Raw genomic sequence first — 57,671 nt, 5'->3', positions numbered from 1 at the left:
CCTCGGCCCCTCGGCTGCGGCAGGTATCGGAACTTTGCTGGGCCTGGGCACCGAGACGGTCTACCAGGCAATCGGCCAGGCGCTGCACCTCACGACGGCGACACGTCAGTCCCGCAAGGGCGAGATATCCAGTTGGAAGGCGTACGCGCCTGCGCTGGCAGGCAAGGTTGCCGTAGAGGCGGTCGACCGCGCGATGCGCGGTGAGGGCGCACCGTCACCGATCTGGGAAGGCGAAGACGGCGTCATCGCCTGGCTACTCGGTGGCCCGGACAAGGAGTACCACGTTCCGCTGCCCGGTTCGGGTGAGGCGAAGCGCGCCATCCTCGACTCGTACACCAAAGAACACTCCGCGGAGTACCAGAGCCAGGCGCCGATCGACCTCGCTCGCCGAATGCGTTCTCGTGTCGGTGATCTCGACCAGATCGCCTCGATCGTCCTGCATACCAGCCACCACACCCACGTCGTCATCGGCACCGGTTCCGGCGATCCGCAGAAGTTCGACCCGACCGCCTCGCGTGAAACCCTCGACCACTCGGTGATGTACATCTTTGCCGTTGCGCTACAGGACGGTACGTGGCACCACGAACATTCCTACGCGTCCGAGCGTGCACAGCGCGCGGACACGATCGAGCTGTGGAACAAGATCTCCACGCGCGAAGATCCCGAATGGACACGCCGTTACCACTCGACGGATCCGGACGAGAAGGCTTTCGGTGCTCGCGCCGAGATCACCTTGAAGAGCGGCGAAGTCATCGTCGACGAGCTTGCGGTGGCCGATGCGCACCCGCTCGGCGCACGTCCGTTCGCTCGCGATCAGTACGTCGCGAAATTCCGCACCCTCGCCGAGGGCGTCATCGAGCCGAGCGAACAGGACCGCTTCCTCGATGCGGCTCAGCGCACCGCCGAATTGAAGGCAGGCGAACTCGATCAGCTGACCTTCACCGTTTCCGAAGACGTTCTCGCTCGGGCTCCCAAGGTCGCCAAGGGACTTTTCTGATGTCGGGCCTCATCGCAGCAGCGACGTCTGCAGCCGACAAGCGGATTGCCTTCCGGGCGGGGCTGACGTCCGGAAAGATTCAACGACTCCCGGGTGCAATCAATCCGCTGACAGCCAGACTGATTCAGGAAATCGGGTTCGAGGGTGTCTACGTTTCAGGTGGTGCGTACTCCGCCGGATTGGCGCTTCCCGACATCGGACTGACCACCTTGACCGAGGTCGCCGGCCACAGCAAGCAGATCGCGCGCGTCACGGACCTCCCGACGCTCGTCGACGCCGACACCGGTTTCGGTGAACCTATGAGCGCGGCCCGCACGGTCACGATCTTCGAGGACGACGGAATAGCCGGTCTGCACCTCGAGGATCAGATCAACCCCAAACGCTGCGGGCACCTCGACGGCAAAGCAATTGTGCCCACCGAAGACATGGTTCGCCGTGTTCGTGCTGCAGTGTCGGCGCGTCGTGACCCGAACTTCGTCATCTGCGCGCGCACCGATGCTGCCGGAATCGACGGTATCGACGCGGCGATCGAGCGAGCAAAGGCCTATGTGGATGCCGGTGCCGATCTGATCTTCACCGAAGCTCTTGCCACCGAGGCCGACTTCGAGAAGTTCCGCGCAGCGGTCGACACTCCGCTCCTCGCCAACATGACCGAGTTCGGGAAGTCGAATCTCATTTCGGCGAAGACGTTGGAAGAGATCGGTTTCAACGCCGTCATCTACCCCGTGACCACCCTTCGGCTGGCGATGTTCGCTATCGAAAAGGGTCTGCGCGAGATTTTTGCGGAGGGCACGCAAGAAGGACTGCTCGGCGAAATGCAGCATCGCAGCAGGTTGTACGAGATTCTCGAGTACGAGCGCTACAACGAATTCGACAGTGGCATTTTCAATTTCAGCTTGGAGGGGAGTAGGACATGACCGAACAGATTCCGACGATCTACAAGGGCTTGGCCGGAGTTGTCGTCGATACGACGGCTATCTCCAAGGTAGTGCCCGAGACGAATTCGTTGACGTATCGCGGTTACGCAGTGCAGGACCTTGCCGCGAACTGCAGCTTCGAAGAAGTTGCGCACCTGCTCTGGTACGGCGAACTGCCGACTCCCGAGCAGCTCGAATTGCTCTGTCTGCGTGAGCGTGCGGCCCGTCGTGCCGACCGCTCACTGCTCTCGCTTCTGACCAAGATGCCGGACAACTGCCACCCCATGGATGTTGTCCGCACGGCGATCAGCTACCTCGGCGCCGAGGATCCGGCGGAGGACGACAACTCGGAGAAGGCCAATCTGGCCAAGGCGCTGCGGATGACGGCTGTGCTGCCGACCATCGTCGCAGCCGATTTCCGCCGCCGGCGCGGTCAGGATCCCATCGCGCCGCAGTCGGACCTGGGTTTCGCCGAAAACTTCTTGAACATGTGCTTCGGTGCTGTTCCGGAGCCGGCGATCGTGAAGGCCTTCGAGGTCTCGCTGATCCTGTACGCGGAGCACTCCTTCAACGCCTCGACGTTCGCCGCTCGTGTTGTGACGTCCACACTTTCGGACATCTACAGCGCAGTGACCGCTGCTATCGGCACGCTCAAGGGCCCGTTGCACGGCGGTGCAAACGAAGCTGTCATGCACGACATGCTCGAGATCGACGACCCCGACCGCGCCGAAGCCTGGATGTCGGAGAAGTTGGCTGCCAAGGAGAAGGTCATGGGCTTCGGTCACCGCGTCTACAAGAACGGTGATTCGCGTGTTCCGACCATGAAGCAGGCCCTCCTCGACGTCGCGGCAGCGACCGACGGCGAGAAGTGGGTGCAGATGTACGAGATCCTCGAGAAGACCATGGTCAGTGCCACCGGAATCAAGCCGAATCTCGATTTCCCCACGGGCCCTGCATATTTCCTCATGGGCTTCGACGTCGAGATGTTCACGCCGATCTTCGTGATGAGCCGCATCACCGGATGGACGGCGCACATCATCGAGCAGGGGCAGTCGAATGCACTGATCAGGCCGCTGAGCCAGTATTCGGGCGTGCCACAGCGCACAGTCGTGGCATGACACTTTTTGCTGTCGTGGCATGACACCCCTTTGATACTGCGTCGGCGAGGTTCGGTTCTGGCATCACCGTCTCCTGGCCTCGTCGACGCTTCTCCGTTCGCACTATCTGCAACTTTGCATCGAGAATTCGCAAAGATATTCAAGTGCAATGTGTTTCGACTTTTCTCTACCGGAAATAACGTGAGTGTCATGACTGAAACGCACGAAGAAATCTTGATCATCCGTCGTGGCGAGACCCTCGACGTCGTGTTCAACCGGCCGGAAAAGCGCAACGCATTGACCCCGCAGATGTACGACGCCATTGCCGGAGCCTGCCGGCGCGCCGACTCCGACCGCGAGATTCGGTTAGTCACTCTCCGAGGTGCTGGGGGAGAGGCGTTCTCGGCGGGCTCCGACATTGGCCACTTTCAAACCTTCTCGAGCTTTCACGACGGGCTCGACTACGAAAGCCGGTTCGTCGGCGTACTGACCGAACTCGAGAAAGTGAGGGTTCCCACCCTCGCGGTCATCGACGGTGTGTGCGCGGGAGCAGGGCTGTTGCTGTCGGCAGCGTGCGATGTGCGGATCGCGACGCAGGGGTCACGCTTCTGCCTACCGATCGCGCGCACACTCGGAAACTCGTTGTCGATCCATTCCGTGGCTTTGCTGGCGGACAGGATCGGCAGTTCGCGTCTGATGTCGTTGATCGCTCGGGCTGGGGTGATGGCGAGTGGCGAGGCTCTGCGGAGCGGCTTCCTCAGCGACTGTGCAACAGAGTCCGAGTTCGCGACCCTGACTGCCCAGGTATCTCGCGATCTACTTGCCGCCGCCCCGATGACCGTCTGGACTATTCGGGAGTCCCTGCGGCGCATCAGAACCCGAGTGATTGCCGACAACGATGATCTGATGAGCATGATCTACAGCAGTGACGACTTCAAAGCCGGCGTCGACGGTTTCCTTCGCGGAGAACGACCGCTCTGGGCCGGCGTGTAGTTCGGCGGTAGAACCACAGGCTTGCGTTGGAGCGCGCTCTAACCCCTAGCGTTGCCGACCATGACAACAAAGACCTGGATCATCACTGGAGTTTCTCAGGGTTTCGGCCGTGAACTCGCACTGTCTGCACTTCGATCGGGGGACGCGGTAGTCGCTGCAGTTCGTCGTCCCGAGTCCGTTGCAGATATTGCGTCGGCGAATCCGGATCGGTTCTCGGCGGTGACGTTCGACGTCAGAGACACCGCAGCGGCTCCGGGCGTCGTCGAATATGCGCTCGAGCGCTTCGGTCGCATCGACGTGCTGGTCAACAATGCCGGTCGTGGGATGGTCGGCGCGGCGGAGATGGTGGACGATTCGACCTTGCGGGATCTCATGGAACTGCACCTGATCGGACCCGCCGCGTTGGTGCGCGCCGTCCTCCCGTCGATGCGAGTGCAGGGCAGCGGGACGATCGTGCAGATGAGCAGTCAAGGCGGCCGTATGTCGTTTCCCGGTGTCGGGGCGTACTCGGCGTCGAAGTTCGCTCTCGAGGGTTGGTCGGAGGCTCTCGCCGGTGAGGTCGCGCAGTTCGGCGTTCGGGTGATGATCGTCGAGCCCAGCCGATTCCGTACAGCATTCAACACGCCTGGCGTTCTGAGCTTCGCCGAATCATCATCGGAATACCGTGATTTGCTGGATCCCGTTCTGCGGGACATGGCGGCCGCAGACGGTGTTCAGGAGGGTGATCCGGAGAAAGCAGCAGAGATCATCACCTCGCTTGTGCACAGCGAGAATGTGCCACTTCGTCTGCCACTCGGAAAGGAAGCCGTGGAGCGTGTCTCCGCGTCGTATCGGAAGAATCTCGCCGAGGTATGCGTCTGGGCCGACCTGGCTCGCAGTGCAGACTTCGCGGATGCTGCCGGCCCTGTCCGCCCGTTCTAGGCTGAGAGTCATGGCTACGGAAGACTTGATGCGTAAGGCACTCGAGGCACTTGGGGAAGTGGACGGGCCAATGTCGATCGAGGTGATTCACCGACTCGTCGATGCAGGGGACGTTCAGGAGCCGATGTCGATCGCCGAAGTCTCGGACCTGCTGGATGTCTCGGCACATACGCTGCGCTACTACGAGAAGATCGGTCTGGTCGAGGTCGATCGTGACTCGAGCGGACATCGTGTGTACGGTCCGGAATCTGTTCGCAGGCTGGTGTTTCTGACCCGCATGCGCATCTCGGGTATGGCGATTCGCGACCTGCAGCACTACGTCGAACTGGTCGACGCCGGTGAAGGGACAGTTCCGGAGAGGCTCGACATGCTGCTCGAACACCGGGACACCGTTCGTCGGCAGATCAAGGAGCTCACGTTGTCTTTGGCTGCGACGGAGTACAAGATTGCGACGTACGGCGGGCGGACCGGAGAGCAGGAGTAACCCCGATTACTTGCCCGGCATTCGATTCAGCCCACTTTCCATGGATACTGCCAGTCGCTCGAGTGCGGCAAGGACCTTCCCCCGGTCCCGGCCGAGTTGGGTGAACAATTCACCGTGAGCGGCGAGTTCGCGAGGAAAGACGTCGTCGACGACAGCGTTTCCCTGGACCGTCATCGTGATCAGTGCAGATCGCCTGTCTTCGGGATTGCTTGTGCGGGAGACGAGTCCTCGCTTCTCGAGTCGCGCGAGTGCCTTGCTGACCCCGGCCCGAGACATACCGAGGCGTTCGGCGAGACGAATCGCGGTGACCGGTTCCTCGGCGTATCGCAGTGGCACAAGCAGTTCCACTTCCGACACGGTGAGATCCGCGGTTTGGTATACCGGTTCGACTGCTAGTTCGAGAAGCGCCGTAATCCGTTTGAGTTGCGCGACTACTTCCATGGGCGAGGTGTCGAGGTCGGGATTGTTTACGGCCCAGAGGTTGCAGGTACGGGAGCGGAGTGTTGGTTCGTTCACGATTCCTCAACTTTGTTAACCGGTAAACAAATTTGCTAGATTGCCAGAATAGCCCACCGTCTCGGGTGGGACGATCTGCGGACTGGGGGAGCACATGAGGTTCGACGTGGTGATTGTCGGTGGCGGTGCGGCGGGGTTGAGTGCCGCGCTTGTTCTGGCTCGGGCTCGGCGGCGAGTGATGATCGTCGATGCAGGTAACCCGCGCAATGGTGTCTCCGAGCACCTGCACGGGTACCTGACGCGGGATGGTGAGAGTCCTACGCAATTACTTGCGGCCGGCCGCAAGGAGGTTCTCGAGTACGGCAGCGAAATGACGACTGGCACCGCAATCCGAATCGAGCGCACGGACGACGGTGGGTTTCTTGTGCAAACCGACGCGACTGCGTCGCTGGAGGCACGGACTGTTCTGGTTGCTACTGGGTTAAGTGACGAGCTGCCGAACATCGCTGGGCTGCAAGATCGCTGGGGCGTCGACGTTCTGCATTGTCCCTACTGTCGCGGGTACGAGGTTCGAGATTCCCCGATCGGTGTGCTCGGTGGTGGCAATAGGCCGTTCACCATTCATCAGGCGTCGTTGGTGCGTCAATGGTCGGAGGATGTCGTCTTCTTTCCCAACCGTATCGAGCTGACGGGAGCCGAACGGGAGCGGCTGATTGCCAGGGGGATTCGCATTGTCGAAGGCGATGTGGCTGGCGTGTCGGTTGGCGATGGTAGATTGGACGGCGTCGAACTGGCCTCCGGTCAGGTAATTCCGCGAAGCGTAGTGTTTGTCGGCCCACGGTTTGTTCCGCGAGGCGATCTGTTGACTGACCTGGGGTGTGAAGCCGACGAAAATGGTTGGGTGGTAACTGATCCTGCAGGCAGCACAAGTGTGCCTGGAGCCTGGGCCGCGGGGAATGTGTCGGATTCTCCGGCGCAGTTGATCACCGCCGCCGCTGCCGGATCAAAGGCTGCGATTGCACTGAATCACTATCTGCTCGAGCAGGATATCGTGCGAGCGGTTGCGATCGCAGCCGAACTTCAGCCGAGTGAAACCGGAAGCAACCCTCGCGGGGTCTCTTGAGCGATCTGGTTCAGCGCAGACTCCAACGTCGGAAATTGATACTGGAAGCCGCTGTCCGCGAGCACCCCTGGTGAAACCCAGCGACTCTTCGTTACCAGTTCAGCCTCGGTGCGGATGATTCGTGCGCCGAACTCGAGCATCCAGCCCGGCGTCGGAAACCCGTATTGTCGGCCAAGTTTCGCTCGTACCATCCGCATCATGTCGGTGTTGGTTACCGGATACGGGGATGCGATATTGACCGGGCCTGAGATCTCCGGATGCTCGTAGATGTGGATGACCGAGCGAACGACATCGGCGATATGTATCCAACTGAACATTTGTCGTCCGTCGCCCATTCTTCCGCCGAAACCGATTCGGGCCAGGTTCACGAAGGGGTTGATTGCTCCGCCGCCGGCTCCGAGAACGATCGACATTCGTAACGCCACTTTGCGAACGGGGGTTGGGGCTGAGAACAATTCGTGTTCCCACGCCCGCGCGACCGCGACGGAGAATCCCTTACCCAGCTCTCCGTTCTTCTCGTCCATCGGTCGATCTCGTGCGTCTCGGTAGATCGTGCCGGTACTGGCATTCGCCCAGAGTGAGGGTGGCTGCGGCGTGCGGGTCAGCGCACGACCCAACAGTGCAGTCGTTTCCACTCGGGAGGAGAAGATGTCGTCGGCATTGCGCTTGTTGTAGCGGCAGCTCACGGAGCGGCCGGCGAGGTTGACGAGCAGATCCGTGCCGCTGAGTACATCGGCGACGCCGTGCTCGTCGGACCACGTGGCATCGCTCGTTCCTCCCCGGCCGATCGTCCGAACGTCGACCCCGTTGGATTCGAGCGTTCGAAGAAGGTGTTGGCCTACGTAACCCGACGCACCACAGACAACAACGGTCTTCATGGTTTTGTGTTCCCCTCTGCAGAAACGACTTTTGTCATCAGGGCGGCGACATCGCCGACCAGACCTCGTGCCACTGGCAGCCGGGCGAGTGTGAGCGCTTTGGCGATGATCGGTACCAGGCCGTCGACCAGGGATCGGGTGCGCGTTTGCCCCGGAGACGAGTCGGTGACCCAGTGCAGCGTCACGCCCAGATAGCTGAGCCACAAGAGCGTGGGGAGCTGGGTCTCCAATGACGCCGGAGTCTTCTGCTTCGACGCCGCCAGTGCTTCACGCATCAGATCGACGGCCATCGATCTCGCATCGGTCGACTCGGCCGAGAACGGGCTGGACGGTGATGCGGTGGGCAGTGCGACGTGCAGAAACGCGCTACCGAAGCCGTGATAGGGCCCCATGACATCGAGTCCGGTGTGCAGAACAATCCTGAGATTTTCTGTCAGTGACCCACCTTCGCGAAGGAGTGGAAGCGCCAGAGCGCGGTGATCGCGTTGGATGACGAGATACAGCTCGTGAACCAGTTCGTCCTTACTGGCGAAGTAGTAGTAGGCGTTCCCGAGCGAGACCTCTGCCTCATTTGCGATCTTGCGCATGGTCGTCGCTGCGAAGCCCTCGTCGCGGAAGAGCCGCAATGCTGTTTCCACCAGCCTTTCCCTGGTCTCGATCCCGCGACTACTCATCGACACTCCTTCTTTGAACATGTTCAAGTGCAGCGTACGCCCTGGAGTTGAACACGTTCAAGAGTGGATCTGTTGCGTGAAATATAATAAGCGCGCATACTAAATGTATGAATGAATGTGCTTTCGGTTCGCCAGGGGGCCGGCGATGAATGCCTGGTTAGGGGTTGTCTCTGCCGAACATGTGCGTCGCGCAGTGGATCTCGGTATCGCACAGATCGGGCACGGAAAGAGAGCCGGATTGGCACGGATGAAAGCAGGTGACGTGCTGGTCTACTATTCGCCGGTCGAGTCCATTGGTGATCGAGATCCGTTGCGCGAGTTCACAGCTCTCGGTGTGATCGAAGAGGGTGAGATCTGGCAGGCGGACGAGGGGTGCTTCAAGCCGTTTCGGCGTCGAGTGCGATACGAGCAGTTCACGCCCGTTCCACTCGGCGATGTGCGGAGTCGATTGGCGCTGACCTCGGCACCGAATTGGGGGTATCAACTCCGGCGTGGCTTGATTCCGTTGGATGACAACGACGTCGAGGTTCTGCGTTCGACGACGAGCTGACACACTGGCGCTGTGGCGAAGAAACTGGAAACCGACTTCGAGGACGCGGACGAGAGTCCCGGTCTGATGTTGTGGCGTGTCACCAATGCTTGGCAAGCCTCGATTCGCGCGGCGCTGCGACCTTTCGACCTGACCCACGTGCAGTTCGTTCTGCTCGCAGCACTGACCTGGCTGGATGCAGAGACGCCGATAACTCAACGCGGTCTTGCCGAGTACGCGCGCACCGACGCGATGATGACGTCACAGGTGATTCGGACCCTCGAATCCAAGGGGTTTGTCGAACGACGTCCACATCCGACCGATGCTCGTGCTCGCTCGCTTGCCGTCACGCCGGTGGGTGCGGCCTTGGCCGGCAGGGCGAACCGCGCGGTGGAATCTTCGGACCGGGAATTCTTCGCCGCTCTGGGGGATCGTCAGGCGGCCTTCGTCGCGATGCTCGGCGCGCTTGATCGACGGTAACAACCCTCAGTTTCGAGGAGGTTGCTCTGTAGTTCTCTGCAGCAGTGCGTATTTGGCTTCCAGTCCGTCCAGTAGGGATTCCAGCGCGAGTTCGAAACTGGCACCGTCGATTTCCGCAGCACGCTCACGCAACAGATGTGCTCGCGTGAGGTGCGGGTAACGCTCGGCGTAGATCGCAGGATCGTCCACGAATCCGCCGGAGAACGTCGCCGTCGCAGCACCCATGACCACGTACTTGACGGAAGCGCCGATCAGTGTTGCCGTGCGCTGTGGCCATCCGGCGCGCACCAGTCCGCCATGGATGGCGTTCGCGCGATCGAGGGCGATGGGCCTGACGCTCGGACCGTAGGCCAAGTAGGGAACGATATTGGGATGCTTGCCCAGGGCGGCGTGGTAGGACCGCGCCCACGTGCGTAGCGCGCCGCGCCAATCGTCGGAGTCGAAGCCGCTCACGTCGACGGACTCCATGATGACGTTCGCGACGTCGTCGAGTAACTCGTCCTTGTTGGCGTAATGGCTGTACAGCGACGGTGCCTGTACGCCGAGAACAGTGGCGAGTTTGCGCATCGAGAAGTCGGTCAAACCGTGCTCGTCCACCAGTTTCAGGGCGGTGTCCCTGATGATCGGCTTACTCAGTAGTGGAACCCGCGGTCGCGCCATCGCCCAGAACCCTTTCGTCTGAAAGTACTGGACAACCTTACACTGTGAGTTTATTATCCAATTAACCTAACAGTGTTCGGGAACGTGGAGGATCAGATGACACGGGTGTTCGAGAACAAGTCCGATCTCCTGGGGGCGGTCGGTGAAACGCTGGGCTCGAGCGAGTGGGTCGAGGTCACCCGCGAGATGGTCCATCAATTTGCCGACGCGACCGGTGACCATCAGTGGATTCACGTCGACGACGAAAGGGCAAAGCGTGAATCACCTTTCGGTGGACCAATTGCGCACGGGTATCTGACTCTCTCGCTCCTGCCGCTTCTGTCGAAGTCCGTGTATCGCATCGACGGCGCGGAAATGGTCGTCAACTACGGGTCCGACAAGGTTCGATTCCCGAGTCCGGTGCCAGTCGGGGCCAAGGTTCGAAATACCGCAGTGCTCTCCGCAATCGAAGAATTGCCGAACGGTTCACTACAGAGTCAGATCACCAACACCGTCGAGATCGAAGGCGTGGGCAAACCTGCCATCGTTGCGCAGACCGTCGCGCGAATCTTGTTCTGAAACCCTGCCAGAAGAAAGCAGACTCCACATGAATCTCGAACTGACCACTGAGGAAGTTGCGTTCCGCGAGGAGATGCGAAAGTTCTTCACCACCGAATTCTCGCCCGAACTTCGAGCACGTGCAGCCGGATTCGGAAAGCTGACTCGTGAGGACATCGTTGCGGGTCAACAGATTCTGAACGCACACGGGTTGGCGGTTCCACACTGGCCGGTCGAATGGGGTGGCAAGGACTGGACTCCGGTTCAGCGCCACATCTATTCCGAGGAAATGCAGTTGGCGTCGGTACCCAACCCGTTGCCGTTCAACGTGAGCATGGTTGGGCCCGTTATCGCTGCCTTCGGTTCGCAGGAGCAGAAGGAGAAATTTCTCCCCGCTACGGCCAACGCCGATATCTGGTGGTGCCAGGGTTTTTCGGAACCAGAAGCCGGTTCGGATCTCGCTTCACTCAAGACGGCCGCTGTCCGTGACGGCGCGGATTACATCGTCAATGGTCAGAAGACGTGGACTACTCTCGCGCAGCACGCCGAGTGGATCTTCTGTCTGGTTCGTACAGATGCCAGTGCTCAGAAGCGGCAGGCCGGAATTTCGTTCTTGCTCATCGATCTGGCAACTCCCGGCATCACGGTTCGCCCCATCAAACTGATCGACGGCAGCGTCGAGGTCAACGAGGTGTTCTTCGACAACGTCCGCGTCCCTGCGGAGAATCTTGTCGGCGAAGAGAACAAAGGCTGGGACTACGCCAAGTTCCTGCTCGGCAACGAACGCACGGGCGTCACGCGGGTCGGGTTCTCCAAAACTCTTGTCGCCACGGCAAAAGAGAAGGCGCGGGAAGTTCGCGTTGGAACCGGCACCCTCCTCGATGATCCGTTGTTCGCGGCTCGGTTGGCTGAGCTGGAAAACGAACTGCTTGCACTGGATCTGACTCAACTGCGAGTTGTGGCGAGTTCGGCAGACGGCAAGCCGAACCCGGCGTCCTCGCTGCTCAAGCTCCGCGGCTCCGAATTGCAGCAGGCAGCAACGGAATTGCTGATGGATGTTGCGGGTCCGGACTCGTTGCCGGTGAATACGGTCGAGATCGACTCGCCGGAGTGGGCGCAGCAAGCGGCGCCGCGCTACCTGAACTACCGGAAGGTTTCCATCTACAGCGGATCAAGTGAGGTGCAGCGCTCCATCATTGCCTCCTCGATTCTCGGATTGTGAGCATCTGACATGAATTTCGAACTCGACGACGAGCAGACGATGCTTCGCGACACGACGCGTGAATTGCTCAACCGCAGCTACGACGCGGAGAAGCGTAACGCCACCTCGGCCACTGACGAGGGATGGAATGCCTCGGTGTGGAAGCAGTTCGCCGAGCTCGGGCTGCTCGGCCTGCCATTCGCGGAGGCCGACGGCGGGATGGGCGCTGGGCCGGTCGAGACCATGGTCGTGATGACCGAACTGGGCCGCGCGCTTGCACCCGAGCCGTATCTGGGTGGTGTTCTGATCCCCGGCGGTTTGATCGCGGCTGTTGGTTCGGCAGATCAGCGGGCGCGGCTCCTGCCGGCGCTCAGCGACGGGACCACTCTGTCGGCCTTCGCGCATACGGAACCCGGCACGCGCTGGCCGGTCGCCACTGTCACGACCAATGCATCGCAGGAGGGATCGGGGTGGACGATCACCGGCGTCAAGAACCCAGTTCTGCAGGGCGACAGCGCGCACGTCGTGATCGTCAGCGCCACACTTCCAGGCGGCGGCCCCGGGCTCTTCCTGGTGGATGCGGAGGGCCCAGGTGTCACACGGAGCACGTACGCCACCCACGACGGCCGTCGCGGTGCGCAGTTCACGTTCACCGATGCCGCGGCCGAACCACTTGGTGAGGGCGGCGATGTCACGGCCGCGATCGTCGAAGCAGAGGTTCGGGCGCAGGCAGCTCTGTGCGCCGAGGCGATCGGGATCATGACCGAGGCACTGCGACTGACGACGGAATACCTGAAGCAGCGCAAGCAGTTCGGTGTTCCGCTCGCGAAGTTCCAGACGCTGACTCATCGTGCGGCCGACATGTACGTGGCGCTCGAACTGGCGAGCAGCATGAGTCTGTACGCCACCATGGCCATCGCCGACGGAGTGATCGATCCGACCATCGCGTCGCGAGCGAAGCTGTCTGTCGGTCGCGCCGCGCATCAGATCGGTCAGGAAGCAATTCAGATGCACGGTGGTATCGGTATGACAGCCGAGTATCCGGTCGGGCACTACGTCTCGCGGCTGGTGGCCATCGAACACACTTTGGGCGCATCTGACGATCACCTCAGGGTGCTGGCCGCCGGCGTCTCGAACTATTCGATGGTGAACGTCACCGAGTAGATCGGTGGTGAAGATAACGGGAGGTCACGCGCAGGTCGCGTGGCCTCCCTTGTCTGTGCGGGGGCCGACCCGCGGTATTCGCGGTCAAGTAAAATTCCTGTGATCAGTCCGAGAAGAGAAAGGGATCGAAGTGACCGCGCATACCGAGCAGCTCGAGTTCCAAGCAGAAACACGTCAGCTGCTGGATCTGATGGTTCATTCAATCTATACGAACAAGGACAGCTTCCTTCGTGAGTTGATCTCCAACGCTTCGGACGCGCTGGACAAGCTCCGCCTCGAGTCGTACCAGGACAAAGACCTCAACGTCGACGTCTCCGATCTGCACATCGAGATCGACATCGACAAAGCGGCGCGCACCCTCACGATCCGCGACAACGGCATCGGCATGTCGCGTGACGAGGTCGTCGACCTGATCGGCACGCTCGCCAAGTCCGGCACCGCCGAGGTACGTCGTAAGCTCAAGGAAGCCAAGGATGCAGCGGCATCGGAAGAACTGATCGGTCAGTTCGGCATCGGTTTCTACTCCACGTTCATGGTCGCGGACAAGGTCACGCTGCTGACCCGCCGTGCCGGTGAAGATCACGCGACGCGCTGGGAATCGACCGGCGAAGGCACGTACACGCTCGAGCATGTGAACGAGGCACCGCAGGGTAGCTCCGTGACCCTGCACCTGATGCCCGAGGATTCCGAGAACGGCCTGCACGACTACACGTCGGAATGGAAGATCAAGGAACTGGTCAAGAAGTACTCCGACTTCATCGCGTGGCCGATCCGCATGGATGTCGCTCGTACGTCGACGCCGGCCGAGGGCGAGGAGCCCGAGGTCACCATCGAGACCGAGACGATCAACTCGATGAAGGCGCTGTGGACTCGCTCCAAGGACGAGGTGTCCGAGGACGAGTACAAGGAGTTCTACAAGCACGTCAGCCACGCCTGGGACGAGCCTCTCGAGGTCATCCCGATGAAGGCCGAAGGTACTTTCGAATACCAAGCGCTGCTGTTCATTCCGTCGACGGCGCCGTTCGATCTGTTCATGCGTGAGCGCAAGGCCGGCATCCACCTCTACGTCAAGCGCGTCTTCATCATGGACGACTGCGAAGAGTTGGTGCCCGATTACCTGCGCTTCGTCAAGGGCGTGGTCGACGCACAAGACCTCTCGCTCAACGTCTCTCGTGAAATTCTGCAGCAGGACCGGCAGATCGCTGCCATCCGTCGTCGTCTGACCAAGAAGGTCCTCTCGACCATCAAGGACATGAAGGCGAACGAGCCGGAGAAGTACTCGACTTTCTGGACCGAGTTCGGACGCGCGCTCAAGGAAGGCCTGATGGCCGATGCCGACAACCGCAAGACGCTGCTCGACATCTCGTCCTTCGCCTCGACCAACAGTGAAGAGGGCGTGACCACTCTCGCCGAGTACGTGGAGCGCATGAAGGACGGTCAGGAACAGATCTACTTCATGACCGGCGAATCTCGTCACCTCATCGAAAGCTCGCCGCACATGGAGGCTTTCAAGGCCAAGGGCCTCGAGGTTCTGGTACTTACCGATCCCGTGGACGAGATGTGGGTCGACGCAGTCTCGGACTTCGACGGCAAGACCTTCCAGTCGATCGCCAAGGGCGAGGTCGACCTCGACACCGAGGACGAGAAGAAGGCGGCCGAGGCCGAGCGCGAAGAGAAGGAAAAGGAATTCGGCGCGCTACTGACGTGGCTGACCGAAACCCTGTCCGACGACATCAAGGAAACGCGTCTCTCGACGCGACTGACCACGTCGGCTGCCTGCATCGTCGGCGACGCGTTCAGCATGTCTCCGACGCTCGAGAAGATGTACAAGGCTTCGGGTCAGCCTGTTCCACACAGCAAGCGCATTCTCGAGCTCAACCCGGAGCATCCGCTTGTCTCGGGTCTGCGGGAGGCGCAGGCCGCCAATGACAATGCAGAGAACCTGACGGAGACGGCTCAGTTGCTCTACGGCATGGCGTTGCTTGCCGAGGGCGGTGAACTGAGCGATCCGGCGCACTTCACGCGCCTGCTGGCCGATCGTTTGGCTCGCACAGTCTGATCTCGTCTAGCTCGCTCGAACTCCCGGCACTCACCTTCATCGGTGGGTGCCGGGAGTTTTTTCTTGATCGTTTTCTAATGAGGACCGTTTCTGTCCGCAATAACTTCTAACGTAGTTCTCACAGGGCACGAACCCACGAGCGAAGGAAAACATCATGAACGCACCGATCACCACCGTCACCGGCGAGCGCGCGGATCTCCTCCAGAGCCTGCGTCGGCATCGTGAATTCCTTCTCTTCACCGTCAAGGACCTCACCGACGAGCAGGCCGCTTCGAGGCCGACCGTGAGTGAACTGTGCCTCGGCGGATTGATCAAGCATGTGGGTCAGGCGGAAAAGGGATGGGTCGACTTCATTCTGGAAGGGCCGGCCGGACTTGGTGGGGACTTCGACCCGACCCAGTGGTCGGAAGAGATGCAACAGGAACGGGCGAACGAATTCGCCATGGTCGAGGGTGAAACCTTGGCAGGCATCGTTTCCGAGTACGAGGGGATCGCGGCCAGGACCGACGAGTTGGTGGCCTCGCTGGACAGCCTCGACATCTCGCATCCACTGCCGTCGGCGCCGTGGTTCGAAGCGGGAGCTCGCTGGTCAGCGCGGCGCGCATTGCTGCACATCATCGCCGAGACGGCCCAGCATGCGGGCCACGCGGACATGCTTCGCGAAGCCATCGACGGTTCCAAGACGATGGGTTGATGGATGGATTGATCCACCGGGATGTTTACACATCACACAAATATGTAACACTAGTGTCTATGAGCACCGAAAAGTCTGCCTTGCAACCGCCGATGCAGTGGGACGCCTGGGGCGATCCGGCCAAGAAGCGTGAACTGTCGGACGCAGTCACATCATTGTTGACCGGATTTCTCGGTGTCTCCGCACCGACTCGATCGCGTCTCGCCATCGAAGACGTCCAGGTGGCTCCGTCCGCTATGGCCCAGTCGCATGTCGAAGCGCTGTCCGGGCTGGTCGGGGCCGAGTACGTCAGTACCAAGGATTCCGATCGAATCCTTCGGGCCGGTGGCAAGAGCACCCCGGATCTGCTTCGCCGTCGTAGCGTCGAGCCGCAGGACGCACCGGACGCAGTCGTCACTCCAGGGACAGACGCAGAGGTCGAGCAGGTTCTCCGATACTGCTCTGCCAACCGGATCGCAGTGGTCCCGTTCGGTGGTGGCACCAGCGTCGTCGGCGGGCTCGATCCCATTCGTGACGGGTTCGACGCAGTTCTTTCTCTCGATCTGCGCAGGTTCGATCAGCTTGTCGGGTTGGACGAGGAATCGGGCATTGCGACGTTCGGCGGCGGAACTACCGGCCCACGGGCCGAGGAGCTTCTGCGTGAGCACGGTTTCTCGGTCGGGCACTTCCCGCAGAGCTTCCTGTTCGCCACTCTGGGCGGGTTTGCCGCCACCCGGTCTTCGGGGCAGGCGTCGGCTGGATACGGGCGCTTCGAGGACATGGTTCAGGGCCTCACCGTTGTCACCCCGAGTGGAGTGATCGAGACCGGGCGTGCGCCGGCATCCGCTGCAGGCCCCGATCTGGGTGAGCTTTTTGTCGGCTCCGAGGGCACCTTCGGCGTCATCACGCACGTGCGTGTGCGGGTTCACCGTCTGCCCGAGACCACCGTGCGCGAAGGGTGGAGCTTCCCCGACTTCGCCACCGGCGCAGCTGCATTGCGTGAGCTTGTCCAGGAAGGATCGGCTCCGACCGTGCTGCGGTTGTCCGACGAGGCCGAGAGTGGCGTGAATTTGGCGACCACCGACAAGATCGGCGAGAACGCCTTCACCGGTGGTTGCCTCGGCATCACTACCTACGAGGGCACCGCTTCGCACACCGCTGAACGGATGGCGGAGGCCCGAGCAATTCTCACCGCTCACGGCGGCACATCGCTCGGCGAGGAGCCCGGAAACAGCTGGGAACACGGGCGATTCGATGCACCGTATCTGCGTGACGCTCTCCTCGATGTCGGTGCGCTGTGTGAAACCCTCGAGACGGCAACCACCTGGGGTAACCTCGCGAACCTGCGCTCCTCGGTCACCGAGGCGCTGACCAAGGCTCTCGTCGAGCAGGGGACTCAGCCGCTCGTGATGTGCCACATTTCGCACACCTACAAGACCGGTGCTTCGCTGTACTTCACCGTGGTCAGCGCGCAGACCGAGGATCCGATCGCTCAGTGGCACAAGGCGAAAACTGCCGCTGGCGATGCGATCATCGCCGCCGGTGGCACGATCACCCATCACCACGCTGTCGGCGCCGATCACCGCCCATGGATGAAGGACGAGATCGGTGAACTGGGCGCGAACATCCTTCGCGCAGTGAAGAATGCAGTGGACCCTGCCGGCATCCTCAATCCTGGAAAGCTGATTCCGTGACCGAAACCCGCAGTCAGATCGAGAAGGTTACCGTCCTGATCAATCCGATGGCGGGACATGGTCACGCGCCTGCGGCAGGACGCAAAGGTGTTGCGCGACTGCGCGCTCGGGGAGTTGCCGTCACCGAGATCATCGGAACCGACGCCGACGACGCCAAGAAATTGGCCCGTCGTGCGATCGAGGAGGGTACCGACGCGCTGGTGGTGGTCGGCGGTGACGGTGCCATCAGCATCGGATTGCAGGCTGCCGCGTTGACCGATACTCCTATCGGGCTCATCCCGGCGGGCACCGGTAACGATCACGCCCGTGAGTTCGGCATTCCCACAGGCGATCCCGAGGCAGCCGCCGATGTGATCGCCGACGGCGTCGTGCAGCAGTCCGACCTGGCGAAGATCACGCTGGCCGACGGTTCCGTCGTCTGGTCGGGAACGATCATCGCGAGCGGATTCGATTCGCTGGTCAGTGAACGGGCCAATCGGATGTCGTGGCCCAAGGGACCGATGCGCTACAACTTGGCGATGCTCGCCGAGTTGGCGAAGATGAAGCCGCTGCCGTACCGGATCGAACTCGACGACGAGGTCATCACGGTGGACGCGACGCTCGTGGCTGTCGGCAACGGCCGCTCGTACGGTGGCGGCATGCTCATCACTCCGGGCGCGTCGAAGTCTGATGGGTTGCTGGATCTGACCGTCGTCGGGCACGGTTCGAGGTTGCGTCTGGTGCGCCTGTTTCCGCGGGTGTACAAGGGAACTCACGTCTCCTTGGATGCGGTGCAGACGTATCGGTCGAAGAAGGTGCGGTTGGTCTCCGAGGGCATCATCGCCTACGCGGACGGTGATCGGGTGGGGCCGTTGCCCATCACGATCGAGGCAGTTCCCACGGCGCTCAACATCTTGACGCACACTCGGATCTGAGTCGGTTCTGCCGGGCACTAGGTAGCGGTGGTGTCAGACTTCTCGGATGAACGAATCGACGAAGTCGGCGCACCGCCGCGCTGCGTGGACGTTGGAGAAATGGCAGCTAGCCATCGACATCCCGTTGACCGCTGCGGCCTGCCTGTTCTTGGTGGCGTACGCGTACCAAGTGCTGGCGCAACCGACGGGCCTTCCACATCGTCTGACCGAATGGACGATGTGGGCTGCGTGGGTCGTTTTTGCCGTCGACTACGCAGTTCGCCTGTGGTTGGCACCTGCCCGCGGTCGCTGGTTCGTCAGGCATCTCTTGGACTTGGCGATGGTGGTGTTGCCCATGCTGCGTCCGCTGCGCCTACTTCGGTTGGTCACACTGCTTGCGATAGTTCACCGCTCGAGCGGGCAAAGCTTGCGTGGACGGGTGGTTATTTACGCCACTGGTGCCACGGCCTTGCTGATCGGTGTCGCGGCGCTGGCCATGCTCGATGCCGAGTGTCACGCGCAGGGCGCTGCCATCACGTCGTACGGAACGGCATTGTGGTGGGCGATGGAGACGGTCACGACCGTCGGTTACGGAGACATGGCGCCCGTTACCACGACCGGGCGCATGATCGCCGGAGCATTGATGATCGGCGGAATTGCGTTGCTGGGCATCGTGACTGCCACACTCGCTTCCTGGTTGGTCGAGCGCGTGGCGGAACAGGACGAGGCATCCCAGGCCGCGACGCGTAAGCAGGTGGCGGACCTGTCCGAGGAAGTCCGAGCCTTGGCCACCCGCACGCACCGAGTCGATCTCGCGTCCGTCGATACCGATTCGCTGCGTCGCGAACTGGCGTCGAGGGGAGTCGTGGCGCAGCATGCACCTTCGGACAATTGACCCGCAGTACAGCAAACAATAGAACGATGGTCTGATAATCTTGCGTGATGGTGGCGACCCACGGATTTCAGCGCGCGCGCAGGCCTGAGCAGATCGAAGCGCGTCGGTGCGCGATTCTCGATGCGGCCCGCGCGATGCTCGGGTCCAGGCCCGTCGCCGACATCAGCCTGCGTGAGCTCAGTGAGAGCGTCGGACTGGCGAAGTCCAACGTGCTTCGCTACTTCGACAGTCGCGAAGCCATCTTTCTCGAAGTGCTCGACGAGAACTGGGTAGCGTGGCTGGACGGGTTGTCCGAGTCGTTGACTCCGACCAGTGACGACTCACCGTTTGCCGCTGAAATTCATGTGGCATCCGCGGTTGCGGAATCGCTTGTCTCACAGCGGTTGCTGTGCGAGTTGATGAGCGTCATGGCCGGTGTCCTCGAAAGAAACATCTCCGTCGACTTCGCCCGTGACTTCAAGAGGCGGGCGACGGTCAACTCGGGAAGGTTTGCGTCGCTGGTTCATTCGCAACTGCCCCATCTCTCGGAGGGCGACGTCGCTCAATTCGCCAAGGTGACCCTGGTGATTGTTGCAGGCTTGTGGCCGACTGCCGAGCCTGCCGAATCCATGGTCGTCGTACTGAACGAGATGCAGGCGCCCCCTGCTGCCGACATGTTCGCAACCGGCCTACGTGAAGGTCTGATCAATCAGCTCGTCGGGCTGTCGGCGCGAGCGGCAACCCGAACGAGCTGAGCCCGTTCAGGCGCTGTGCAGCGTCAGGACGGTGATCTCGCTCGGTGCGAACACGCGGAATGGTGGACCCCAGAACCCGGTTCCGCGGCTTGTGTACAACTGCGTGCGGTCGCCGTGACGGGTGAGCCCGTGCACCGACGGTTGATCGAGTTTGACCAGAAGGTTGAACGGCCAGATCTGTCCGCCGTGGGTATGACCGGCGAGCTGCAGATCCACTCCCGCGGAAGCGGACTGAGTTACCTGCTTCGGTTGATGGGCGAGCATCAGGATCGGCAAATCGGGGTCGGTGCCGGCAAGGGCCATATCGAAGTTCGCGCCGTGACCGTCGAGCTTCGATCCCAGAGCGGTGGCGTCGTCGACTCCGGCGATGACCAGGTTGTCGCCGCCCTTGGTGACGACGAGGTGCCGGTTGTGCAGGGCATCCCAGCCGATCGAGGTCATGTAGTCGAGCCACTCCTGAGCCTCGTGGAAGTACTCGTGATTCCCGGTGACGTAGACACGAGCGAGTCTGGCTTCCACCGACGCGAGTGGGGTGGCTTGGCCGAGGCGCTGCTCCACTGTTCCGTCGGCAATGTCGCCGACGTGGGCCACGATGTCGGCGTCGAGTTCGTTGACTGCCGCGATCACGCGCTCGGACCACTTCTCGCGATTGATCGGGCCGAAATGGGTGTCGGTAATTGCGACTACCCGAAGCTTGTCCATTCCCGCTCCGAGGCGAGGGATGGTGACGTCGACGTGCTTGATCCGTGGCAGTCTCATGGCTTCCCGATAGCCCCAGATCAGCAGAACGGCCGAGGTGATCAGTGCCGCAACGGCGACGATTCTCGATCGAAGCGGGTCATCCACGCCGCCGACGAGCAATCCGAGCCTCAGGACTTCACCGAGCAGGGTCCACACGAACACGACCCAGATGATTCCGAGGAGGGCGTCGCCGACCAGGCGAACTGGATCGCGGTCAGTGTGTCCGTGGCTGAGCATCATGGTGGCAGGCAGGGTGATCAGGAGGGCGGCAAATAGAACGGTGCCGAAAACTGCCACCGCTGTCGGCCAGTCCGGCCGGACGAACAAGCTCCACCACGGGTACACGAACAACAGAGCCAAGATCGACGCGACAATCGCGGATATGGCAACGATCCGCAACGGTCTGCGGCGCGGAACTCGAGCGACGTCGGTCGCCTGGGGTGTAGTCACCCCGTCCAGAGTAAAGGTCCACTGGTCTATTAACAAGGGGACGGTGGTCCGCTATCGGAATGTCGGTGTTCTCGGATAGGTTTCCGAACGTTGAAACTCGGCCAGTGATCAGGTGGGTGGCGCATGGAGAAGTACGACGTCAAGAAGGCATACAAGGATCTCTATTCCCCCGGGCGCCGCGATTTTGCCCTCGTGACCGTCCCGCGCTTCGGCTACTTCGCCGTCGACGGTCACGGTGATCCCAACACTGCCACCGAGTACTCCGAGGCGCTCGAAGCGCTGTATTCGGTGTCCTACGCGACCAAATTCGCGAGCAAGAAGGAACTGGATCGCGACTTCGTCGTGGGCCCGCTGGAAGGGTTGTGGCGGGCAGATGACCCCGAGGTGTTCGTGACGCGGGACAAGTCGTCGTGGGATTGGACGATGATGATCTCGCAACCGGAGTGGATCACGGAGACGGAACTGTCTGCGTCGATTGACGCAGTCCGGGCCAAGGCAGTGCGGGCCAAGAAGGAGATTGCCGCTCTCGACAAGGTCAGGTTTCTCGAGTTGGAGGAAGGTCTGTCCGTCCAGATTCTTCACGTCGGCTCGTACGACGACGAAGCCCCCACCCTGGACCGGCTGCACAACACGTTCATCCCGTCGAACGGCCTGAGCTTCAACGGCGATCATCATGAGATCTATCTCAGCGACGCTCGCCGTACACCGCCCGAGAAACTGAAGACGGTTCTGCGTCAGCCTGTTTCGAGGTAGCAATCAGGGCTCGAGGCCGCGCAGCTTCTCGAGGTCGCGTCGCTCGCGTTTGGTCGGTCTGCCGGCGCCACGATCACGTCGCGGAATGGACGCGATCAGTTCGGGCGGTGGAGGGGGCGGCGAATTGTCCTGCAGGCAATCGGCGGCCAGCACGGCGCTGACTCGCTTCGCGATCGGCTTGACCACGACGACGATGCGCTCGATGCCGGATACACGCACCCGCACCTCGTCGCCGGCTTTCACCTGCTGAGCCGCCTTTGCCGACGTTCCGTTGACCCGAACGTGTCCCGATCGGCAGGCGGTCGCCGCCTGCGAGCGTGTCTTGAACAGCCGAACCGCCCACGTCCAGCTGTCCACACGAACACTGATCGCGTCGGAAGGGAGATGAGCTGGCACGCACTCCAGCCTACCGACGAGTGCTCACAGACCCTGCGCGCGGATGCCCGAGTAGGCGCGCGGTGCATACCGCAGTCGTAACGGCAGCAGATGCCAGAACCGATCCGTCAATGTCAGGAAGCGGGCGAACCAGAAGTACATCCGTTCGTCGCGTGGCGTCCATTCCCATTCAAGGGTCTTGCGCGCCTTCTCCGGCATCAGTGCCTTGCCGATCCAGTTCGCCACGGCCATCGTGGGGCGAGAGCTAAGACGCCACAGCCACGTCGGAACCTTCGGAGCCGGTGCGATGTCGTGCTCGGCGATGCGCGTCGACCATTTTGTGGTGTGGGTGTTGATCAGGTGGTTGTCGAGCATGTCTTCCCAGTACGTGCGGAAGCTGGCGTAGTCGTCGAAAGCCGGTCGGTCGGTGAGTCCGTAACAGCGCCACCAGGTTACGGCCTCACGGACAAGCTGGTCCTTCTGCTCCGCCGTGAACTTCTTATACGCGAATCGCTCGTTGAAATCGAGTATCACCTCGAAGAACGTGACGTGTGTCCACCAGAAAGTGTCAGGAGCGAGGGCGTGGTAACGCCCGCCGGTTTCGTCGATTCCTTTGAGATCGGTGTGGAAGTTGCGAACGAGCGTGCCTGTGCCCTCTTCGGTCCGGTCGTACACGACGCCGTAGATGGGCGGCAGTGAGCGGAACAGGCGGTCGAGCGGGTTGTCGAAAAAATTCGAATGATCCTGCAGCGCTCCACTTACCGCGGGATGCATGTTCTGCAGCGTGCCTGCGCGTCCGAGATACAGCAGACCGCGAACGTCGCCGAAGTGTGTCCACGTCAGGGAACCGGGGCCGATCGGATCGGCTCGTAGTTCCCGGGGCTCTGGTCGCGCCTGGGGCTTAGGTCGACGAGTATCGGTGTCCGGATCGCTGCTCATCTGGTTGACCCTCCGCCTGCGCTCATGTGACAACGGTTGTTGTCAAATGATGACTTTTGCTGCGCCGCGCGAATTTGTCAATGGATTCGGCTAGATCTGCCCGAAAACAACTCCGGCCCCTCACCTGCAACAGGTGAGGGGCCGGAAGAGTGAAGCGGTCGGACTCAGGCGTATTCGTAGAAGCCGCGACCGGTCTTCTTGCCGAGGCGACCGGCGTCGACCATGCGGCGAAGCAGCGCCGGCGGAGCGTAGTGCGGTTCTGCGAATTCCGCGTACAGGGACTCTGCCGCTGCGAGGGCAATGTCGAGACCGACGGTGTCGAGCAGCGTCAGCGGGCCCATCGGGTAGCCGCAGCCGCCCTTCATGGCCTCGTCGATGTCTTCTGCTGTGGCGTAGCCGGATTCGAGCATCCGGACAGCCTGGCACAGGTACGGGATGAGCAGAGCGTTGACGATGAAGCCCGAACGGTCGCCCGCGCGAACCGTCTTCTTGCGCAAGGTGTTCTTGGCGTAGTCGGTGACGGCGAGAACGGTCTCTTCGGACGTCGTCAGGCTGACCACGATCTCCACGAGCGGCATGACCGGCACGGGGTTGAAGAAGTGAACGCCGACAACCTGGCCGGGGCGCGAGGTGGCCTTGGCGATCTTGATGACGGGGATCGACGAGGTGTTGGTCGCCAGAATGCCTGCAGGCTTGACGATCTTGTCGAGCTTGCCGAAGATCTCGTACTTGAGAGCTTCGATCTCGGGAGCAGCTTCGATCACCAGATCGCGATCGGCGAACTCTTCCATGTCCAAGGTGACGCGGACGCGTGCGATCGCGGCGTCGGCGTCTTCCTGGGTGATCTTGCCCTTGGCGACGCCGCGGTTGATCGACTTGGCGATCCGTTCGCGAGCAGCGGCGGCAAATTCTTCTTTGGTTTCGAGCACCAGTACCGAGCTACCGGCTTTTGCACAAACTTCGGCAATGCCGGCACCCATGGTGCCGCCGCCGATTACGCCTACGAGTTCCACAATTCTCCTCAAAAATTAGGGGCAAGCCCCTGTGCGCCGTTCCGGTAGTCAGAACTACCAGAAAGGCGCACAGGGGCGCGAAGTGCCTTACTTCAACAGCGCACGCGACATCACGACGCGCTGAATCTGGTTTGTGCCTTCGTAGATCTGCGTGATCTTGGCGTCGCGCATCATGCGCTCGACCGGGAAGTCGGTGGTGTAGCCGGCGCCACCGAACAGCTGCACGGCGTCGGTGGTGACCTCCATGGCAACGTCCGAAGCGAAGCACTTCGCCGCAGCGGAGATGAAACCGAGGTTCTTCTCGCCGCGCTCGGCGCGAGCAGCGGAGGTGTAGACCATCAGACGTGCGGCTTCGACCTTCATCGCCATGTCCGCGAGCATGAACTGAACAGCCTGGAAGTCGCTGATGGACTTGCCGAACTGCTTGCGGTCCTTGGTGTACGCCAGCGCCGCGTCGAGTGCGCCCTGGGCCAGGCCGACAGCCTGAGCACCGATGGTGGGACGCGTGTGGTCGAGGGTCTCGAGTGCCGTCTTGAAGCCGGTGCCCGGTTCGCCGATGATGCGGTCGCCGGGGATGCGGCAGTTCTCGAAGTACAGCTCAGCGGTGGGGGAGCCCTTGATGCCGAGCTTCTTTTCCTTCGGTCCGACGACAAAGCCCTCGTCGTCCTTGTGGACCATGAAGGAGGAGATGCCGTTTGCGCCCTTGTCGGGATCGGTGACAGCCATGACGGTGTACCAGGTGGACTTGCCGCCGTTGGTGATCCAGCACTTGGAGCCGTTGAGGATCCAGTCGTCGCCGTCAGCCTTTGCGCGGGTACGCATCGAAGCGGCGTCGGATCCGGCTTCACGCTCGGACAGTGCGTACGACGCCATTCCGCCGTTGACGAGGTCCGGGAGCACCTTGGACTTGAGCTCTTCGGAACCCTTGAGGATCAGGCCCATGGTGCCGAGCTTGTTCACAGCGGGGATCAGCGAGGAGGAGCCACAGACGCGGGCGACTTCCTCGATGACGATGCAGGTGGCGACGGAATCGGCGCCCTGGCCGTCGTAAGCCTCGGGAACGTGGATGGCGTTGAAGCCCGACGCGTTGAGAGCAGTGAGCGCTTCCTCGGGGAAACGTGCGTTCTCGTCGACGTCCTTGGCGTACGGCGCGATTTCCTTCTCGGAGAGTCCGCGGATAGCAGCCCGCAGTTCGTCGTGCTCTTCGTTCAGTGCGAAGAGATTGAAATCCGGGTTTCCTGCCATGGGAACGCTCCTTGGTGAAGGTGGCTTGAAGGCGGTCGGTGCGGCTCCGGCGTTACCAGCGAGATTCGCGGACAGACCGGTGCCCATGACCCCAGTCAAACACGGCACTGAGTGCCAGGTCAAGGGATGGGTGTGTGAAGTTTCGGTGCACGAGCAGTGTCAGCCGAGTTGTTCGTGGATTTTTCTGCTGATCTCATCAGCGGACGTGCCCGGGGGAAAGGCTACTACCAGCACGGACTTCGATTCTGGCGTGCTGGTCTTGGACCCGGGTGCCACGCCGTACGTCCGCCGAACGTCGAGCAATGCCTGACTTAGTGCATCAGCTGTGGCGTCCTCGTCGCCTTTGATCATGCTTCGCAAGAGGTAGTTGTGGCACGCGGTGACAGCTGCGGCAAAACCGACAACCTCGAGGACAGGTTCGCGGGGCACAGCGCTGCGCAGGTAGTCGACGAAGAGGCGCTCGTAGCGGAATCCGGTGACGAGTTCGCGGTCGCGAAGAGCCGGAACATGCTGTACGACGCGGTATCGCCGCATCGACAGGTCTCGGTTCCTGCGGAAGAAATCGAACACCAGTCCCGCGGCCTCGCACACGGACGCCCAGGGGTCGGCGGAATCGGACGCGAGGAACTCTGCGACGTGTTCGAGGAGGGACTCGTGATCGGCGAAGATCACGTCTTCCTTGGAGCGGAACTGCCGGAAGAACGTCCGACGCGACACACCGGCGGCAGCGGCGATCTGCTCGACGGTGGTGGCTTCGTACCCGTTCTCCGAGAACAACCGGATCGCTTGAGACGCGACGTGTACCCGAAACTGTGCGGGGTCAGTTCCGGGTACATCGGAGCGCTCGGTCATGGATGCAAGTATCCAGGTTTCGTCGGCGTCAGTTGTCGGCGCGTAGCTGGAACTTGAGAACTTTGCCGGTGGGGGTGCGAGGAAGGTCGAGCGGGAAGACGATGTCGCGGGGAACCTTGTACCCGGCCAGCAAAGTGCGGGTGTGCTCGACGATGTCTTCGGCGGATGCCTGTAATCCCTTGCCCAGCACCACGAATGCCTTCGGGCGCTCGCCCCACTTCTCGTCCGGAACGCCGACGACTGCCACGTCGATCACCGCGGGGTGACTCATGATCGCCTGCTCGACCTCGACGGTGGAGATGTTCTCGCCGCCTGAGATGATGATGTCCTTCGCGCGGTCCTTGAGCTGGATGTATCCGTCGGGATGCATGACGCCGAGGTCGCCGGAATGGAACCAACCACCGGCAAATGCTTCGGCTGTCGCGGCCTCGTCGCGGTAGTACCCGAGCATCACGTTGTTGCCGCGGAGCACGATCTCACCCATGGTCTGGCCGTCGGCGGGGACGTCGTTCATCTCGGCATCGACAACGCGAGCATTTTCGGCCTGCACCATGCCGACTCCCTGACGAGAGAGAAGTGCGGCGCGCTCGGACTGCGGCTTGTCGTCCCAGGCTTCCTGGTATTCGCAGATCGTGTAGGGGCCGTATACCTCGGTGAGGCCGTAGACGTGAACGACGGTGACACCGATGTCTTCGAGTTTTCCGATGATCGTCGGTGACGGGGGAGCGCCGGCGGTGGTGATGCGCAAGGCGTCGACCTTGTGGGCCTGGTCTGCGTCGGCGATGGTGGAGCAGACGGTAGGAGCGCCGCACAGATGTGTCACGCCCAGATTGTCGATGGCGTCCCAGATCGCATCGGCGCGGACCGCGCGCAGGCAGATGTGTGTGCCCGCGGCCTGAGTGACGGCCCACGGCGTGCACCACCCGTTGCAGTGGAACATCGGCAGTGTCCACAGATACTTCGTCGCTCCGTCGAAGCCGTTGTGGAATGTCTCGCCGAGCGAGTTCAGGTACGCCCCGCGGTGGGAGTACATGACGCCCTTGGGTTTTCCGGTGGTACCCGAGGTGTAGTTGATGGCGATGCACTGCTGCTCGTCGTCGACGCCCCAGTGCAGTGGCTGATCGGAGAGAGCTTCGCCTTCGGCAATCAGATCGGCGTACTGCCCGGTGACGATTCCGGTGGGAACGTCCGGATAGGGGACGGTGGAGTCCGGGATCTCGACGATCTCACGCAGGCTCCCCACGTTTGCCTTGGACGAGGTGACCGAACCGACGAATTCGGAGTCCACGAACAGGATCGTGGTTCCCGAGTGATCGAGAATGTATTCGAGTTCGGGACCGGCGAGGCGTGAGTTCAGGGCGATCAGGACCCCGCCGGCGAGGGGGACGGCAAAATGCGCGAACAGCATCTCGGGTACGTTCGGCGCCAGGTATGCAACGCGGTCACCGGGCTGAATGCGTTCACGCAGGACGCGGGCCAGAGCCGCGACCTCGTCACCGAACTCTCGGTACGAGTAGGTCCGGTCGCCGTGAACGACGGCGGTGCGCTCGGGGAACACCGCGGCGCTGCGCTCGAGAAAGCGCAGCGGACTGAGCGGGGTGTTGTTGGCTGCGACAGCTGTCGGGACAGACACGGTTCCTCCGAAGGCGACGTGGCACGGTTGGTGTCACGATAAGTGTGATCGGCACTACAAATGGCCTGGATGCACGCTATTGCCCAGCCAAAGGTGCCGCTACCCTCTGAATTGGGTACGTGGAGGTGAGAGTGAGCAGGGTACTGAGACCGAGCGACGACGACGCGTTGCGCGCCGAACTGCGTCGGCTGCACCCCAAAACCGAGTTGCCGGTTCTGTTCGGCGGCTGCGTCAGCGACCGGTCGCTGACCATCACCGGTCACGTCGGCACGCGCAGCAACATCCTGCGAAACCTGCGGATCGACGCCGAATGCGGACTCGGCGGTCGGGCGATCGCAGAACAACGACCGGGCGCGGTCCAGGACTACGCGAACTCGTCGCACATCACTCACGACTACGACTACGAAGTGGGCACCGAAGCGATCGAATCCTTGATGGCAGTCCCGATCGTCGTTCGCGGGGTTACTCGCGGAGCGATCTACGGAGGACTGCGTGCCAACCTGCCGATCGGCGACGTGATCGCAGAGACGATGATGCGATCGTCGTACGCGTTGGCCCGAGAATTCGAGATTCGCGACGAAGTGGATCGTCGGGTGGCGATGCTCGATACCGCTGCGGTGGAACATGGTTCGAACCGCGATGCCCAGATATCCGAAGGGTTGACCGAGAGCGTCCTGGCGCTCGGCGAGATCGCGGCGAACCTCGAGGACATGGCTCTCAGCGCGCAGGTCCTCGCGGTCGAGGCAAAGTTGCGGTCGTTGGCGTCGCCGAAACCTTCCGCGAACACTCCAGTCGCGAACACCGTTGTCCTGTCGCCACGCGAGCGGGAGGTGATGGGGTACGTCGCTCTCGGACTGCGCAATGCCGAGATCGCCGAGAGGTTGTCCCTGAGCGTCGAAACGATCAAGACGTACATGAGGAATCTGATGGGAAAACTCGACGTCCGCAGTCGTCACGAAGCGGTCGTGGAAGCGCGGCGGCAAGGTTTGATTCTGTGAGGGCTTGATTCTCTGATCGGTCCCGCCAAGCGGAATTTCGGAACTGCGTCGCCACTCCGGTTGATATGACGGACCTCACTATCGGCAGAGTTCGACACGAGTGATGAGGGCATCGATGCAGGATTTGTTCGACAACAACGACATGACCGGCCTGGCCGAAGCGATCAAGAGCGGCGACGTCTCCGCCAAGGAAGTCCTCGAGTTCAGTCTGGACAGGCTCGACGAGCGCAACCCGGCAGTCAACGCGGTGATCAGTGAGCGCCGAGAGGAAGCGCGCAACGAGGTATCAGGCGGCCTGCCGGATGGTCCACTGCAGGGCGTCCCGTTCGTGATCAAAGACCTCGGCATGGACGTCGCAGGATTGCCGAGCACCAATGGATCTCGATTGTTCGCCGACGCTGTGGCAGAAAAAGATTCGACGCTCGTCGAGCGCTACCGCCAGGCTGGTCTGGTTGTCATCGGCAAGACGAACACCCCGGAGTTCGGCAAGAACGCGAGTACCGAACCTGCGCTGTTCGGACCCACCCGTAACCCTTACGCCCTTGATCGTTCGCCCGGCGGATCTTCGGGTGGCACGGCTGTAGCTGTTGCCGTCGGGATCGTGCCAGGCGGGCATGCCAGCGACGGTGGTGGATCGATCCGTATTCCCGCATCGGCCTGCGGCCTGGTAGGTCTCAAGCCGAGCCGAGGACGTACTCCGACGGCACCGGCGCGCACGCTCTTCTCGTCGCCGATGAGTGTTCATCACGCGCTCACCCGAAGTGTCCGCGACACTGCGCTGCTTCTCGATCTGTCCGCCGGGCCGACAGTGGGCGATCCTTACGTGATCCTGGCGCCGAAGCGGCCGTACATCGAGGAAGTGGGTGCCGATCCCGGACGGTTGCGGATCGGTCTGAGTAACGCTCTTCCTGACGGCACACCGGTGGACCCGGAGTGCTCGGCCGTCGCGACCGGTGTTGCCGGCCTGCTCGAAGAACTCGGTCACGATGTCACCGAGAGTGCCCCGAACTTTCCGCTCGATGCGCTCACTGCCGGGCTTTCGGTGTTGATGGGCATTCCGATGACGATCGAGGTCGACGAACGACTCGACGCCCTGAACCGCGCGATCCGCGACGACGACCTCGAGCCGATGGCGCGGATGATCTACGACCGCGCGAAGTCCGAAAGTGCGACGAACGTTGTCAAGGCATTGCAGGAACTCGAGCGGGCCGCCCAGGTGATCGGTGCGTTCTTCGTCGATCACGACCTGTTGCTGACTCCGACGATGGCTCGGCCGGCAGCTCCGCTCGGTCTGCTCGATACGGCGAATCCTATGTCGATCTGGGAGCATTCGGCCGGGTACAGCGGCTTGACCAGTCCGTTCAACAGTTCAGGTCAGCCGGCGATTTCCTTGCCGATGGGTCATGACTCGGCCGGCGTTCCGATCGGCGTGCAGTTGGTCGGCGCGTTCGGCCGTGAAGATCTGCTGATTCAGGTTGCGTCGCAGCTCGAAACAGCCCGTCCGTGGTCCATTGCGCCGGTGTGGCCGCCGGTCCCGGCGTAGCGCGCGGTCGTCCGAGCCGGGGAGGACGTCAGGCGATGATGCGAATCGGCCACTGGCCGTTCACATCTGCCACGTCCCTCCCTTGGCTGAGAAGGTACTCGGCGAAATCGCGTTGCCGCTCTGCGTGCCAATCGGCTTGATCGACCATGAGATCGAGCCCCAGGATGTCGGGGAACCGCACGGCCAACTCGCGGGCCAACGCTGCCGCAGCTTTGGCATCGGCCTCGGCTTCGTGCGCCGACTCCAATGAAATTCCGTAGTGCTCGCACACGGCCGCAAGCGTTCGCTTGCCCTTGCGGAACGTATCCATCGCCCGATCGATCACGTACGGATCGATCACCAACCCCGGAACGAATGCAGGCTTGCCGATGCGCAGACCCTCGGCATGCATGACCGTCAGATCATAGGAGGCATTGAACGCCACGACGGCGTGATCGCGCGCCCAGGAATTGTGCAGAGCCTCGCGAATCTCTTCGTAGCCCTCGGAATAATCCTGGCCGTGTTGCGCCGCGAACTCGGTGCTGATGCCGTGAACAGCCGAGGCGCCGGCGGGGATGTCGACGCCGGGATCGAGTAGCCACGTGCGTGTTTCGACACTCGAACCGTCGATCACCGCGACGCAGGCACTGACGATACGAGCGGTCGACGGATCCCGCCCCGTGGTCTCGAGGTCGAACGCGCAGATCGGGCGATCGGACCAGCTACTCATCGGGGGCCTTTCGGTGCAGAACGTCATGTCCGAATCACTATGCACCCCCCTACCGACACAAACGACGAACAGCCACCTCCGGGGTGAAGGTGGAGGTGGCTGCTGCGTGACTGTGTGACGGACCTACAGAATCTCGGTTCCGACCGTGAAGCGATCCATGACGTCTTCGCGCGGAGTCACACCGAAGCCCGGTCCCTGCGGCACGGCGATGTGGCCGTCCTCGATGACAAAAGGTTCGGTGATGTCTTCCTTGTAGAAGCGATCGGACGCCGAGATGTCGCCGGGCAGCGTGAATCCGTCCAGCGCCGCGAGGGCTGCGTTGGCGGCGCGGCCGATTCCGGTCTCGAGCATTCCGCCGCACCACACCGCAATACCGTGTGCCGAGGCGAGATCGTGGATGCGCTTGGCTTCCAGATATCCACCGACACGGCTCGGCTTGATGTTGATGACCGAAGCGGCACCGAGCGTGATGGCATCCGCCGCATCCTTGGCCGACTCGACCGACTCGTCGAGGCAGATCGGAGTCGAAAGGGACTGGGCGAGCTTGGCGTGCTGCACCAAATCGTCCTCGGCCAGCGGCTGTTCGATGAGGAGCAGTGCGAATTCGTCCAGGCGACGGAGCAACTGCGCGTCGACGAGGGTGTACGCGGCGTTCGCGTCGACCTGCAGAGGGACGTCGTAGCCGAACTCCTTGCGCACCGCAGCGACGGGAGCGATGTCCCAGCCCGGCTTGATCTTCAGCTTGATTCGCACGTAACCCTGCGACAGATAATTACCGACGGTTTCGAGTAGCTGCGGAATGCTGTCCTGGATGCCGACGGACACTCCCGAGGGCACCCGAGTGCGAGTGGCACCGAGGTACCGAGCGAAAGACTGTCCACGAGCGCGCAATTCAGCATCGAGGATTGCCATTTCGATAGCCGACTTCGACATCTGGTGACCCACGACGTGGTGAAGTACGCTGCCGACCGTCTCGGCCGAGAGCGGCTGATCCGACTGCGACTTACGCAGCGTCGGAACGAGATACTCGCGAAGCATCGCCCGCGCACCAGCGGTGTATTCGGAGTTGTAGTACGGATCGCTGAGCGAGCCGCACTCGCCCCAGCCGACGGTCTCCACCGGACCGTTGGGGCCGTCGGTGGTGCCGCTCACTTTCAGGACGAGGGTGTTGCGCTCGAGCTGGGTGCTGAATGACGTGGTGAAGGGGGAGACGAGAGGGATGCGCAGTTCGCGCAATTCGACGGACTCAATGTGCATGGACTTGCTCTTCTCCGGTTGTCTCGCAGATTTTCGTGAACATGTAATAGCCGCTGGGGTCGAAGCCGGTCGATTGCCATTCCTTCGAGGCGATCAGTGGTTCGAGGTACTCGCGAAGCGCGTGTCGCCAGGCAAAGGCAGAGGCGCGGTCGACTGTTCTCAGATGCTCGATGTCTCTGGGTATTCCGACTGCGATATCGACGCAGTCGGGTGGGATCGGGAGCATTCGAGGCGTACCGTCTTCGGTGGGTTGAAGCACCTTGAATGTATCATTCACGGCCACAGTAGAACTCGGAGATCCATCGACGTCGAGGTCCCAACTGACGAGCATACGATCGCTGGCGTCGCCTGCGTTGATTCCGTCTGCCATCGACCCGTAGAAATCCGGGTTGTATTCGGCCGGTTCGGCTCCGAGACGCTGAATGTTGAAATAGGCATTTCGTGCGACCAGTGGATCGAAGGTCCACCGGATCGTCCTGACGCCGCGCTCGATGCACCAGTCTCGCTGATGATGCTTGAGGGCGCGGCCGATTCCCTTGCCTGCGTGTCCCGGTAGTACTCCGGCGATGTGTGAGTGCAGAACCTCGCCGAGAGGCTCGACGAAGAATCCGACGCAACCACCGATCATTTCGCCTTCGGAAAAGGCTCCCACCACGTAGTGACCACCGTGGTGAAGCGCAACCAACATCGCAGTGCCGAAATGAGCCGGTCCGGGACTGGTAGCCCAGATCTCGTCGAAAACGGCGGATAGATCGGCTATTTCGCGGGTATCGACCAGTTCTCGAAACTCAACCGCTTTGCTTTTCGACACGAGGGCCCCCTTCAGACGTGATCGAACGAATAAGGCCCGCAACCAACGCCGTCCTCGGAGCGATTGCGGACACGAGCGCATGCTCGGTCTCGGCGTGTGCACCGCCGCCGACGCCACCGAGGCCGTCGAGGGTGGGGATACCGATACCGGCAGTGAAGTTTCCGTCCGAGGCTCCGCCGACGGCGAGGCCGACGAGCGGAGTCAGATCATGCTCGAGCGCAACGCGTTCCGCCAACGCCAGCAACGGTGCGGACATCGTCGCTTCGAGAGGTGGACGGTTGACACCACCCGAGACCGTGACTACGGCTTCGGGGTGGATTGCCTGCAGGGCTCGGATATTCGCATCGACGCGCTCCTGCTCGGCGGCGCTGGTTGCGCGCACGTCCACGTCGACGAAGGCTTCTGCCGGAACGGTGTTGGTTGTGGTTCCGGCTGAAATGACAGTCGGGGTGACGGTGGTTGCCTGTGCCGGCGAGGACAAGTCGTTGATCGCGATCACGAGACGAGCCAGTTCTACTGCAGCGTTGATGCCTTTTTCCGGCTCCAGCCCGGCGTGGGCGGCGCGACCGGCAACATGGATCCGATACAGCGACACCCCCTTGCGGACAGTCTTCAGTTCGCCACCGTCACCGCCGGCCTCGAGAACCAGTACCGCGCCTGCCGCAAGTTCCTCGATGAGGGACCGCGACGTGGGTGAACCGATTTCTTCGTCACCGGTCACGAGGAGTGTGATTCCGTCGAGTGCATCGTCGCCGTGCAGCTCCCGGACGATAGCGAGGGCGTGGATTGCCTGAACGACACCAAGTTTCATGTCGAGTCCGCCCGGACCTCGGAGCGCTCCGTCGGTGACGGCTGCGGGCAGGCGTGTCAGGGTGCCGATCGGCCACACGGTGTCATGATGACCGAGCAGCATCAACCGCGTCGGTGAGCTGCCGAAACGGGTCACCAGATGGGTTCGGCCTTCCGTCACTATCGACTCCGGTGTCACGCCGAGTCGTTCGTGGACAAGATCTGACGTCCACTTCGCGCTGCGGGCAACAGCTTCGAGATCGTGTGACGGCGACTCGACTTCGATGAGCGCGATGGCGTCCTCGAGGATCTGAGGAAGTTGGCGCTCGGCCAGATCGCGGAGAATGGTCATCGGTTGTTCACTCGCGGATACGCGCGGCTTCCGACGTGTAGCAATTGTGTACTCCCGTTGTCGGAGAAAGTGATCCGGACCCAACCTGCTGATTGAGGGAGTCGGGTCCCGAACACTCCAGGGTGAACTTCGATCAGGCTGAGAGAGACGGACTCTGCGCTTTCGGCGGTGACCGAAGGATCGATGTGATCGGTGCGGCGGGCGGTCAGGGAACCGCCGGTCCTTTCCAAGACGAAATCGGCTGCGGCATCGCGGTACAGGCCGCACAGCGCATCGAGTTCTTCAGGTGAGGACGTGACGCGGGTGTGGGGGTCACCAGGCGAGAATGCCGGTGTCACACTGACGCCGCCTATGGAACCGATTACTTCAGCCAGAAGATCGCCGGAGAGAGCGTCCATTGCTCCACCGTTGGCCATCAGGACCACGGCTAGACCGCACGACGGCACCACTCGCAAGAACGACTGCTGGCCGAGAGTTCCGCCATTGTGGCCATGAGCCAGTACACCGCCCCAATTGTGCAGCAACCACGTGGTTCCCATGATGTCCGCTGACGACACGTCACCGATCTGGCGGCGCTCCTCGAGCATCGCCAGATGAGTGGAACGCCGAAGGAGAACCGGGTCCTCGCGCATCGAGTCCTGAGCGAACAGGAGTAGATCTTCGGCCGTGCTGTTGATGAGGCCGGCGGGGCCCATCGAGCGGGGGATGAGGAACTGTGGTGTCTGCTCGAGGTCGTCGGCACCGCCGACGTGCCCGACTGCAGCGCGGTGCAGTGCCGTCTCCTCAGGCAGGGTCGTGGTTTTGGTCAGGCCGAGCGGTTCGATGATCCGCTCGCGCAGAACCGCGTCCCAACTCTTACCTCGGAGAACCTCGATGATTCGTCCGGCGATCACGAAGCCGGTGTTGCAGTACGACCAATCGGTGCCGGGGGCGAAGAGCTGCACCGTTGATTTCAGTGATGCGACGTATCGCTCGACGCAGTCGTCGCCGCGCCCGCCGTCGATGAAAACGTCACCGTCGATGCCACTGGTGTGAGTCAACAGGTGGCGAGTCGTGACCGTTTCGGTGGCTACCGCGTCGGCAACTGCGAAGTCCGGCAGGATGTTCCGGACAGGTGAGTCGAGATCCAGCAATCCTTCTTCGACGAGCTGCATGATCAGGGTGGCCGTCCAGACCTTGCTGATCGAACCCATCTGGAACAGCGTGTCGGGCGTAGCCGCGACGCCGGTGCGGGTACTGACGACACCGGACGTGATCACGGTGCGGTCGAATCCGCTGCGGGTTGTGGTCAGAATTCCCAGCGAGGCGCCGGGTACCCCGTACTTCGCACTCAGGGTGTCGAGTCGGTACTGCCAGTAGTCGGGATCGACCGTGGTCAGTGCGGGCTTGGGGGAGAGGTGCCGTTCGATCCAGTCGACGAGACGAGTGCTGTACTCCAGTCGGTGGGACGGCCGACCCGTCAACACGAAGGCATGTGACGCGTCCGGGAAAACCACCAACTCGGTCGGGGTGCCGGCCAAACGCAGTCCACCGAACCACTGTTCGGCCTGGTTGACCGGGCAACGGACGTCGCTGCCGCCGTGAAGGATCAGCGTCGGTGTCGTCACCTGGGAGACTCGCCCCAGCGGCGAAAGTTCCCGTACCCGAGATGACTGCGGGTCGAATTCGACCGTCTGCAGCAAGATGCCCTCGTCCGAGGGGCCGGCTGTGTTCGCGATGTCGCAAACGAGACCACCGGCGACTGCGACGGCAAACCGATCGGTGACGGACGTCAGGGCGCACGTCATGAATCCGCCGTAGCTGTAGCCCGTGAGTACCAGTTGCTTCGGATCGGCCATCCCCTCGGCGACAAGGGTTTCGACCGGTTCGAGCAGGTCGGCACGATCCGCCTCACCCCAGCCGTCCCGCACACCGTCGAAGAAGTCGTTTCCGTAGCCGTCACTTCCGCGCGGATTGATCATCAAGACCGTGAATCCCAGCGCGACCAGTTCCGCGTGGTATGCGTGCATCACGGTCGGCGTTCCGGTCCAGGCATTGTGTGGTCCGCCGTGGACGTCCAGAACCAGCGGACCGGCGCCCGTGACGTTCGGGTCGCGCAGGATCCAACCCTGAACACGGGTGCCGTCGCTGATGTCGAACCAACGCTCGGAGGCGACTGGAAACGCGACGGAAGTTGTCAGTTCCGTGTTCAATTCGGTGACGGTTTCGACTGCACGAGTCTCGAGGTCGATGACGGCGACCTCGCCGAAGGATGTCGCCGTTGCCAGCGCGACGACGGCTCGCCCGGACGTCAGGGCAAGGCCTGAGACCACTGTCCGCTCGCCGGTGAGAAGTGGTGAGACGGAGCCTGATCCGAAATCGACCTTGTGCAGTTCGGTGGAGCCGTGGTTGCGGATGCAGAAGACGATGTCGCCGTCGGCGGTGAAACTCGGTGCGCCACCGGGATAACCGGTCCCGCCCGGCATGACGTTTCGGTCGAGTCCGGACGTCAGGCTGCGGTCTTCCACTCGCTGGTCGCGGTGCAGGACAAGAAGTTCGTTGTTGTGAATGATCGGTGTGTGCCAACCGACGGCTACGACCGCGTCGCCGGCAGGTGTCCATGCAAGTGGTCCTGCGATGCCGCGTGCGTGCCCCAACATCCGCGGAGTGGAGGCGAGATCAGTCAGCGATACGGTCCAGGCGGAACTCGCCCGCGTCAGATCGGCGTCGCCGTCCATCGCCGCGGTGAAAGCCAGTTCGGTGCCGTCGGGACTGTACGCGGGATGCGAAGCGTCCCAATCGCCGTCCGTCAGCTGCCGAAGCGAGCCGGCGGCCAGATCGAACTCGAACAAGTGCGCCCGAACGCTGCCCCGGACACCGGATCCGTCGACCTTGTAGTTGAGGCGCTTCGCCACCAAGAGGCATGACGATCCGGCGGCAGTGCGGTCGACGGGGGCGCTGAAGGCGATCCGAGCGCCGTCAGGAGAGAACACCGGTGCCCCCGCGCCGAGCGGGAGCTGCGCCGTGGTGGTCAGCTGTGTTGCCGGACCCCCGGTGGCGTCGACCTTCCACAGTTGTGGTGTGCCCGAGGAATCCGGCCGAACGAAGACCAACAGCGTCGAAACGGGATGCCAAGCCGGCGAGGTGTCGGCAGGTCCCGCGGTGAGCTGTAGTTGCGGGGAAGCCAACCAGATCGAGTGCTCGTTGGTATCCGCAGCCGGATTCGATTCGGTACGTACGTATGCAATGCGTCCCGACGCCGATACGGCGATGCTGGTCGGTGTAACCACGGACGCGTAATCCTGGATTCTCGCCGAACGACGTTCTTCGGCACGGGCTACGGCTGCGGGAGAGTCGAGAGTGGTCGGCGTTGTCATTGGAACATCGGCTCCCCGAATGTCGGGATCGCGGACAACAGCTTTGCCGTGTACGGCTCCTTGGGCGAATCGATCACGTCGAGAACCGGCCCGTGCTCGACGATCTCGCCGCCGAGCATGACTGCGACGTGGTCACAGACGTAGCGGATCACCGCCAGGTTGTGACTGACGAACAGAACCGTCAGACCAAGCTGCTTCTGCAGATCCACCAACAGATTCAGAACCGCGCCCTGCACGGACACGTCCAGAGCGGAGGTGATTTCGTCGGCAAGCAGAACTGCCGGTGCGGCTGCCAAAGCCCGCGCGAGGGCAACGCGTTGGCGCTGACCACCCGACAACGACGATGGGTATTCGTGCGCCTTCTCCACCGGCAGTTGGACGGTGGTGAGGAGTCGAGCGACCTCGGCAGCGCGGTCGCCGCGGCTGCGCCGAGCTTTGTCACGACGCTCGGTGGACCGCAGCGCCTCGGCGAGTGACTGGCCGATGGTCATTCGCGGGTCGAGGCACGAGTACGGATCTTGGAAGACCATCTGGATCCGGTGGCGCAGACGAGCCGTCGCGCCGCGGGCGTGAGCGACGTCCACACCGTCGAGAAGGATCTGGCCGGAACTGGGCTCGGCCAGGCCGACAGTTGCTCGCGCCAGTGTCGACTTTCCGGAACCCGATTCACCGACGAGACCGACCACCGATCCGGAGGGGATGTCGAGATTGATGTTCTTGACGGCGTGGAATTTTTTCGAACCGCTACCGAGGTGGACGTTGACGTCACGGAATTCGAGTCTGCTCATCGGATCTCCTCTGCAACAGCCAACAGTTCTTCCAACTCGATGTCGGCGGTGCTCTCCTCGGCGTCGAGGCTCTCCACCTGCCAGGCTTCGTCGACGGTGGCAAGCGGCTTGTCGCGATCGGTGCTCATGGTGGGGACCGCGGCGATCAGCGCGCGGGTGTACGGATGCTTTGCACGGCCGGCAATCAGATCGTCGACTGCGATGTCTTCGACGATTTCGCCGGCAAACATGACGAGGACACGGGTGCACATGCCGGTGATGACGGCCATGTCGTGCGAGATGAGAAGGATTGCGGCGCCGGTTTCTTCGCGAACCTCGTGGAGCAGCCCGAGGACCTCACGCTGAACGGTCACGTCGAGCGCAGTGGTGGGTTCGTCCGCGATGATCAGAGCGGGCTTACCCATCAGACCCATGGCGATCATCGCGCGCTGACGCATACCGCCGGAGAACTCGTGGGGGTACTGCTTCGCACGCCTGGGCGCGTCGGGGATCTTGACGGCGTTCAGTCGCTCGACTGCCGCCTTCTTCGCGTCGGCCTTGCTCATACCTTCGTGGAGCCAACCGATCTCGGCGACCTGGTATCCGACCTTGAGAGACGGATTCATGGACGACATCGGATCCTGGAACACCATCGCCATACGTGTGCCGAGTTGGCGGGCAACCTTGCGCGAAGCCGCGTCGTCCGGCCGCTTGCCGTCCTTCATCAGCACGGTGCCGTCGAACTCGATGAGCCCGGCGTCGACCACGGTGGGGTGGTCGGTCAGCTGCGCGATTGCCATGCAACTCAGTGACTTTCCGGACCCGGATTCACCGACGATGCCCACGGTTTCGCCGCGGTGAACTGTAAAACTGATGTTGTCGACGGGGCGACGCCAGTCGTCACCCGCGGGGACTGCGACGGACATGTTGCGGACGGTCAGTACCGCGTCTTCGTCGGTGGGCGCCGAATCGGCCTGGGCAGTTTTCCGGTTGATCGGCTTCCACTTCGGCAGGCGACTGCTGATCGGGCTGCGAACTCCCGCGCCGCGAGCAATGGCCTCGCCGAGCAGCGTGAAGGTCAAGCCGGCGAGCACGACGGCGATGCCGGGGGCGAGTGCGGTGGCCGGGTTGACGAAGATCTTCGACAGACCTTCGTTGAGCATCCGGCCCCAGTCGAATGCAGGCGGCTGAATGCCCAAGCCGAGGAACGAGAGTCCGGCGAAGACCACCAGGCCGCTGCCGACAGCGATGCTGGCATTGACGATGAGTGGTTCACGGATATTGGGGAGAATGTGGCGGAACAGCAGCCCCGGCTTGGTAACCCCGAGGATGCGTGCTGCGTCGATGAAGTCGCGTCCGTTGACCGACGAAGCCAGTGCGTACGTCAACCTCGCGAACGGCGAGGCCAGGGCGAGACCGATGGCGATCACCGCGCTGCCAGCACCCTGTCCGAGAACGACCAACAGGAAGATCGCGAGGAGCAGTCCGGGGAATGCGATGGCGAAGTTGAGGAATGCCACGACCATTCGTCCGACCCAGCGGGGAGCGAGCGTCGGGAGCGTACCGAGTATCAGGCCAATTGTGACACCGAGTGCGACGGCTCCGAGAGCCATGAGCACCGACAGTCTCGCGGCGGTCATCGTGCGGGCGAAGACGTCACGCCCGCCGGCGTCGGTGCCGAAGATGTGCTCGGAACTCGGTCCCTGAGAGAGTGCCTTCGGGTTGGCTGCGACAGCGGCGTCACCCCAGATCATCGGTCCGAAGATGACGAGGGCGATCAGAGCGGTCAGGAAGGTGAGGGCCAGGATTCCCAATGGGGTGCGGAACGTTCCGACGATCCAGTGTCGTCGCGGGGGCGTCTTGGGGGCCGCAGTGGGGGCCGTAGGTGAGGTGCTCAACTCAGTTCTCCCGAATTGTGGATCGTGGGTCGATGAGAGCGAGCACCACGTCGACGATGAAATTGATGAGAAGGACGATGGCGCCGTAGATCACGACCAGTGTCTGGGCGAGCGGGTAGTCCTTCTCGGTGATGGACTTGACCAGCGCCATGCCCATGCCGGGCCAGGCGAAGATGCTCTCGATGAGCACGGTGCCGGCAATCAGACCACCCAGGAGGAGTCCGGCGAGCGTCAGCGTCGACGTCATGAGGTTGGGCATTGCATGACGGAAGTAGATTCGTGCCACGGGCATTCGCTTGGCGCGCGCCGTACGGATGTAGTCCATGTCCAACACGCCGAGCGCCTCTGCACGGACGATGCGCGACATCGAGGCGATGGCACCGATCGACATGGCCGCGACCGGGAGGATGTAGCTTTCCGGTCCACCTCGGCCGGCGACGGGCAGAACAGGGAACGTGACGGCAAAGAGGTAGACCAGCGCCGTACCGAACATGAACTCGGGGATCACGGCGATGGTGCCCGACGTTGCGGTGTAACCGATCTCGACTCCGCGTCGTCGACCGTTGCGGGTCAGTGCAGCGAAGATGAGGCCGATCGGAATGCCCACTAGCAGCACCGTGACGACTGTGAGTACAGCCAGTTCGAGTGTTGCCGGTAGGCGGGACGCGATCACCTCGAAGACCGGAGTCCTCAAGGTGATCGAGTCACCGGGATTCCCGCTCAGCAACCCGCCGACGAATCGGAAGTACTGCTGCCACAAGGGAAGGTCGTAACCGAGCTGAGACCTCGTTGTCTCGACCAGTTCGACCGGTGCGTTCATTCCCAGTGCCAACCGAACCGGGTCTCCCGGAATCAGTTGGAGCATCAGGAACGCCGCAGTCACCAGCGCCCAGAGTGAAATCACGAAGGTGCCGAAACGACGCAGAAGATATGCGGGCCAGCTGTCGGACTCGAGCCACTTTGCTCGAGCCTGAGGCGCCGCTTCTGGTTTCGCGGCTTCAATAGTTTGACTCATGGGCTGTCTTTCCGGAGGGCGGGATGCTGGGGCGGGAAGATATTTCAGAGTGGGCGGACGGCCTACTGGTAGAGACGCAGCGCAGAACCGTTGAGCGACTTGCCGAATGAGAGTCCGGCCTTGTTGAAGTACACGTTCATGACGGAGTCTGCGAAGGGCACGGCCGCGATCGTCTTGGTGAGCTCCGACTCGGCGTCGGCCCAGGCGTCACAAGCGTCGCTACCGGTCAGACCGGAAGCCTTGGTGGCTGCTGCTTCGTAGGCGGGGTTGCTGACCGATCCGAAGTTCTTGCCTGCTGCGGGAACCTGCCCGGCAAAGTACGCAGTGAAGGTGCTGGGCAGCGAGGAGTTGACCTGGACCCAGGCGATGTCCCAGGCAGAGTTGTCCTTGCCGCTCAGAATGACGTCGATGATCTTGTTCGAGTCGCCCCCGGTCACCTCGACGTTTGCGCCGAGTTCGGACCACGCCGACTGAGCAAGTTCGGCCGCCGCGTTGCGCGGATCGTCGGTGCCGTCGTACACGAGACGGAGATTGAGCGGCTTGCCATCCTTGCTTCGCTTGCCGTCAGCGCCGGCGGTCCAACCAGCGCCGTCCAGTGTTGCCTTGGCGGCAGTGAGGTCGAAGTCCGGAATGTTGCCTGCGACAGAGTCGTAAACGCAGGCGCGCGGTTCGACGGCGACGAGGCTGGTTGCCCGGACCCCGTGTCCGGCGGTGATGACCTGAGTGAGGTCGTCGAGATCGACCGCTTGGATCAGGGCCTTGCGCACTGCGGGATCGCTGGTGGGATTACTCGCGATCTGGTTGAAGTACATCTGGCCTGCCGGCAGTGGCCGACCGACGGAGTCCAGATTGGCTGCCGCGACGCGGTCCTTGTCCGGACCGGCGATCGGAGCTGCGTTGAGTTCACCCGAGAGCAGCTGATTTGCGGCGGTGCTCACGTTCGGCGACATGGCGGCGACGACCGTCTTGGGGACGCCCGGGGTGTCGGAGGTCGTGCCGTCGGGGCCCCAGTTGTAGCCCTCGCGACGCTGGAACGTGTAGTGGTCGTTGGCGGCAACTTCGGTGACTTCGAACATGCCGGTGCCGAGCGACTTCTTGTTCGACGCTGTCGGATCTTTCAATCCGGCCTCGCACAGGATCGGCAGGCGACCGACGTTGAGAAGAAGGAACGGGCTCGGCGCCGGAGTGGTCACCGTGACAGTGCGCGTTGCAGGATCGGCAGTCGCAGTGGCGCCGGTCGGCACGGAGGACCCGCGCAACTGTGAACCGTTGTCCGGGTTGGCCACGAAGTTGATGTTGTCCGCGACGGTCTGCGGTGTCAGCGTCGATCCGTCGGTACAGGTCACCCCGTCACGGATGGTGAAGGACGCCGAGGTCGGGGTCTCCTCCCACTTCTCCGCCAACCACGGTCCGACTTCACTGGTATCGGGATCCTGGTAGATCAGGTAGTCGTACGCCAAACGCGACAACTCGGCGGTCGCCGAGGCGGCCGACATGATCGGGTTGAGAGCACCCGGATCGGCCTGCAGGGCGAAACGGAAGGTCCCGTCGGTGGCCGGTTCACCGCCACTGGCGCCCGAGGACGTGCCTCCCGAGCCACAAGCAGACAACACAAGCGTGAGCCCTGCGGCTGCCGCAAGTGTTGGATAGAAGCGGTGTTTCATGGTGCCTCCGTGATGGAGCAGGGGCCCGAGCGAAAAACGTGAGGGCGCGGTTGAGTGTTGACTGCTAAATCTTGGCGCATGACGTGACGCGCATCTCTGTCGATCCTCACGAAAATCGGGTCGATTTTCGTCCGCTCCCACGAAAACCGTCAGGATCAGTGAATACCTGTCCGTATACCGACAGCGACCGGCGAAACACGACGATTTCCCCGGTCGCTACCGGCGGTCTACTGGTACAGGCGCAGGGCCGAACCGATGAAATTGCGGCCGAATGCAAGACCCGCATTGTTGAAGTAGAGAGTCGTGATCTTGTCGGCAAAAGGTACCGCCGAGTTTGCTTTGATGATCTCGGACTCAGCGTCTGCCCAAGCGGCACAAGCGTCCTCGCCCGTCAGCCCGGAAGCCTTGGTGACGGCTGCGTCGTAGGCCGGGTTGGAGATCGACGCAAAGTTCATTCCCGCAGCGGGCACCGGACCGGAGAGGAAGGGGACCAGCATGCTGGGCAGCGCGACGTTGATCGGCTCCCACGCGACATCCCACGCCGTGTTGTCCTTGCCGCTGAGTGCGACATCGAGAATCTTGTTCGAGTCTCCACTGGTGAGTTCAACGGTGGCGCCCAGGTCGTTCCACGCGTTGACTGCGACGTCGGCGGCAGCATCGGTCGCGTCGCCGAACGTCTCGTAGACCATCCGAATTCGGAGCGGTGTGCCGTCCTTGCTGCGTTTACCGTCCGCGCCGACCTTCCAGCCCGCAGACTCGAGAGTTGCTGCGGCCGCACTGGTATCGAAGTCCGGTAGGTTTCCGGCGACAGAGTCGTAGATGCAGGCCCGCGGTTCGATGGACACCATCGTGGTCGATCGGGTTCCGCGGCCGGCGGTGAAGATCTCGGCGAGGTCGTCGAGATTGAGAGCCTGGACCAGCGCCTTGCGTACGGCAGGATCGCTCGTCGGATTGCCGGGACTGTGGTTGAAGAACATCTCGCCCGCTGGAGCAGGCTGCTTGACGGTATCCAAGTTCGCGGCGTTCATGCGGTCCTGATCGGGGCCGGAGACGGCAGCGGCATTCAGATCACCGGACAACACCTGGTTGGCCGCTGTGCTGTTGTTCGTGATGATGGATGCGACGACATTCTTGGGTACACCGGCAGTGTCGGAGGTAGTGCCGTCCGGTCCCCAGTTGTATCCGTCGCGCCGAACGTAGGAGTAATGATCGTTGGCGACTGCCTCGGTCATCTGGAACATGCCCGACCCGAAGGTCGTCTTGTTTGCCGCCGTCGGATCCTTCAACCCGGCCTCGCACATGATCGGTATTCGCGCCAGGTTGAGAAGCAGGAACGGAGAGGGTTCCGGAGTTGTGACCGTTACGGTCCGGGTCGCCGGGTCGGCGGTGGCAGTTGCAGTTGCCGGTGCGTACACCCCGCGGAGAGCGGATTTGTTTGCTGCGTTGGTGATGAAATTGACGTTGTCGGCGACGGTCTGGGCAGTCAGAGCGGATCCGTCGTTACAGGTGACGCCGTCGCGAATGGTGAAGGACGCGGAAGTGGTTGTCTCTTCCCATTTCTCGGCGAGCCACGGCTTGGTTACGCCGGTATCGGGATCCGGATGGAGCAGATAGTCGTAGCTCAGACGCGCCAGTTGGTGCGCCGGCGAAGCGGCGGTCATCAGCGGATTCAGAGCGCCGGGGTCGGCCACGAGAGCCAATTTGAAGGTGCCGTCCGTGACGGGTTCACCCCCACCCGAACCCGATGAGCCACCCGTTGAGCACGCGGTCAGGGCAAGAACGGTGCCAGTTGCCGCAGCCAGTAGTGCGTAGGACCGTTGTTTCATGGTGCCTCCGGAAGGTGTGGTCCCGCCCGAGTGACGCGAGGTCTGTCGGGTCAGGAGCAAAAGACGATTGCTTGAATCTTCACCCAACAAAAGAACGAGAACATCGTCCGGATTTACGAATGTTTCGTGAGACTTGGTAGATCGCTACAACATTGTCGGATGGAAGAGACGAAGCTGGAGCATCAGGCTGAATCGAGTTTCCGGATCATCGAGATCGATGCCGGCAATCCCGGCAAGCTTCTTGAGGCGGTACCGGAACGTGTTGACGTGGATGTGAACCAAGGACGCAGCAGCCGGAATGTCGCCGAACGTGTCGAGCCAGGCGCGGAGCGTGTCGACAAGGTTGATGTCGTGACTGCGGTCGTACTCACGCAGTACCGCGAGCGGACCCGATGCGGTCTCGTTCTCGTCCGCCAGGGCGTCGGAGAGGCGCAGAAGTAGGGAATTGATCTGCACGTCGTCGGCGCGCGCGACGGTCCGGCCCGAAGAATTCCACGTCGACCTCAGAACGCGAAGCGCTCGGTCGGCTTCGTCGCGTGACTTCTCCAGCGTCATCACGTCGGCCACTGTCGCACCGATTCCGATGACCACCGACTTTTCCGAACGGGAACGGTCTGCAAACTCCGACGCGATCCGACGCACGTAGTCGTCGTCGGTCTGGTGCCGGGTGTGTGGGATTACGGCGTAGACGGTGCCGCCGATCGCTGCCGCCACCGACAGCGGAAATACTTGGTCGAGATAGGTATTGAGTGTCAGGGCCAGTTGATCGACGTCGGCTTCGGCCTCCAACGATGCACCGGCGCCGCTACGGAAGCCGGCCGCAAGCACGTTTGCTTTCGAACGGCCGTAGCCCAGTCGCTCGGCCGCTTCCTTCGCTGAAGTGCCGCCACTCAGTAACGTGATCACCTCGCCCAACCTCAGTCGTCGTGCCGAATCCGCGGCCAGTTTGGCGCGAAGCAAACTCATGGCGGCCACGCCCGCAGCCTCGACGAGCGTTTTGACCTGTAATTCGTTCGGCTCCTCGTCCAAGATCACCCAGATCGAACCGAGGATCTGCGATGCCGCATGTATTCGCATGCCGACGCGGGGCCTGATGCCCGGCCCGATACCCGGTAGAAATACCGGCAGGGTAGAGCCGTAGATCTTGTTGAAATACCCCATTGACCTGAGCCGATCGGAATAGTGCTGCGGCACTTGATGTCCGAGGACACTCTGCTTACGTGCCTCGTCGCCGAAGGCTTGATCCGCCGAGAACGCGAGGATCCGGCTCGACTGATTCTCGATGGTGACCGGGCCGTTCAATACCTGAGCGATCGAGTTGGCAAGATCGAACAGGTCGGCGTCGGCGGCCGACGTGCGGTCCCCGTTGTTGCCGGATTCGAGGATCTCGTTGATCAACGACGCGCTTTGCAGCCAGCTTGCATCCTTGACCATTCCGAGGAGTGCGACGTCGGTGTCGGCCACCGCTTTCTCGACGAGGCCGTCGAAGTCCAGGGGCTCTTTGACGATCAGCGCTACCGCACCTGCCGAGCCGTATTCTCTTACCGCCGTTGCGATATCGGCCGAACCTGCGAGACCTGCGCCGAGTACGACGGCGCCCGCACTGTCCTGGGTAGCTTCGGACCCTTCGTGCAGGGTCACGCGGCTGACAGTGCGGGCGCCGTCGACGGTGTCGCCACCGCTGAGGAACGTCATTCCCAGTCTGTCGACGATGTCGACGATCGATACTCCCGTAGGTGTGGTCACCACCACACCTTAGGGGGAGCGGGGTCGATCAGTTGTCTGGTTGCCCTGCTCAGTTGCTGGGCTGCTCCGCCACGGCCTTCTCGACGAACCGGCGGGTCTGATCGAACGCCGCGGGCACCTGGACGGAATCGGTCATGTCACTGATCTCGGACCACCGTTCGGCGACGACCTCGGGCGAGAGTGCGCCTTCGGGGATGTAGACGCCCTGCGACTCTTCCATGCGAGCGATCGCGAAGACGCCGGCGCCGGCGCTGAGGATGGTCTTCGTCGGTGCGTCATCGGAGACCATGAACAGTGCGCCGGGTGAAATCGATTCGGGTGCAAGCAGAGCGAGAGTCTTCTCGTCGAGGAGGTCTTCGGTCATGCGGGTCGCGGCGGTCGGGGCCAGCGAGTTGACGCGGATGCCCTTGCGTTCGCCCTCGATGGCGAGAACGTTCATCAGGCCGACGACGCCGGACTTCGCGGCGCCGTAGTTCGCCTGGCCGAAGTTGCCGTAAATTCCCGATGCTGACGTAGTCATGAGGATGCGTCCGTAGTTCTGTTCGACCATGTGCGGCCAGACTGCCTTGGAACAGATGACGGAACCCATCAGATGCACGTCGATGACTTTGCGGAAGTCGTCGAGCTCGGCCTTGATGAACGACTTGTCGCGCAGGATTCCGGCGTTGTTGATCAGGATGTCCACGCGGCCCCACTTGTCCACGGCCGTCGCGACCATGGCGGCAACGGCGTCGACGTCGGTGATGTCGCAGTGGTCCGCGATGGCCTCGCCGCCCAGCTCGACGATTTCCGCCACTACCTTGGCTGCTGCGGTATCAGCGCCGCCACTGCCGTTGACCGAGCCACCCATGTCGTTGACGACGACGCGTGCGCCGCGTGCGGCGAGGGCCAATGCGTGTGAACGGCCGAGTCCGCCGCCTGCGCCCGTGATGATCGCTACCTTGCCGGAAAAATCCAACGACATTGGAAAACCTCTCTGATCTGGGATACTACTCAGTATTACTATGCGATGGCGTGGAAACAGTCAAGGGCCGGCAGGCAGTGTGAATGGGAGTGGAAGTCGAATGAGTAGTGATCTTCCGGACGTGCGATCCGCGATCATCACCAGCGCCGCCGACGCCTTTGCCGAAGACGGTTACGCAGCCACGACTGTAGATTTACTGGCCGATCGAATCGGCGCCACCAAAGGTCTTGTCTACTACCACTTTCGTTCCAAGTTCGACATCTACCTGGCAATCTACGAGCGCGGGATGAGCCTGCTCCGCGCTGAGGTCGAGTCTCGGATGGGCGGGGCAGAAAGCGGCCTCGCGCGTCTCGAAGCGATGTCGCACGCCCACCTGGTCAATCTCATGACGCATCTCGGGTACCACCACACGATCCACCAAGGTGTCCGGGGCCAGATGAACTCCGCGCTCAAGCCGAGGCAACAGCAAGTCCTCGTGGAGCTGAATTCGCTGCGACTCGACTACGAGAATCTGTTCGTCGACGTGATGACGGAAGGCGTCGCGGATGGTTCCATTCGCGTGGGCTCACCACGGATGGCGGCAAAAGTACTCCTCAGCAGTCTCAACGGCATCGACCTCTGGTACCGAAGACGTGAAGGGCAGACGTTGGCGGAGACGGAGTCGTTGGCGGACCAGATCGTCGAACTGTTGATCGGCGGATTGCGCGCTGCGAACTGACTGAAAGCTGCATTCGTCGAGCGGGTTTCCTCCGACCGGTTCGTGCTGTCCTGCGGCTTGTCGTTCGGTTTGTCGTGCTCTGACAGTCGGGGTAGCATGTTGGCGTCGTGCGCGGACTTGCGTAGGAATTCAGGGAAGAGGAGGTGTGGCTGTAATGCGTGGCCAACCTCCGAGTACCAACTGAAGCTGTAGCCGCCCGGGTTGATCCGGTATTTTGCTGCAGCTTCATCGTGTGTTCATCGGCTTCGGCTTTGCTGTGAAGCAAGCGTCGTCGTTCACTCTTCCCTCGAAAGCTGTTCAGCATGCGCGAATTTCGTCGTTCACGTTCGGTACTGCCACGTCGTTCCGCGGGGCTCGGTGACTCACATCCCGGACACTCGCGTGCCGCACGCACCGTCGTCAAGGCTGCCCCGCCCGAGGCGGTGGCGCCCGTCGAATCGACCGTCGTCAACAGCGGCGTGTACCGCGACGGCGAGCGGATAGCGTCGCCGTCCACGCTGGCGGAAGCGCTGTCATGCCTTCCGGATTCGCAGTCGATGGCGTGGATCGGCATGTACCGGCCCGACGACGCCCAGTTGTATGCCGCTGCACAACATTTCGACCTCCACGAACTGGCGGTCGAGGATGCGATCGTCGCGCACCAGCGCCCCAAGCTCGAGCGCTACGGCAAGACACTGTTCGTGGTGCTGCGTGCTGCGCGGTACCGCGACGAGACCGAGCGGGTCGAATTCGGCGAGTTGCACATCTTCTGTGGTCCGAACTTCATTCTGACCGTCCGTCACAGTGAATCGCCGGATCTGTCGGCGGTGCGGACTCGCATGGAGAACGATCCTGACCTGTTGCGGTTGGGTACCGAGGCCGTTCTCTATGCCATTCTCGACGCAGTCGTCGACGGGTACGCCCCGGTGGTGGCCGGACTGCAGAACGACATCGACGAGATCGAAACCGAAGTATTCAGTGGCGATCCCGGAGTTTCGCGTCGCATCTACGAACTGACCCGTGAGGTGATCGAATTCCAGCGGGCGACGCGTCCGCTGCTGGGAATGCTGCGTGGGTTGTCGGCAGGGTTCGACAAGTACCACACGGACGAGGAACTCCAGCGATACCTGCGCGACGTCACCGACCATGCGACGACTGTGGTGGAGCGGGCCGACGGCTTTCGTCAGTTGCTCGGAAACATCCTCACGGTGAACGCAACTCTGGTGTCGCAGAACCAGAACGAGGAGATGCGCAATCTGACGCAGGCAAGCTACGCGCAGAACGAGGAGATCAAGAAGGTCTCGGCGTGGGCGGCAATTCTCTTCGCGCCGACGCTCATCGGAACCGTGTACGGGATGAACTTCGACGACATGCCGGAACTGCACTGGCACTTGGGCTATCCGTTTGCGCTCTCGATGATGTTCCTGACCTGTGGAAGTCTCTACACGATCTTCAAGCGTCGGGGCTGGCTGTAGAAAGTGCCGGCTGTAGAAAGCGCTGTGCGCCTTGCCAACCGAGATCGGTTGGCAAGGCGCACAGGTGTTTTTCGGGAGGGCGCTCGAATCAGAGCGTTGCGACGCAGACCGTGAACTTACGTTCCGGGTGCTCGAATCCCGAGTCTGCCCCCGAACCGCATTCGTCGATCGACGTGGAGTTCTGCAGGATTTCGACGACCTCGACTACATTGGTGCCGCTGGTATCCGAGCATTCGATGCGGGCGGGCTCATCCATTCCGCTGCCGAGGTCCATGCATCCGCCGACTACCCAGTCGACGTCGAGACAGACAGCGCCCTGCTCGTCACCCGCGAGGGTCTCGTAGTAGTACGAGTCGACATCGGAGGCACACAGATCAGAGGTGGGAACCTTGGCGACCACCTTGTAGTTGGAATCCTTGCTACCGCAGTCCGCGTTGTCGATTTCTGCGGCCGTCGTGGTGCCTCCGAGCTTGACGCAATCACCGATCGACACGTCGATGTCGACGTCGCCGCCGTCGTCCGAGCCCTCCTGGCCGGTGATCTTCGAGGTGGTCGGGGCCGCGGAGGTAGTGGTCGAATCGGCAACCGAGGAAGATGATTCCGCAATGGCTTTCGGCTCGATGTCGGAACCGCAACCGACGGTGAAGGCGGCGATTGCAGAAGTTGCGATCACCGCAGTGCAAAGTCGCCGGACGATTCCGGACATAAGGACCCCTTTGTTGATTCTTGGATAATTCTGTTGGTTCGTGGATTGTTCGGGACCTATTCCAATACATCGGTAGTCGAATTGCCAACCGGACTGTCAGTATGGGTAGGTGGAGCTACCCCTGATGCCGCCGCTTGCCCCGATGCTCGCGAAGGCTGCGGCCACTGTGCCGCCTCAGCCCGAGTCCGGTGACCCGACGTGGTCGTACGAGCCGAAATGGGACGGATTTCGAGCAATCATCTTTCGTGACGGTGACGAAGTGGTGCTCGGATCGCGAGGAGGAAAGGACCTGGCGCGGTACTTTCCCGAAGCGGTGGAAGCTGTCAAGTCTGAATTGCCCGAAAAATGTGTCGTGGACGGAGAACTGGTGGTTCCCCGTGAGATCGACGGTGTGACGCGTCTGAGTTGGGAAGCGCTCTCCGAGCGGATTCATCCCGCCGCGAGCCGCGTCGCATTGTTGTCGGAACAGACGCCAGCGCAATTTGTCGGGTTCGATTTACTGGCGCTCGGCGATCGCGACGTCTCGATCGAGGACTTCGGGGTCCGACGTGCGCTGCTCCTCGATTGCATCGGTGGCGGGCCGAGTTGCCACGTCACGGCAGCGACGGCAGACAGCGCCGAAGCAATGGCCTGGTTCGAAACCTTCGAAGGCGCGGGTCTCGACGGGGTTGTCGCCAAGAAGCTGGCGGGACCGTACCTGCCGAACAAGCGCGAGATGATCAAGGTGAAACACGCCAGGACCGCGGATGTCGTACTGCTGGGCTACCGTCCCCACAAGAGTCAGCCAGGTATCGGGTCGATGCTTCTTGGTCTGTACGACGGTTCCGAATTGAAGATGGTCGGTGGCGCTTCTGCTTTCACCGCGGCGCGGCGGATCGAGTTGTTGGCCGAACTCGAACCTTTGCGCCTCGGGGACGACGTTGTAGCCGAGGGAGAGGCCAGCCGGTGGAGATCGGCCGCAGACCGCTCCTGGATTCCGCTTCGTCCTGAGCGGGTGCTCGAAGTGGCGTACGACCAGATGGAAGGGGAACGCTTTCGGCACGCTGCACGATTCCTGCGCTGGCGTCCGGACAGGGTGCCCGACGAATGCACATTCGATCAGTTGGAGGTTCCGGTGCGATACGACTTCGCGGATGTTCTTGCAGGCGGTAAGTGATGGCGAGCCCGGCAGAGGAACTGGACGTCGACGGGATCGCGGTCCGATTGTCGAGCCCGGACAAGATCTACTATCCGCAGTTGGGTGAGGACGGCGGAACCAAACGGCATCTTGTCGAGTACTACCGAACGGTGGCGCTGCAGGGTGCAGCGTTGCGGGCGCTCCAAGATCGGCCAACTCATCTTCAGCGATTCCCCGACGGCATCGAGGGCGAAGAGGTTTACCAGAAGCGGCTGCCGGCAAAGCGGCCCGAGCACGTCGAATCCTGCGAGGTCACGTTCCCGTCGGGTCGCAAGGCTGACGTCCTTCGAGTGCGAAGTGCTGCGAACATCGTGTGGGCCGCCAATCTCGGGACTGTCACGTTTCATCCCTGGGCCGTGCGGTGCCCGGACACCGACCACCCGGACGAACTGCGCATCGATCTCGATCCGCAACCGGGGACCGGGTTCGACGAGGCCGTTGCCATCGCGGACGAGGTCCTTCGCCCTCTGCTCGCCGAGTTGGGATTGGAAGGATTTCCCAAGACGTCCGGTGGCCGAGGCCTTCACGTCTACATCCCGCTCGAGGCGCGCTGGGATTTTGTCGAGGTCCGCCACGCGGGTATCGCCCTCGCCCGTGAAGTCGAACGTCGTAGTGCCGATCGCGCCACCACGGCGTGGTGGAAGGAAGAGCGGGGTGAACGGATCTTCATCGACTTCAATCAGAATGCCCGTGACCGGACGATCGCGGCGGCGTATTCCGCTCGTAAGACGCCGATCGCAACTGTGTCGACGCCGGTGACCTGGGACGAACTGCGCGACGTGCATCCAGACGACTGCACCATCGCCACGGTTCCCGGCTTGCTCGCCGATCGTGGTGATCCGATGGAAGCCATGCACGACAAGGCCTTTGCCCTCGATGTTCTGTTGGAGATGTGGGAGAAGGATCTGGCGGCAGGACTGGGCGATCTGCCGTACCCGCCGAACTATCCCAAAATGCCCGGTGAACCCAAACGTGTTCAACCGAGCAAGGACCGCGATCGGAAGAACAAAGACGGGTAGCGTCAGAGGCGGACATATCGGGTAATTCGATCAGACGTCGAATGTACGGTCACGTCGAATGCACTGTGGGGGTTGGATATGGATCGCCGGAAAATGCGAGCAGCAAGCTTAGCGGCGGGTGGCGTGATTCTTGCCGCCTTCGGATTGTCACTCGGTAGCGGAACAGCGTCGGCCGCGACGTTGGATTGTTCGGCGCGCGGCCAAGATCAGACGATCGTCGACGGGTCATCCGCATGCCGAGCGGTGGCAGATCCCTCCAGTTACGCGATTTCACACGTGGAGGGCGATGGCGTCGGCGTCGCCGATTCGCGAGACGGTGGCCGGTCGGCGGGCGTCGGACTCTTCGGCGGCGTTGCTGCAGCGGAGTCGCGCGGTGGGCTGCTTGCCGCCGTCGCGTACGGCCCGGGTTCGCTCGCACTCGGTCGCACCGACTCCTCACCATTTGCCGTCGTGCTCAGTGGGCCTGGTGGCAGAGCGGCAGTGGGTGACGCGGACGTCGGGGCGATCTGCTCAGGTGGTCCCACCCTTGTTTTCAATATCGCCACAGGTCAGGGATGTTTCAGCGACGGCACTTCGACGTGGGTCACCCCGTGAGGGCACCCCGGCCCTGAGCCTCTTGCGTGACAGTGGTCACAATGGTGTCAAGCTCCTGCCACCGATCGGGTGACCGGGCAACTTGATCAGCGGGGATCGGAGGACGCGATGACTCCCAGTGCACGACGGGGTTCGCTCGCCCGGGTGGAGGTGCCTTCGCGCACCGAGCTGTACGTGGACCGGCGATTCCTTCCCTTGGCCGACCGCTTTTTCGCGATGTATCGCCAACCGCAACAAGGCGGCGGCGCGCTGGTCGTGTACCTGGGCGGTGAGAAAGTGCTCGACATCTGGGCCGGCAATGCCGATCGTGATCGGCGCTGGGACCACGACACGGTGTCGCTGTCGTTCTCGACCGGCAAAGGCGTCGCCAGCACCGTCGTTCACCGACTCGCCGAACGTGGGTTGATCGACTACGACGCCCCGGTTGCTCGGTACTGGCCTGAATTCGCGGCGGCCGGCAAGGACAAGATCTCCGTCCGCGAACTGATGTCACATCGCGCGGGCCTTCACCGAGTTCGCGGCTTGATGCCGCATCCTCTCGACCTGATGGACTACGACGCGGTCGTTGCCGCCCTGGCTGCCGAGAAACCGGATCCGCGTCGGCTTCGAGGCCCCGGCTATCACGCTGTGACCTACGGCTGGTTGGTAGCCGAACTTGTGGCCAGGGTGTCCGGTCAGCCGTTCATCGACGTCGTACAAGCGGAGATAGCCAAGCCCCTCGGAGTCGACGAATTCTGGTACCGCGTACCCGAAACCGGGCGTCCACGGATCGCGAAGCTGTTCCCACATATCAACCCTGCCGGCTTGAACTGGGCCTTCGCGTCGACCGTGCTCTCACACGTCGGTCCGACTCGCGGACTCGCGGAGGCCGCGATGCCGGACGGTTTCGACGTCATGGTGCGCAACCCGGCTGTCCACGACGCCGTCATGCCGGGCTGGAACGGAGTGTTCAGCGCGCGTGCTCTCGCGAAGATGTACGGCGCCATCGCGAACGGCGGCGTGATCGACGGGAAGCGGTTCCTGAAGGAATCGACCATCGACCAGATGTCGACCATCCAGACTCGCGATCGGGATTACGTGCTGGCGGTGCGGCCCAACTGGACTCTCGGTTACCACCCGCCGATCATTGCCGCGCGGCGGCAGCCGCGGAATGCGATAGGCCACTACGGAGTCGGCGGTTCAGGCGCGTATGCGGACCTGTCCAGCGGACTCTCGCTCGGTTTCACCACCAACAGGTTGGGTAGTGCTGTGACAGCTCTCGGTGATCTTCGCCTTGCGAGGCTCGGCGCCGAGGCGCAGGAGTTGGTTCGTCGAATCTGACACGAAGGGAATGCCATGAGCAGCAACGTGTACCGGGTGACCGAGATCGTCGGCTCGTCCACCGAGAGCAGTGACGCGGCAATTCGCACCGCCATCGCCCGGGCGAACGAGACGGTGCGCAACCTCGAATGGTTCGAGGTGGTGGAAACTCGCGGTCACATCGAGAACGGCGCCGTGGCGCATTTCCAGGTCACGTTGAAGGTCGGCTTCCGGCTCGACGGCGACGAATCTTGAGTCGTCGTTCATGAGTGTTGATCTCAGGGCGGCCGTCGGGTTCATGGCGGGACATGCCAGAACTCTCGATCGGCATCGACTGAATTTGATTCTCGGACAGGGTGACCGGACCGCGGCATTGGCGGCTGTGGACAGTTATCGCAACCCGGACGGTGGGTACGGCTGGGGACTCGAACCGGATCTTCGCTCGGCATCGAGCCAACCTGGCGGCGCGCTGCACGCCTTCGAAGCCTTTGCCGACATCGGAACGCCGACGCCCAGAGCCATCGAGCTGTGCGACTGGTTGCAGACCAAGTCGCTGGCAGACGGCGGTTTGCCGTTCGCCTTCCCGATCGCCGACCCGGCCGGTTGTGCGCCCTTCTGGGTGGATGCGGATCCGTTGGCGCCGTCGTTGCAGATCACCAGCATCGTGTGTGCTGCAGCGGCTCGCGTTGCCGAATTCGACGAGGCCGTCGCCGAACATCCGTGGTTCGCCTCTGCCGTTCGATATTGCCTCGACGCGATCGACGGGGCGGATTCTCTCCATGCCCTCGAGCTGGCCTTTGCCTTGCAGTTTCTCGACGCGGTTCACCGGAACAGTCCCGAAGCGTCGTCGTTGGTGAGCACTCTTGGTTCGCGTATCCCGGCTGACGGCTTGGTTCACGTGGACGGGGGAGCCGAGGGCGAATTCATGCGGCCCCTCGATTTCTCACCGCTTCCCGGCGGCCCGACCCGCGCGTTGTTCGACGCATCAGTGATCGAGTCCGAACTGTCTGCGCTCGCTGCGCGACAACATGGCGACGGCGGTTGGGCGGTGGATTTCGACAGCTATTCACCCGCCGCGGCGTTGGAATGGCGAGGTCACGCCACCGTGCAGGCGGTGTGGCTGCTGAAGCGCAATGGGGTGATCTGAAAACGATTCTCGCGCCAAATTGGAACACGTTATAGTCTGGGAACCAGTTCGAGCTTCGTGTTTCAGGGATAGGGGAATGTCATGGCGTATGTGATCACGCAGCCGTGCTGCAACGACGCCTCGTGTGTTGACGTGTGTCCGGTCAATTGCATTCACCCGACACCGGACGAAGCTCCGTTCGCGACCACCGAAATGCTCTACATCGATCCCGACACCTGCATCGATTGTGGTGCGTGTGTGGACGAGTGCCCGGTCGAGGCGATCTTCCCGGACAACGAACTCGACGAGGACGACGCGCCGTACCTGCAGATGAACGCGTCGTACTTCGAGAAGCATCCGATGGGCCCGGATTGGCCCGAGCCGATCACGATGGCCAAGATCGATCCCGAACTGGGAACGCTGAAAGTGGCGATCATCGGCTCCGGCCCCGCCGCCTGCTATGCGGCGATGGAACTGACCGGCAAGCCTCGCGTCGAGGTCGACATGTTCGATCGGCTTCCCACTCCCTACGGATTGGTGCGCGCCGGAGTGGCGCCGGATCATCCCGGAACCAAAGGCGTCACCGATCAGTTCCGCGCCGTGGTCGCGAAGAAGACTGTGCGCTGTCACTTCAACGTCGAGGTGGGCACCCACATCTCGCACTCGGAACTCTTGGACCATCATCACGCAGTGATCTACGCGGTGGGCGCTGCCGGGGATCGCAAGCTCGAGATCCCGGGCGAGGATCTGCCGGGAAGTCACGCCGCCACCGAGTTCGTCGCCTGGTACAACGGCCACCCGGGATATGCCGATCGGACTTTCGATCTGTCCGGCGAGCGAGCGGTGATCGTCGGAAACGGCAACGTCGCACTCGACGTCGCACGCATCCTGGTGACCGACCCTGACCAGCTTGCGAAGACGGACCTCGCCGAGCATGCATTGGAAGCGCTGCGGAACAGCAAGATTCGTGAGGTGGTCATTCTCGGGCGTCGTGGGCCGGCGCAGGCCGCGTACACCAATCCCGAACTGTTGGCGCTCGGACAGATGGCGAACGTGGACGTAGTCGTCGACCCGATCGAAGCCGAACTCGACGAGGCCAGTCAGGCGTTCGTGGAAAGCGATGCCGCCGAGCCGTCCGTCCTGCTCAAGGTCAAGCAGGCGCAGGAATTTGCTTCGCGTACCGCAGATCCTTCTCGCAAGCGGATCGTTCTCCGGTTCCTCACCTCTCCCGTCGAGGTCCTCGGCGACGGTGCAGTCTCACAGGTGAGGATCGTGAAAAACGAATTGGTGGCAACGCCGACCGGTCAGCTCTCCGCCCGGCCTACCGAGACCGAGGAGACGATCGACACTTCACTGGTGCTTCGGTCGGTCGGATACCGCGGCACACCGATGGCCGACTTGCCCTTCGACGACGCTCGCGGCGTGATCCCCAACGAGAACGGCAGAGTAATCGACACCGAGACCGGCACGCCGATCCCGGGTGTCTACGTCGCGGGTTGGATCAAGCGCGGACCGACTGGCGTGATCGGCACCAACAAGTACTGCTCCGCCGAGACCGTGTCGATGATCTTCGACGACTTCGCTGGTGGGCGCCTCGCCACCCCGACCGAGGATGCCGACAAGTTGCAGGTTTTGTTGGCAGACCGGTCGCCGGATCAGGTGGACTATCAAGGTTGGCAGCGTATCGACAAGGCAGAACGCGCATCCGGTGCCGCAACCGGACGACCGCGAACCAAACTCATCTCCATCGAATCCATGTTGGCGGCTGCCCGCAGCGACGGATAGCAACGTTTGGGCGAACATCCGAATTGCTCGATTGCCGC

At 62.2% G+C, this 57,671-nt stretch carries 54 protein-coding genes (1 of these 54 only partly in view); 30 read left to right on the top strand and 24 right to left on the bottom strand.

The window, feature by feature from the left end; genetic code table 11:
• From prpD to P0M12_RS07040, 6 genes are all read left to right on the top strand, one after another.
• Positions 1-997: the 3' portion of a 2-methylcitrate dehydratase PrpD gene (prpD, locus tag P0M12_RS07065; protein ID WP_007732586.1), read on the top strand. It extends 506 nt beyond the left edge of the window; only the last 997 of its 1,503 coding nucleotides appear in the window; its start codon lies beyond the left edge, outside the window; the stop codon is at positions 995-997.
• Positions 997-1,914, top strand: a complete 918-nt coding sequence (prpB, locus tag P0M12_RS07060) for a methylisocitrate lyase (protein ID WP_042448311.1) — start codon at positions 997-999, stop codon at positions 1,912-1,914. Before prpD ends, prpB begins: the two co-directional genes overlap by 1 nt.
• The gene (locus tag P0M12_RS07055) at positions 1,911-3,032 is read left to right on the top strand and encodes a bifunctional 2-methylcitrate synthase/citrate synthase (RefSeq protein ID WP_020909098.1); all 1,122 of its coding nucleotides are present in this window, start codon (positions 1,911-1,913) and stop codon (positions 3,030-3,032) included. The genes prpB and P0M12_RS07055 overlap by 4 nt, the downstream gene beginning before the upstream one ends.
• A gap of 189 nt (positions 3,033-3,221) precedes the next feature.
• Positions 3,222-4,004 carry an enoyl-CoA hydratase gene (locus P0M12_RS07050; RefSeq protein WP_277377548.1) on the top strand — a complete coding sequence of 261 codons (783 nt, stop codon included), beginning with the start codon at positions 3,222-3,224 and terminating at the stop codon, positions 4,002-4,004.
• Positions 4,005-4,064: 60 nt separating this feature from the next.
• Positions 4,065-4,925, top strand: a complete 861-nt coding sequence (locus tag P0M12_RS07045) for an SDR family NAD(P)-dependent oxidoreductase (RefSeq protein WP_042925046.1) — start codon at positions 4,065-4,067, stop codon at positions 4,923-4,925.
• A 10-nt stretch (positions 4,926-4,935) separates the two neighbouring features.
• Positions 4,936-5,409 (top strand): MerR family transcriptional regulator, encoded by a 474-nt coding sequence (locus P0M12_RS07040; protein ID WP_030538051.1) that lies wholly within the window; start codon positions 4,936-4,938, stop codon positions 5,407-5,409.
• A gap of 6 nt (positions 5,410-5,415) precedes the next feature.
• On the opposite strand, the gene P0M12_RS07035 is transcribed toward P0M12_RS07040, so the two are convergent.
• Positions 5,416-5,925: a MarR family transcriptional regulator gene (locus tag P0M12_RS07035; RefSeq protein WP_277377547.1), complete on the bottom strand. Its 510-nt coding sequence runs from the start codon at positions 5,923-5,925 to the stop codon at positions 5,416-5,418.
• Positions 5,926-6,019: 94 nt separating this feature from the next.
• Here P0M12_RS07035 and P0M12_RS07030 point away from each other — a divergent pair, with 94 nt between their 5' ends.
• Entirely contained in the window at positions 6,020-6,988 is a 969-nt protein-coding gene (locus P0M12_RS07030) for an NAD(P)/FAD-dependent oxidoreductase (RefSeq protein WP_277377546.1), read from the top strand.
• Here P0M12_RS07030 and P0M12_RS07025 read toward each other — a convergent pair.
• Positions 6,946-7,866: a TIGR01777 family oxidoreductase gene (locus P0M12_RS07025; protein WP_275232801.1), complete on the bottom strand. Its 921-nt coding sequence runs from the start codon at positions 7,864-7,866 to the stop codon at positions 6,946-6,948. The genes P0M12_RS07030 and P0M12_RS07025 overlap by 43 nt on opposite strands.
• Positions 7,863-8,540 (bottom strand): TetR family transcriptional regulator, encoded by a 678-nt coding sequence (locus P0M12_RS07020; protein ID WP_277377545.1) that lies wholly within the window; start codon positions 8,538-8,540, stop codon positions 7,863-7,865. The genes P0M12_RS07025 and P0M12_RS07020 overlap by 4 nt, the downstream gene beginning before the upstream one ends.
• Positions 8,541-8,685: 145 nt before the next feature.
• On the opposite strand from P0M12_RS07020, the gene P0M12_RS07015 reads away from it, so the two are divergent.
• Entirely contained in the window at positions 8,686-9,090 is a 405-nt protein-coding gene (locus tag P0M12_RS07015) for an EVE domain-containing protein (protein WP_050656414.1), read from the top strand.
• Between the two features lie 12 nt (positions 9,091-9,102).
• Positions 9,103-9,549, top strand: a complete 447-nt coding sequence (locus P0M12_RS07010; protein WP_003940281.1) for a MarR family transcriptional regulator — start codon at positions 9,103-9,105, stop codon at positions 9,547-9,549.
• 6 nt (positions 9,550-9,555) lie between these two features.
• Here P0M12_RS07010 and P0M12_RS07005 read toward each other — a convergent pair whose 3' ends face one another.
• Complete coding sequence (locus P0M12_RS07005) at positions 9,556-10,209, bottom strand: TetR/AcrR family transcriptional regulator C-terminal domain-containing protein (RefSeq protein ID WP_007731342.1); 654 nt, start codon at positions 10,207-10,209, stop codon at positions 9,556-9,558.
• 96 nt (positions 10,210-10,305) lie between these two features.
• Here P0M12_RS07005 and P0M12_RS07000 point away from each other — a divergent pair, with 96 nt between their 5' ends.
• The 9 genes from P0M12_RS07000 to P0M12_RS06960 all read left to right on the top strand — a co-directional run bounded on the left by P0M12_RS07000 (position 10,306) and on the right by P0M12_RS06960 (position 20,059).
• Positions 10,306-10,767, top strand: coding sequence for a MaoC family dehydratase (locus P0M12_RS07000; protein WP_277377544.1), 462 nt, complete (start codon positions 10,306-10,308; stop codon positions 10,765-10,767).
• Positions 10,768-10,795: 28 nt separating this feature from the next.
• The gene (locus P0M12_RS06995) at positions 10,796-11,968 is read left to right on the top strand and encodes an acyl-CoA dehydrogenase family protein (protein ID WP_070161812.1); all 1,173 of its coding nucleotides are present in this window, start codon (positions 10,796-10,798) and stop codon (positions 11,966-11,968) included.
• A gap of 9 nt (positions 11,969-11,977) precedes the next feature.
• Positions 11,978-13,111, top strand: coding sequence for an acyl-CoA dehydrogenase family protein (locus P0M12_RS06990; protein WP_193594949.1), 1,134 nt, complete (start codon positions 11,978-11,980; stop codon positions 13,109-13,111).
• Between the two features lie 130 nt (positions 13,112-13,241).
• The gene (gene htpG, locus P0M12_RS06985) at positions 13,242-15,170 is read left to right on the top strand and encodes a molecular chaperone HtpG (RefSeq protein ID WP_054781209.1); all 1,929 of its coding nucleotides are present in this window, start codon (positions 13,242-13,244) and stop codon (positions 15,168-15,170) included.
• 154 nt (positions 15,171-15,324) lie between these two features.
• Complete coding sequence (locus P0M12_RS06980; RefSeq protein ID WP_030535159.1) at positions 15,325-15,864, top strand: DinB family protein; 540 nt, start codon at positions 15,325-15,327, stop codon at positions 15,862-15,864.
• Positions 15,865-15,956: 92 nt separating this feature from the next.
• Positions 15,957-17,537: an FAD-binding oxidoreductase gene (locus tag P0M12_RS06975; protein ID WP_042452763.1), complete on the top strand. Its 1,581-nt coding sequence runs from the start codon at positions 15,957-15,959 to the stop codon at positions 17,535-17,537.
• Positions 17,534-18,451, top strand: coding sequence for a diacylglycerol kinase (locus P0M12_RS06970; protein WP_007731349.1), 918 nt, complete (start codon positions 17,534-17,536; stop codon positions 18,449-18,451). The genes P0M12_RS06975 and P0M12_RS06970 overlap by 4 nt, the downstream gene beginning before the upstream one ends.
• A 46-nt stretch (positions 18,452-18,497) precedes the next feature.
• Entirely contained in the window at positions 18,498-19,325 is an 828-nt protein-coding gene (locus P0M12_RS06965) for a potassium channel family protein (protein ID WP_073512529.1), read from the top strand.
• Positions 19,326-19,372: 47 nt separating this feature from the next.
• A complete protein-coding gene (locus P0M12_RS06960; RefSeq protein ID WP_073512528.1) occupies positions 19,373-20,059 on the top strand; it encodes a TetR family transcriptional regulator in 687 nt (228 codons plus the stop codon).
• A gap of 6 nt (positions 20,060-20,065) precedes the next feature.
• On the opposite strand, the gene P0M12_RS06955 is transcribed toward P0M12_RS06960, so the two are convergent.
• A complete protein-coding gene (locus P0M12_RS06955; RefSeq protein ID WP_030535164.1) occupies positions 20,066-21,250 on the bottom strand; it encodes a metallophosphoesterase in 1,185 nt (394 codons plus the stop codon).
• Positions 21,251-21,373: 123 nt separating this feature from the next.
• Here P0M12_RS06955 and P0M12_RS06950 point away from each other — a divergent pair, with 123 nt between their 5' ends.
• The gene (locus P0M12_RS06950) at positions 21,374-22,003 is read left to right on the top strand and encodes a GyrI-like domain-containing protein (RefSeq protein ID WP_007731353.1); all 630 of its coding nucleotides are present in this window, start codon (positions 21,374-21,376) and stop codon (positions 22,001-22,003) included.
• Positions 22,004-22,006: 3 nt separating this feature from the next.
• On the opposite strand, the gene P0M12_RS06945 is transcribed toward P0M12_RS06950, so the two are convergent.
• The 6 genes from P0M12_RS06945 to P0M12_RS06920 form a co-directional block, all read right to left on the bottom strand.
• A complete protein-coding gene (locus P0M12_RS06945) occupies positions 22,007-22,399 on the bottom strand; it encodes a S4 domain-containing protein (RefSeq protein WP_228401307.1) in 393 nt (130 codons plus the stop codon).
• A gap of 24 nt (positions 22,400-22,423) precedes the next feature.
• On the bottom strand, positions 22,424-23,317 hold the full coding sequence (locus P0M12_RS06940; protein WP_042452758.1) for an oxygenase MpaB family protein: 894 nt from the start codon (positions 23,315-23,317) through the stop codon (positions 22,424-22,426).
• Positions 23,318-23,481: 164 nt separating this feature from the next.
• The gene (locus P0M12_RS06935) at positions 23,482-24,330 is read right to left on the bottom strand and encodes a 3-hydroxybutyryl-CoA dehydrogenase (protein WP_020909078.1); all 849 of its coding nucleotides are present in this window, start codon (positions 24,328-24,330) and stop codon (positions 23,482-23,484) included.
• A gap of 87 nt (positions 24,331-24,417) precedes the next feature.
• The gene (locus tag P0M12_RS06930) at positions 24,418-25,575 is read right to left on the bottom strand and encodes an acyl-CoA dehydrogenase (RefSeq protein WP_003939784.1); all 1,158 of its coding nucleotides are present in this window, start codon (positions 25,573-25,575) and stop codon (positions 24,418-24,420) included.
• Between the two features lie 159 nt (positions 25,576-25,734).
• Positions 25,735-26,427, bottom strand: a complete 693-nt coding sequence (locus P0M12_RS06925) for a TetR family transcriptional regulator (protein ID WP_003939674.1) — start codon at positions 26,425-26,427, stop codon at positions 25,735-25,737.
• A gap of 28 nt (positions 26,428-26,455) precedes the next feature.
• Positions 26,456-28,060, bottom strand: a complete 1,605-nt coding sequence (locus tag P0M12_RS06920; protein ID WP_030535166.1) for an acyl--CoA ligase family protein — start codon at positions 28,058-28,060, stop codon at positions 26,456-26,458.
• A gap of 131 nt (positions 28,061-28,191) precedes the next feature.
• On the opposite strand from P0M12_RS06920, the gene P0M12_RS06915 reads away from it, so the two are divergent.
• Complete coding sequence (locus P0M12_RS06915; protein WP_042452756.1) at positions 28,192-29,058, top strand: response regulator transcription factor; 867 nt, start codon at positions 28,192-28,194, stop codon at positions 29,056-29,058.
• Positions 29,059-29,173: 115 nt separating this feature from the next.
• On the top strand, positions 29,174-30,601 hold the full coding sequence (locus tag P0M12_RS06910; protein ID WP_003940167.1) for an amidase: 1,428 nt from the start codon (positions 29,174-29,176) through the stop codon (positions 30,599-30,601).
• 28 nt (positions 30,602-30,629) lie between these two features.
• Here the strand turns inward: P0M12_RS06910 and P0M12_RS06905 are convergent, their stop codons facing one another.
• The 12 genes from P0M12_RS06905 to P0M12_RS06850 form a co-directional block, all read right to left on the bottom strand.
• On the bottom strand, positions 30,630-31,310 hold the full coding sequence (locus P0M12_RS06905; protein WP_003940028.1) for a 3'-5' exonuclease: 681 nt from the start codon (positions 31,308-31,310) through the stop codon (positions 30,630-30,632).
• 123 nt (positions 31,311-31,433) lie between these two features.
• Entirely contained in the window at positions 31,434-32,567 is a 1,134-nt protein-coding gene (gene menC / locus P0M12_RS06900) for an o-succinylbenzoate synthase (RefSeq protein WP_030535169.1), read from the bottom strand.
• Entirely contained in the window at positions 32,557-33,378 is an 822-nt protein-coding gene (locus P0M12_RS06895) for a GNAT family N-acetyltransferase (RefSeq protein ID WP_007731362.1), read from the bottom strand. The genes menC and P0M12_RS06895 overlap by 11 nt, the downstream gene beginning before the upstream one ends.
• Positions 33,356-34,519: a M20/M25/M40 family metallo-hydrolase gene (locus P0M12_RS06890; RefSeq protein ID WP_054187730.1), complete on the bottom strand. Its 1,164-nt coding sequence runs from the start codon at positions 34,517-34,519 to the stop codon at positions 33,356-33,358. The genes P0M12_RS06895 and P0M12_RS06890 overlap by 23 nt, the downstream gene beginning before the upstream one ends.
• Positions 34,516-37,875 (bottom strand): alpha/beta fold hydrolase, encoded by a 3,360-nt coding sequence (locus P0M12_RS06885; protein ID WP_277377543.1) that lies wholly within the window; start codon positions 37,873-37,875, stop codon positions 34,516-34,518. The genes P0M12_RS06890 and P0M12_RS06885 overlap by 4 nt, the downstream gene beginning before the upstream one ends.
• A complete protein-coding gene (locus tag P0M12_RS06880) occupies positions 37,872-38,663 on the bottom strand; it encodes an ATP-binding cassette domain-containing protein (protein ID WP_003940215.1) in 792 nt (263 codons plus the stop codon). The genes P0M12_RS06885 and P0M12_RS06880 overlap by 4 nt, the downstream gene beginning before the upstream one ends.
• Complete coding sequence (locus P0M12_RS06875) at positions 38,660-40,540, bottom strand: dipeptide/oligopeptide/nickel ABC transporter permease/ATP-binding protein (protein WP_225320135.1); 1,881 nt, start codon at positions 40,538-40,540, stop codon at positions 38,660-38,662. The genes P0M12_RS06880 and P0M12_RS06875 overlap by 4 nt, the downstream gene beginning before the upstream one ends.
• A 1-nt stretch (position 40,541) precedes the next feature.
• On the bottom strand, positions 40,542-41,555 hold the full coding sequence (locus P0M12_RS06870) for an ABC transporter permease (RefSeq protein WP_003940249.1): 1,014 nt from the start codon (positions 41,553-41,555) through the stop codon (positions 40,542-40,544).
• 62 nt (positions 41,556-41,617) lie between these two features.
• Positions 41,618-43,219 (bottom strand): ABC transporter substrate-binding protein, encoded by a 1,602-nt coding sequence (locus tag P0M12_RS06865; protein ID WP_277377542.1) that lies wholly within the window; start codon positions 43,217-43,219, stop codon positions 41,618-41,620.
• Between the two features lie 227 nt (positions 43,220-43,446).
• Complete coding sequence (locus P0M12_RS06860) at positions 43,447-45,045, bottom strand: ABC transporter substrate-binding protein (protein WP_007731371.1); 1,599 nt, start codon at positions 45,043-45,045, stop codon at positions 43,447-43,449.
• A gap of 144 nt (positions 45,046-45,189) precedes the next feature.
• Complete coding sequence (locus tag P0M12_RS06855; protein ID WP_007731373.1) at positions 45,190-46,791, bottom strand: helix-turn-helix domain-containing protein; 1,602 nt, start codon at positions 46,789-46,791, stop codon at positions 45,190-45,192.
• Positions 46,792-46,840: 49 nt separating this feature from the next.
• On the bottom strand, positions 46,841-47,755 hold the full coding sequence (locus P0M12_RS06850; protein ID WP_007731375.1) for an SDR family NAD(P)-dependent oxidoreductase: 915 nt from the start codon (positions 47,753-47,755) through the stop codon (positions 46,841-46,843).
• Between the two features lie 100 nt (positions 47,756-47,855).
• Between P0M12_RS06850 and P0M12_RS06845 the strand changes: the two genes are divergently transcribed.
• Together P0M12_RS06845 and P0M12_RS06840 are read left to right on the top strand one after the other, a co-directional pair.
• Entirely contained in the window at positions 47,856-48,473 is a 618-nt protein-coding gene (locus P0M12_RS06845; RefSeq protein ID WP_003940047.1) for a TetR/AcrR family transcriptional regulator, read from the top strand.
• Between the two features lie 302 nt (positions 48,474-48,775).
• A complete protein-coding gene (locus P0M12_RS06840; protein ID WP_007731382.1) occupies positions 48,776-49,927 on the top strand; it encodes a magnesium and cobalt transport protein CorA in 1,152 nt (383 codons plus the stop codon).
• A gap of 88 nt (positions 49,928-50,015) precedes the next feature.
• Here P0M12_RS06840 and P0M12_RS06835 read toward each other — a convergent pair whose 3' ends face one another.
• Positions 50,016-50,633, bottom strand: coding sequence for a hypothetical protein (locus P0M12_RS06835; protein ID WP_007731384.1), 618 nt, complete (start codon positions 50,631-50,633; stop codon positions 50,016-50,018).
• 109 nt (positions 50,634-50,742) lie between these two features.
• On the opposite strand from P0M12_RS06835, the gene P0M12_RS06830 reads away from it, so the two are divergent.
• The 7 genes from P0M12_RS06830 to P0M12_RS06800 all read left to right on the top strand — a co-directional run bounded on the left by P0M12_RS06830 (position 50,743) and on the right by P0M12_RS06800 (position 57,633).
• On the top strand, positions 50,743-51,789 hold the full coding sequence (locus P0M12_RS06830) for an ATP-dependent DNA ligase (RefSeq protein ID WP_003940354.1): 1,047 nt from the start codon (positions 50,743-50,745) through the stop codon (positions 51,787-51,789).
• Positions 51,789-52,829 carry a non-homologous end-joining DNA ligase gene (gene ligD, locus P0M12_RS06825; protein WP_003940248.1) on the top strand — a complete coding sequence of 347 codons (1,041 nt, stop codon included), beginning with the start codon at positions 51,789-51,791 and terminating at the stop codon, positions 52,827-52,829. The genes P0M12_RS06830 and ligD overlap by 1 nt, the downstream gene beginning before the upstream one ends.
• Before the next feature lie 93 nt (positions 52,830-52,922).
• On the top strand, positions 52,923-53,423 hold the full coding sequence (locus P0M12_RS06820; protein ID WP_050793957.1) for a DUF6764 family protein: 501 nt from the start codon (positions 52,923-52,925) through the stop codon (positions 53,421-53,423).
• Between the two features lie 108 nt (positions 53,424-53,531).
• Complete coding sequence (locus P0M12_RS06815; RefSeq protein WP_075835458.1) at positions 53,532-54,743, top strand: serine hydrolase domain-containing protein; 1,212 nt, start codon at positions 53,532-53,534, stop codon at positions 54,741-54,743.
• Positions 54,744-54,758: 15 nt separating this feature from the next.
• Entirely contained in the window at positions 54,759-54,977 is a 219-nt protein-coding gene (locus P0M12_RS06810; protein WP_003939815.1) for a dodecin, read from the top strand.
• A gap of 10 nt (positions 54,978-54,987) precedes the next feature.
• The gene (locus tag P0M12_RS06805; protein WP_058037703.1) at positions 54,988-55,869 is read left to right on the top strand and encodes a hypothetical protein; all 882 of its coding nucleotides are present in this window, start codon (positions 54,988-54,990) and stop codon (positions 55,867-55,869) included.
• Positions 55,870-55,950: 81 nt separating this feature from the next.
• Positions 55,951-57,633 (top strand): FAD-dependent oxidoreductase, encoded by a 1,683-nt coding sequence (locus tag P0M12_RS06800; protein ID WP_209920710.1) that lies wholly within the window; start codon positions 55,951-55,953, stop codon positions 57,631-57,633.
• The last annotated feature ends 38 nt before the right edge of the window (positions 57,634-57,671 follow it).

Source organism: Rhodococcus sp. RCBS9 (assembly GCF_029457415.1).
In the GTDB taxonomy this organism is placed as follows: Bacteria; Actinomycetota; Actinomycetes; order Mycobacteriales; family Mycobacteriaceae; genus Rhodococcus_F; species Rhodococcus_F qingshengii.
The sequence above is the reverse complement of the archived record's forward strand: the minus strand, read 5'-3'. Positions and strand labels throughout refer to the sequence as shown.

What these genes read in the sequence shown, in the direction of transcription:
- prpB (WP_042448311.1), top strand. Translation starts at nt 997, where the DNA reads ATGTCGGGCCTCATCGCAGCAGCGACGTCTGCAGCCGACAAGCGGATT.
- P0M12_RS07055 (WP_020909098.1), top strand. Translation starts at nt 1,911, where the DNA reads ATGACCGAACAGATTCCGACGATCTACAAGGGCTTGGCCGGAGTTGTC.
- P0M12_RS07050 (WP_277377548.1), top strand. Translation starts at nt 3,222, where the DNA reads ATGACTGAAACGCACGAAGAAATCTTGATCATCCGTCGTGGCGAGACC.
- P0M12_RS07045 (WP_042925046.1), top strand. Translation starts at nt 4,065, where the DNA reads ATGACAACAAAGACCTGGATCATCACTGGAGTTTCTCAGGGTTTCGGC.
- P0M12_RS07040 (WP_030538051.1), top strand. Translation starts at nt 4,936, where the DNA reads ATGGCTACGGAAGACTTGATGCGTAAGGCACTCGAGGCACTTGGGGAA.
- P0M12_RS07030 (WP_277377546.1), top strand. Translation starts at nt 6,020, where the DNA reads ATGAGGTTCGACGTGGTGATTGTCGGTGGCGGTGCGGCGGGGTTGAGT.
- P0M12_RS07025 (WP_275232801.1), bottom strand. Translation starts at nt 7,866, where the DNA reads ATGAAGACCGTTGTTGTCTGTGGTGCGTCGGGTTACGTAGGCCAACAC.
- P0M12_RS07020 (WP_277377545.1), bottom strand. Translation starts at nt 8,540, where the DNA reads ATGAGTAGTCGCGGGATCGAGACCAGGGAAAGGCTGGTGGAAACAGCA.
- P0M12_RS07015 (WP_050656414.1), top strand. Translation starts at nt 8,686, where the DNA reads ATGAATGCCTGGTTAGGGGTTGTCTCTGCCGAACATGTGCGTCGCGCA.
- P0M12_RS07005 (WP_007731342.1), bottom strand. Translation starts at nt 10,209, where the DNA reads ATGGCGCGACCGCGGGTTCCACTACTGAGTAAGCCGATCATCAGGGAC.
- P0M12_RS07000 (WP_277377544.1), top strand. Translation starts at nt 10,306, where the DNA reads ATGACACGGGTGTTCGAGAACAAGTCCGATCTCCTGGGGGCGGTCGGT.
- P0M12_RS06995 (WP_070161812.1), top strand. Translation starts at nt 10,796, where the DNA reads ATGAATCTCGAACTGACCACTGAGGAAGTTGCGTTCCGCGAGGAGATG.
- P0M12_RS06990 (WP_193594949.1), top strand. Translation starts at nt 11,978, where the DNA reads ATGAATTTCGAACTCGACGACGAGCAGACGATGCTTCGCGACACGACG.
- P0M12_RS06980 (WP_030535159.1), top strand. Translation starts at nt 15,325, where the DNA reads ATGAACGCACCGATCACCACCGTCACCGGCGAGCGCGCGGATCTCCTC.
- P0M12_RS06975 (WP_042452763.1), top strand. Translation starts at nt 15,957, where the DNA reads ATGCAGTGGGACGCCTGGGGCGATCCGGCCAAGAAGCGTGAACTGTCG.
- P0M12_RS06965 (WP_073512529.1), top strand. Translation starts at nt 18,498, where the DNA reads ATGAACGAATCGACGAAGTCGGCGCACCGCCGCGCTGCGTGGACGTTG.
- P0M12_RS06960 (WP_073512528.1), top strand. Translation starts at nt 19,373, where the DNA reads ATGGTGGCGACCCACGGATTTCAGCGCGCGCGCAGGCCTGAGCAGATC.
- P0M12_RS06950 (WP_007731353.1), top strand. Translation starts at nt 21,374, where the DNA reads ATGGAGAAGTACGACGTCAAGAAGGCATACAAGGATCTCTATTCCCCC.
- P0M12_RS06940 (WP_042452758.1), bottom strand. Translation starts at nt 23,317, where the DNA reads ATGAGCAGCGATCCGGACACCGATACTCGTCGACCTAAGCCCCAGGCG.
- P0M12_RS06930 (WP_003939784.1), bottom strand. Translation starts at nt 25,575, where the DNA reads ATGGCAGGAAACCCGGATTTCAATCTCTTCGCACTGAACGAAGAGCAC.
- P0M12_RS06925 (WP_003939674.1), bottom strand. Translation starts at nt 26,427, where the DNA reads ATGACCGAGCGCTCCGATGTACCCGGAACTGACCCCGCACAGTTTCGG.
- P0M12_RS06910 (WP_003940167.1), top strand. Translation starts at nt 29,174, where the DNA reads ATGCAGGATTTGTTCGACAACAACGACATGACCGGCCTGGCCGAAGCG.
- P0M12_RS06905 (WP_003940028.1), bottom strand. Translation starts at nt 31,310, where the DNA reads ATGAGTAGCTGGTCCGATCGCCCGATCTGCGCGTTCGACCTCGAGACC.
- menC (WP_030535169.1), bottom strand. Translation starts at nt 32,567, where the DNA reads ATGCACATTGAGTCCGTCGAATTGCGCGAACTGCGCATCCCTCTCGTC.
- P0M12_RS06890 (WP_054187730.1), bottom strand. Translation starts at nt 34,519, where the DNA reads ATGACCATTCTCCGCGATCTGGCCGAGCGCCAACTTCCTCAGATCCTC.
- P0M12_RS06885 (WP_277377543.1), bottom strand. Translation starts at nt 37,875, where the DNA reads ATGACAACGCCGACCACTCTCGACTCTCCCGCAGCCGTAGCCCGTGCC.
- P0M12_RS06880 (WP_003940215.1), bottom strand. Translation starts at nt 38,663, where the DNA reads ATGAGCAGACTCGAATTCCGTGACGTCAACGTCCACCTCGGTAGCGGT.
- P0M12_RS06870 (WP_003940249.1), bottom strand. Translation starts at nt 41,555, where the DNA reads ATGAGTCAAACTATTGAAGCCGCGAAACCAGAAGCGGCGCCTCAGGCT.
- P0M12_RS06865 (WP_277377542.1), bottom strand. Translation starts at nt 43,219, where the DNA reads ATGAAACACCGCTTCTATCCAACACTTGCGGCAGCCGCAGGGCTCACG.
- P0M12_RS06860 (WP_007731371.1), bottom strand. Translation starts at nt 45,045, where the DNA reads ATGAAACAACGGTCCTACGCACTACTGGCTGCGGCAACTGGCACCGTT.
- P0M12_RS06850 (WP_007731375.1), bottom strand. Translation starts at nt 47,755, where the DNA reads ATGTCGTTGGATTTTTCCGGCAAGGTAGCGATCATCACGGGCGCAGGC.
- P0M12_RS06845 (WP_003940047.1), top strand. Translation starts at nt 47,856, where the DNA reads ATGAGTAGTGATCTTCCGGACGTGCGATCCGCGATCATCACCAGCGCC.
- P0M12_RS06840 (WP_007731382.1), top strand. Translation starts at nt 48,776, where the DNA reads ATGCGCGAATTTCGTCGTTCACGTTCGGTACTGCCACGTCGTTCCGCG.
- P0M12_RS06835 (WP_007731384.1), bottom strand. Translation starts at nt 50,633, where the DNA reads ATGTCCGGAATCGTCCGGCGACTTTGCACTGCGGTGATCGCAACTTCT.
- ligD (WP_003940248.1), top strand. Translation starts at nt 51,789, where the DNA reads ATGGCGAGCCCGGCAGAGGAACTGGACGTCGACGGGATCGCGGTCCGA.
- P0M12_RS06820 (WP_050793957.1), top strand. Translation starts at nt 52,923, where the DNA reads ATGCGAGCAGCAAGCTTAGCGGCGGGTGGCGTGATTCTTGCCGCCTTC.
- P0M12_RS06815 (WP_075835458.1), top strand. Translation starts at nt 53,532, where the DNA reads ATGACTCCCAGTGCACGACGGGGTTCGCTCGCCCGGGTGGAGGTGCCT.
- P0M12_RS06810 (WP_003939815.1), top strand. Translation starts at nt 54,759, where the DNA reads ATGAGCAGCAACGTGTACCGGGTGACCGAGATCGTCGGCTCGTCCACC.
- P0M12_RS06805 (WP_058037703.1), top strand. Translation starts at nt 54,988, where the DNA reads ATGAGTGTTGATCTCAGGGCGGCCGTCGGGTTCATGGCGGGACATGCC.
- P0M12_RS06800 (WP_209920710.1), top strand. Translation starts at nt 55,951, where the DNA reads ATGGCGTATGTGATCACGCAGCCGTGCTGCAACGACGCCTCGTGTGTT.